Origin of the sequence: Streptomyces camponoticapitis, assembly GCF_014646115.1 — a bacterium.
Lineage (GTDB): Bacteria > Actinomycetota > Actinomycetes > Streptomycetales > Streptomycetaceae > Streptomyces > Streptomyces camponoticapitis.
Genome location: NZ_BMMV01000007.1, coordinates 307852 through 364154 on the forward strand (window position 1 = coordinate 307852; position 56303 = coordinate 364154).

Genomic DNA, 56303 nt, shown 5'->3' on the forward strand with positions numbered 1-56303 from the left:
CCCCCGGGACGACCGGGGGCGCGCCGCTGTCTCGTTCCCGCGCGGTCACACGCCCGCGTACGAGTGCTTTCCGGTGACGAAGATGTTGACGCCGTAGTAGTTGAACAGCCAGCAGCCGAAGGCGACCAGCGCCAGCGTCGCCGCCTTGCGGCCCTTCCAGCCCGCCGTGGCGCGCGCGTGCAGGTAACAGGCGTACGCGACCCAGGTGATGAAGGACCAGACCTCCTTGGGGTCCCAGCCCCAGTAGCGGCCCCAGGCGTCGCCGGCCCAGATCGCGCCCGCGATGATCGTGAAGGTCCAGAGCGGGAAGACGGCGGCGTTCACGCGGTACGAGAACTTGTCGAGCGTGGCGGCCGCGGGCAGCCGTTCCATGACGGAGGACCACGCGCGGCCTACGGCGACGCCCCGGGCGATCTTGGACTCGTACACGTCGCGCAGCAGGTAGAAGAGCGTGCCCACGGCGCCGAGGTAGAAGACCGCGCCGCAGAAGATCGCGGTGGAGACGTGGATCCAGAGCCAGTACGAGTGGAGCGCCGGGACCAGCTGGTCGCTGTCCGTGTAGAGCACGGTCGTCGCGATGCCCAGGTTGAGCAGGACCGTGGTGACCAGGGGCAGTCCGATCCAGCGGACGTTCTTCTTCGTGAGGAGGAAAGCGAGGTACGTGCCGACCGCCACCGTCGAGAAGGTGGTGGAGAACTCGTACATGTTGCCCCACGGGGCGCGCTGCACCGCCATCGCGCGGCTGATGACACCGGCGGCCTCCAGCAGGAAGCCGAGTGCGGTCATCGAGACGGCGATACGCCCGTACAGGTCGCCCTTGAGCGAACCGCCCGCCGCGCCCGGGCCGTCGGGCACGTCGCGGCGCCCGGCCGCCGAGCGCGTGATGACCTTGGGCCGCTCCAGGACGGCGGTGCCGCCGCCCTTCTCCTTCTCCGCCGTGCGCACCTCGACCGTGGCGGCGGCCTTCGCACCGGCGCCGGTCAGCGCGGCGGCGGTACGGCCGACCTTGCTGCGGCTGCCCAGGACCCACTCGGCGATATGGGCGAAGAAGGCCAGGGTGTAGACGGCCATGGACGAATAGACCAGCACATTGGCGGTGTGCGCCAAGCTCTCGTTGGTGGTGGCGGCGAGGATCACTTCTCAGCCCCTTCGACAGGCTCTCCGGTAGTGGCGGCGGCGGTGGATGTGTCTGAAACGTCCGTGTTCTCTTGCGATTCCTGGGCGGCGTCCGCGGCTTCTTCGGCGGTCGGCGCCTCGGCGTTGAGCGTCAGTGCCAAGTCACCCAGTTCCTCGGGGAGCTTCGCCGACTCGCTGCGCCCCAGGCCGGCCATCTCCACGACGGTGACGCCGTCCGCGCCCCGTACCGCGCGGACCCAGATCCGGCGGCGCTGGATGAACAGGGAGCCGACGAGGCCGAGCACCGCCCCGATCGCACCGGCGAGGGCGAACCCGTTGCCGGGCTGCTGGGAGACCGTGAAGGTGGCCCACTCCTTGATGTCCTTCTCGAAGGTCACCGAGCCCGCTCCGCCCGGCAGCTTCATCGTCTCGCCGGGCAGCAGCCGCGCCGCGAGCTTGTTGCCGTCGGCGTCCTTGAACTGCTTCATCTTGCTGGTGTCCAGCTGGTACACGTTCTGCGGCAGACCGGAGTCGACGCCGAGGCTGCCCACGTAGCCCGTGAGTGCCAGCACGGGATAGTCCAGTTCGGGGAACTGGGAGAACATGCTCCCGTTGCCCTTGCCCGCGAACGTCGGGACGAAGAAGGCGTTGAAGCCGAGCTGCTGCTTCTTGCCCTTGCTGTCGCGGTAGCCGTCCATCACCTTGATCGCGCCGGTCGACGTGATGTTGTTGTCGATCGGCAGGAGCGGGGTCGCGCCCTTGAAGACGACCTTGCCCTTGCCGTCGCGGACGGTGAGGACGGGCGCGTAGCCGTGGCCGATCAGATAGACCTTCGAACCCTTGACCTCCAGCGGTTCGTTGACCTCGATGACCGCCTTGCGCTCCTTGCCGCCCGCCTCGGTCTGGTAGCTGACGTGGGCCTCGAACTCGCGGGCGGTGCCGACCTGCGGTCCCTTGCGCTCGAAGGTGCCGACGAACTTGTCGAGGCTGAAGCTGAACGGCTCCAGGTCGTCGCTGTCGTACATGGACCCGGACTTGAAGTCGTCGTACTGCGTGAGGGTGTTGGAGAAGCCGTCGCCCTCCAGGATCAGCTTTCCGCCCTCGGACTTGAAGAGCTGCCCGGTGGCGAAGGCCACCAGCATGACGATCAGCGCGATGTGGAAGAGCAGATTGCCCGCCTCGCGGAGGTAGCCCTTCTCGGCGGCGACCGCGTCCCCGGCGGTGTGCGCGCGGAAGCGCCGCCGCTTGAGCATGGCGAGCGCGGCCTCGCGGGCCTCCTCGGGCTCGGCGGTGGTACGCCAGGTCGTGTACGCGGGAAGCCTGGTGAGCCGCTTGGGGGCGGCCGGCGGCCGGCCGCGCAGCTGTCCGACGAACTGCCAGGTGCGCGGGACGATGCAGCCGATGAGCGAGATGAAGAGGAGCAGATAGATCGCCGAGAACCACACCGAGCTGTACACGTCGAACAGCTGGAGCTTCTCGTAGATCGGCGTGACCGTCCCGTGCTTCTCCTGGAACGTCTGGACCTTGAGTTCATCGACGCTGTTCTGCGGGATGAGCGAGCCGGGGATGGCCGCGAGCGACAGCATGAAGAGCAGGATCAGCGCGACGCGCATCGAGGTGAGCTGGCGCCAGAACCAGCGGATCCAGCCGATCGGGCCGAGGCTGGGGCCGCCGACGGCGGACTCCTCGCGGGGCGCGGTGGACAGCTGCGATCCGGCGGCGCCGAGTTCGCGTGCCTCTGTTGCCTCGGGTGTGAGGGACGTCTCGTCGGCGCTCCCGGCGGAAGCCGCGGCGTCCGCGCTCTCCGCGTTCTTGACGGCCTCCGCGCTCTCGGCGGTCTCCGCGGGTGTCGTCTCTGTCTTGCTCATGGAACTAGATCCCCACCGTGAAGCCGTTGGTCCACGTCTGCATGTCTTGCATGATGCTGTCCCACACGCCGGTCACCAGCAGCACCCCGGTCGCGATCATCATCACGCCGCCGGTCCGCATCACCCACACGTAGTGGCGCTTGACCCAGCCGAACAGCCCCAGCGCCTTGCGGAACGCCACGGCGGCGAGCACGAAGGGCACCCCGAGACCGACGCAGTACGCGACGGTCAGTATGGCCCCTCGTCCCGCGGTCGCCTGGTCGAAGGCCAGCATGTTCACGGAGGTGAGCGTCGGGCCGATGCACGGCGTCCAGCCGACCCCGAACAGCGCGCCCAGTACCGGGGCCCCGACGAGACCCGACACCGGCCGCCTGTGGAGGCGGAATTCGCGCTGCGTGAGCCAGGGCAGCAGCCCCATGAAGAACACGCCCATCGCGATCATGAGCACACCGAGGATGCGGGAGATGACCGTCCGGTTGTCCTGGAGGGTGCTGCCAAAGTAGCCGAAGAGCGCGCCGCCGGAGACGAAGACCGCGGTGAAGCCGACGATGAACAGGACCGCGCCGGCGACCATCCGCCCGCGCCGGGCGTCGCCCAGATCGGTACCGCTGATGCCGGTGACGTACGACAGATAGCCGGGTACGAGCGGCAGCACGCACGGCGAGAAGAACGAGACCAGACCACCCAGCAGCGCGATCGGCAGCGCGAGCAGCAGAGCCCCGCTGAAGACCGTCTCATTCATGCCGGGAACAGCGGCGAGAACCTCCACGGGATCACTTCTCCGCGATCAGCGGGTCGATCATCTCGCGCAGCTTCTTGTCGTCGAGCGCCTTGAGCGAGCGGGCCGCGATCTTCCCGTCCCGGTCGAGCACGATCGTGGAGGGGATGGCCTGCGGGTTGAGGCTGCCTTTCGGGAAGCCGTTGACGATGAGCTTGCCCGCCGGGTCGTAGATGCTCGGGTAGGTGACGCCGTAGTCCTTCTCGAAGGCTATGGCCGAGCCCTTGTTGGCGTCGCGGGCGTTGAGCCCGACAAAGGCGATGTCCTGGCCCTTGGCCTCGGTCTCCTTGGCGACCTTCGCGAAGTACGGCGCCTCGGCGCGGCAGGGTCCGCACCAGGAACCCCAGACGTTCAGCACGACGACCTTGCCCTTGAGGTCGGCCACGTCGAGCCGCTCGCCTTCGAGCGTCTCGCCGGCGATCTCTCTGACCGGCTTGCGGTCGGCCTTGGCGACGGTCTGCACCCCGCCGGTGTTCGTCACGAAGTTGGTGTCACCGCCGCCGCCGGACGTGGCGCCTCCGCCGCAGGCCGCCAGGGTGAGCATGGCCGCCGACGCGACAACGGCCGGGAGTGCGGCGCGCGGGCGTCGGTACGAGCGGCTTGGGAGGGCTCGGCCAAAGTTCATGTGAAAAGTTTCGCATGGGCCATTCAGGGATCTTGTTCGCCCCCCTCGCTCCCGGGAAACGCCCTGTCGGCGGCCCGGACAAGACGCCGCCGTGCCACGAGTCGCGGCTCGCGCGGGGCGGCACGACGGCCGCTTCGCGGACCTCAGGCGGCTTTGAAGAAGGTGTTCCAGCCGCCGGCCGGAGCCTGGCCGACCTCCAGCGTACGGAGTTTGGTGAGCACCGCCGGGTCCTGGACGTCGAGCCAGTCCGTGAACTGCCGGAAGGACACCAGCCGTACGTCCTTCTTGCCCGCCATCCCCTTCAGCGCCTCTTCGACCGCATCCATATATATGCCGCCGTTCCACTCCTCGAAGTGATTCCCTATGAAGAAGGGGGCGCGATTCGACTCGTACGCGCGGTTGAATCCGGAGAGATACGCCTTGGTGGCCTGTTTGCGCCAGCCCGGATAATTCGCGGGAACACCCTTGGTCGAATTTCCCGACTGATTTGCGAGGATGTTGTAGTCCATCGACAGGACTTCGAAGGAATGCCCGGGGAACGGCACACCCTGCAACGGCAGATCCCATACGCCCTGCCGTTTGTCCGGCCACATCTGCCGGCCGCCGGGCGAGCTGGCGTCGTATCGCCAGCCCATCCTGGCCGCCGTGGGCAGCAGCTTGTCCTGGCCGAGCAGACAGGGAGTACGGCCGCCGACCAGTTCCCTGCGGTAGTCGAACGGCAGCGGGTCGAGCTCCTTCCAGCCGCTGTTGGTCTTCCATTCGGTGACGAAGCCGATGGCCTGTTCGGTCTCGTCGCGCCACTGCTTCGGCGACCAGTTGCCGACGGAGCCCGAGCCCGCGCAGAAGTGCCCGTTGAAGTGGGTGCCTATCTCGTGGCCTTCGAGCCAGGCCTGGCGTATGTACTTCAGCGTGTCCTTGATGTGCGCGTCGGTGAGATAACCGATGTCGGAGGCGCCGACGGCGTTGCCCGGCGGGCGGTAGAGCGTCTTCTTCGACTCCGGCAGCAGATAGACGCCGGAGAGGAAGAACGTCATCGCCGCGCCGTGGTCCTTGGCGAGATCGAGGAAGCGGGGGAAAAGGCCGTTGCCCACTTCGCCCGCACCGTCCCAGGAGAAGACCACGAACTGCGGCGGGGTCTCACCCGGTTCGAGCGGTACGGGCGCGGGCGGCTGGTGCGGCTGTTTTCCGGTGTCGGCCGTGGAACCGTCACCGATCATCCGCACATTCTTCTCACTTGGCTTGGCACTCGGCCGGCCGCTCCCCTTGTCTCCCGGCCCGCCCGTGTCCGGACCGCCATTGCCGGACGTGCCCGCGTCGGTACCGCAGGCCCCGATTCCGATTGCGGCCGCCGCCCCAATTCCGGCTCCGAGCAGGCCCCTTCGGCTCATGCCGCGCATTTTTTCCCCATCCGCGCTCGCTCATGTCACGCCCGCCGGTCATGCGGACGACAACACGTTAGATGGCACAGGGAACTCACAGGTTCCAGGAATTGGTAAAGCATTGACCTGTAACGGCGGATGTGACATTCACCGCGAACCGTGGGCGATTGGCCGACTACGCACCGAAGGCTTTCGAAGCGCCCTTCACCGGTTTGGCACCGGCGAGAAGATGCGCGGGTACGAGATCGCGCGCCGGTTCCGTATAGGCGACGGAGACCAGCTTCTCCCCCTCGTAGGTGAACGTCGTCAGGGACGCGAGCGTGCACTGCCTGCGGCGGGGGTCGTGCCAGAGCCTTCGGCGCTCGAAGTGGCTGCGCACGATCCAGATCGGCAGCTGGTGGCTCACGCACACGGCCTCGTGTCCGAGGGCCCGGTCGCGCGCGTCCGCCAGGGCGTCCTTCATCCGGGCGACCTGGTCGACGTACGCCTCGCCCCAGGAGGGCCGGAAGGGGTTGGTGAGATAGCGCCAGTTGGCGGGCGAGCGCAGGGCGCCGTCGCCGACCCCGAAGGTCTTGCCCTCGAAGACGTTCGCGGCCTCGATGAGGCGGTCGTCGGTGTGCAGGGTCAGACCGTGGGACTTGGCGACGGGCTGCGCGGTCTCCTGGGCGCGCTCCAGCGGGGACGCCACGACATGGGTGATGTCGCGGTCCGCCAGGTGCTCGGCGACGCGGTCGGCCATCTTCCGGCCCAGTTCGGAGAGGTGGTAGCCGTCGCGGCGCCCGTAGAGGACCCCGTCGGGGTTGTGGACCTCCCCGTGCCGTACGACATGGACGACGGTCCTCTCGGCGCTCATGCGTCCGCTCCCGTCTCGGTCGCTTCCGCCGCCGCGCGGGCGGCGGCCGGCAGGGCGGCGGCGACGCGCTCGACCGCGCGGTCGTCGTGGGCGGTGGAGACGAACCAGGACTCGAAGGCGGACGGCGGCAGATAGACACCGTCGGCGAGCATCGAGTGGAAGAAGGCGGTGAAGCGGAAAGCCTCCTGCCGCTTGGCGTCCTCGTAGTCACGGACCTCGTCGGCCGTGAAGAACACGGAGAACATGTTGCCCGCCGTCTGCACCCGGTGCGCGACACCCTCCTTGCCGAGGGCGTCGCCCACCAGTCCGCGGATCTCGGCCGACACCGCGTCGACCTTCGCGTACGCCGCGTCGTCGAGCAGCCGCAGCTGCGCGAGCCCGGCGGCAGTGGCGACGGGATTCCCGGAGAGCGTGCCGGCCTGGTAGACGGGGCCGGCGGGCGCGAGGTGCGCCATGACGTCGACGCGGCCGCCGAAGGCCGCCGCGGGGAATCCGCCGCCCATGACCTTGCCGAAGGTCATCAGGTCCGGCTCGACGCCGTCGATGCCGTACCAGCCGGCCTTCGACGTACGGAACCCGGTCATCACCTCGTCGGAGATGTACAGCGCGCCGTTTTCCGCGCACAGCGCCTTGAGCCCGGCGTTGAATCCGTCACGCGGCGGCACGACGCCCATGTTCCCGGGCGATGCCTCGGTGATCACGCAGGCGATCTCACCGGGGTGCGCCGCGAAGGCCGCGCGGACGGCCTCCAGGTCGTTGTACGGCAGTACGACGGTGTCGCCGGCCTGCGCGCCGGTCACCCCGGGCGTGTCGGGCAGCCCGAACGTCGCGACGCCGGAGCCGGCGGCGGCCAGCAGCGCGTCCACGTGCCCGTGGTAGCAGCCGGCGAACTTCACGATCTTGGCGCGCCCGGTGAAACCGCGCGCGAGCCGGATCGCCGACATGGTGGCCTCGGTGCCGGACGACACGAGCCGTACCTGCTCGACGGGCGCGACCCGGGCGACGATCTCCTCGGCGAGCGCGACCTCGCCCTCACCGGGCGTACCGAAGGACGTGCCGCGCGCGACGGCGGCCTGGACGGCCTCGATGACCTCGGGCCGCGAGTGCCCGAGGATCATCGGCCCCCAAGAACAGACGAGGTCGACATAGTCGCGCCCGTCGGCGTCGGTGAGGTACGGACCGTCACCGGACACCATGAACCGGGGCGTACCGCCCACGGCCCGGAAGGCACGGACGGGAGAATTCACGCCGCCGGGCGTCACGATCGACGCACGGTCGAAAAGCGCCTGCGAAACGGGGGCTTCGTATGAATACGACACTTTGGTCCTGATCTGCGATTCGAGGTCGGGTGGCCGGGACGAAGGATCTCAGCCACAGATGAGCCGGGCGCGAGGTCTCCTCGTATTACATAAGGGCGTCAACGCCCTCGCGTCTGCGAAACTGGGGCGTCATAGGGGAAGCTCACGCAATCCATGGTGTCAGAGCCTTCGAAGTATCTGCGGACAGGTGTTTCACCGGTCGTCCGTGGGGGAGGTCACTGTCACGATGATCGGGTTGCGCGGCCGGGGCTGCGAGTGGTCGGGTGGAGATATGCATCGCGGTGGCGGACTGGGCGAGGGGACCGATGACCTCGGTCCCGACCCTGCCCGACGGGGGAAACACCGGCGCCGCGAGCGAGAGGCCCGCGCGCAGCCTCCCGTCGGCAGAAACGGCGGCGGCCGGCCTCCGGGAGGCGGGAGCGGCCGGGTGGGGGTGACCTACAAATACTTCGGCGCCCCGGACGGCGCGACGGCGGCCCGGGTCCCCATCTCGATGCGCCCCGAGGAGCTGGGCGGCGACGAACTCGGCATGGGCGGCATGTTCACCAAGATCAAGCCCGAGACGATAGCCGCGATGGTCCTCACGGGCATCCAGGGCATGCCCCTGAACAAGGTCCCCCCACTCGAACTGGTCGTCCTGCACCCGGACTACGCGGTGGTCAAACTCCCCATGACGGTGGTGGACCCCCTGCGCGGCATCGGCGAGGAGTCGGTGGGAGCGGCGGCCTTCATCTGGTCCACCGTCCCGGACCGCGGCGGACCGCGGGACGCCTTCAACGTCTACCAACTGCTCCACGAATGGCAGGACTTCAGCCACCGCCTGCACGAGGCGGGCCACCAGCCGTACTGCCTGGTCTGGCCCTGACCCGGCTTCCGCACCGGACCCGTCACCCCGCGTTCCGCACGCCCGGCGACGAGGGCGCGGGCTGCCCGGTCCGGGTTGCGCTGCGGGCGCGGGGCGGGGCGAACCGGACCTCCACCGCCTCGTCCCAGGCCGCCGCGCGTACGCCGTAGAGGCTGTTCTGGCGGACGCGTCGCGGCAGGCCGACCGGGGTCACCGTCTCGGTCATGGTGAGCGGGACGAGATTCGTGACGTGACCGTCCGACGTCCGTGGCAGGTCCTGGACCACGTGGAGACCGTCGGCGGTCTCCCCCTGCCTGTGGTGGCGCCAGGCGCGGCTCCAGGCGTCCTCCCACGCGCGGCGCTCCGCGTCCGGGACCTCGCACGCGCGCAGGAACGCCTGGAACTGGGCCGGGTTGTGCGGCATCGCCTGGCGGTTCACGATCCGGTGGGCCGTGCTGCGGGGCAGCGCGCCGTACTCGCCGCCCCGTTCCTCCATCGTCCGCAGTGAGGGTGAACCGGCCTTCTCGTACAGCTCCCGCAGCCCGGCGCTCAGGTCGGCGAAGTCACGTACCAGGCCCGGGGACGGGGCGGGCGACGCGCGCCCGCCGCGGGCCGAGCGGGTCGCCTCGTACCTGGCCCGCTTCCAGAGGAGCTTGGCGTCCTCGGGGGACGCGTCGCAGGCGCGGGCGTAGGCGCGTACGGCGGAGAGCGTCGGGACACTCGAAGCCGACGCCGTGCGCTGGAGGGTGGTGGCGTGCACCCCCGCCCGGAGTGCGAGGTCGCGATAGCTCAGTCCCGCGCGTCTTCGCTGATCGCGCAGCCACTGCGCCAGACCGCGCAAGGCCCTGTTGTCGGTGACGATGGGCTTCTCCGGGCGCCCCACGGCCGCGCCGCCCTCAGACGGTCGGGCCGGGAGTCAGCAGGGCCCGTACGGCGATACGGAGCCCTCTCGCGGGCGCCGCGCGGCCGAGGGCGACGACGATGACGGCCACCAGGCCCGCCCCGCCCAGCAGTTGCAGAACGTCCAGGACGGGCAGGCCGGCGAACGCGACCAGGACCGCGGCCATGACGACGATCACGATGATGACGACGGCCTCGGGGCTGTACAGCCGGCGCGGGGCCGGCGCACCGCTCTCCACGCAGGACGCGGCAGGGGGTTTCTTGTTCACGGGGTATCTCCTGATCGTCGATGCCCGGCGGCCGAGGGCCGCCGGACACCCGCTACTGGCTCCAACTGGGTTGCAGACCACGGGCAGTTGCCGCCGCCCGGTGTGGTTGCCCAGATGTTCTCAGCAGCCGGGCAGCTAATCCCAATCCGAAAGGGGATAAAGATCTGATTGATGCGTGCCTGTCTGGCGTGCCCGGCGGAAGAAAAAGCGACGCAGAGTCAACTTCCAAGGCCCCGAGGACCTCTGACCGGTGCTGGACTTGGCCTCGCTGTGATCAACATGCTTGTCTGTGAGACGTGGTATGAACGCGTTGATGCGCGCACGCCTCAATCGAGGTTGCATGATCTTGTGCACCGCTGACACGATCCGCCGGACGCCGCGAGAGCAAGTGGTCTGTACCTCTCTCCCGGCGCCGACCCTGATCGCTACTGGCTCCAACAACCAGCTGAACAGGGCGTTACGGGCCTCCTGTTGCCGCACGAGCCCGCCGAAGGGCCGGTACCGCAGACGCGGTGCCGGCCCTTCGGACTGCGTGCCACCGGACCGCTCCTCACGGTGAGTCCCCCGTCGACGGCCCGCCCTGCGTGCCCGTGGGACTCTGCGGTTCGATCAGAACCATCGGGTCGTTGCCCTTCAACTGTTGCCAGACACCCACCAGGGCCACCACCTGCGCCACGAAGAAGGCCAGTTGGACCGAGGCCGTGCGGAGTTGGTAGATCGAGAGCAGCAGCGCCGCCTTCGTGGGCCAGTAGTGGCCCTCATTGCGGAACGTGTCGATGTCCATCGCCACGCCCGTCGTCGTCAGGACGAGCAGGGTCAGCGCCACATCAAGTGCCCAGGTGCCGGAGGGCTGTTCGACGGCCCGGCTGATGATCCAGTACAGGCCGACCGGGGTCGCGTACACCAGAGAGAGGCCCAGGGCCTTCGCCGGGCCCCGGCGGCCGGGCAGGACGCGCCACAGCGCGCCAAGGACGAAACCCGCCGCCGCCCAGATCACCTCCGAGCCGATCACGGACTGTACGAGGGTGACCACCCCGAACTGGTCCCTGGGCACGTTGCCCCACAGCGGCCCGCGTACATGGTTCGCCCAGAAGGAGATCGCGGTGGCCGGCAGCGCGATGACCGCGGCGAAGAACGCGGCCCGGCAGGCGTTGCTGAACCAGGTGTCGCGCGGGCCCCACGCCAGGATGAGTTCGATCGCGTCCACCGAGTCGGGCAGGGCCTTGCCGGCGTGCGGGGAGGTGGTGTCGTCGGGGTTCCAGCGGTGCAGGTCGTCGAGTCTGGTCTCCAGCCCGATCCGTTCGCCTTCCTGGTCGCCCTGCTCCCAGCGGCGCAGTTGCAGGTGGAGGTCGCGGTACTTGCGCGCGGAGTCGATCAGCCACGGACGGTCGGACTCCCGTATCACCTCGCGCAGAGGCGTCCCCGCCGGCAGTTCCTGGGACAGCACCGAGCGGCGGCGCCCCAGGCCGAGGAGGAGGAATCCGGCGAGCACGATCAGCGGCAGGTCCAGCAAGGACGCGGGCACACCCACGTACCAGCCCGGAATCGGCACCACCGAGGTCAGGAACAGCACGGTCAGGATCAGCTTCTCCGGCAGGGGCGGCGAGACCGGAGAGGCGCCGGGAGCGTTGGACCGGGCGGCGAGTACGGCGAGGAGTATCCCGTTACGGATGAGCCAGGCCGCCCAGACGGAGAAGGTGTCCGGCCAGTCGGAGGGGAACCAGGCCATCGAGTTGTAGAGGTGCGCGAGATGCCAGCGGTCGTAGAACTCGTCTCCCGGACCGATGCTGAGCCAGGCCTCCTGCTCCCACGAGTTCTGCTTGGCCCATACGGCCAGAGCCACGATCGCGACCGCCGTGATCGCACAGAGAACGAGCAGCCACCGGAGCGAGCGGCCCTGTCGGGGCCTCCCCGGCAGCTCACCGGGGCGGGCTCGGAGCCGCCGTACCGCCGACGCCGTGCCCACCAGCCAGACGAAGGCGACACAGCAGCACGCGAGCGCGAGCCAGAGGAAGCCGCCCGTGTACCGGAGGCGTTCGATGTCGGCGATGTCGTTCTCGTCGAGCCAGAAACCGGCGGGCAGCCCGAACCAGTGCGGGGCGCTCGCCATGACCACCGGGTACGCCGTGGCGACCAGGACGGCCGACAGCGCGGCGATCCGGAGCCGGCCGAAGAAGCCGTACAGGCCGAACAGACAGAAGGCCGCGCCACCGCACGCCGCGAGCCCGAAATGGATGGCGGTCCGGTACTCCGGCCACCAGTCGAGCACCCCGTAGTCGCCCGCGAGGCTGGGGGCCATGTCGTCGACTTCGTAGACCAGCGCCACGGCGAACGCGACGTACGCCCAGAGCAGGAGATCGCGCCGGGCGGTCCTCTCGTCGGCCGTCTCCCGGGACGACGCCGGGGCGGCCTCGTCGGCGGGTGTCCGCGGAGGCGACGCCGGCGTACGGCGGAGTCTGCGCACCAGGACCAACATCACAGGGAACACGGCGAGTTCCCAGGTCAGCCAGGTCACGGACGGCACGAGATACCAGGGCTTCTCGCCCCACCCCGTTATCAGGGCCTTCATCGCCGGTGGCTGCACGGCGATCCGTACCTCGGGCGGCTCGCCGCCGGCCTTGGCCCGGACCCAGGTCAGCCGGGTGGTGGATCCCTTGGTCGGGGTCGGGGACATGGTGCGCGCCGCGCGCCCGCCGAGGTCGACCGTGATCTCCCGCCACCACGCCTTGTCCAGGGCGGGCGGACGCACCAGGGCCAGCGTCCAGAACCGCTTCCCCACCGTGATGCGCCAGGGGCCGAAGTCCCGGTCGCGCCGGTCGTACACGTAGGTGACGGCCCGCTGCCGTACCGTGATCCACTTCGCCTCGACCGTCACCTCGGGCGGCCAGGGGCGCGCCTCCGTGTCGCGGTACGGATAGGGGTCGTCCGGGTAGCGCAGCACACACCGCATGGCGGACCGGTAGCGCTCGGTGTCCCCGTTCAGCAGCAGACTCCGCGCGAGCTTCCAGGTCTTCGGCACCTGGACCACGAGATCGGTCTCCGCCTTGGTGTAGTCCTCGCCGTCGTGCTTGAGGCGCACCGAGGTGGTGACCCGCGCGGTCTTCAACTGCCCCGACAGGCAACTGTCCTCGGCCTGCGGCGAGGCGGCCGAGGCCTTGCCGACGGCGCCGAACGACGACAGCGCCAGCAGTCCCGTGAAGACGAACAGCAGCAGTGCTCGCCGCATCCCCTGCCCCCCGCGGCAGTCAACCGGTTCAACGAATCCTCGGATCAACGGAGATGCAGACTAACCGGCAACGGCGGCCAGGGGCCATCGCACCGCGTACGCGGACAACCCGGGGGTACCCGAACCACAACGGCGCTCCCGGCGCCCGTGGGCCACGAAGGCCATGAACCCTACGTAAGGAGGCCGCACATGATGATCGTCGGCATCGTTGCCGTCTGCGCAGTACTCCTGGTACTCGCCTTCCTGCTCCCCCGTCTGTCGCGCCACCCGGAGCGCGGCACACAGCGCAGGCGGACAGGTCGCGGGCAGGGCCCCCGGGACGCTCGGCAGGCTCCTGCGCAAGCCCTTCAGCAGCAGTTCCCGCGCGGTCGGCCGCAGCGGATCCGCCGGACGGCGCACCCGCGGGCGGATGCCCTTCTGACCCGGCCGAACCCCGGACATGTGTGATGCCCGCCGGATTCCGGCGGGCATCACACGTGTCGGGCCACGCCCCGTCGCTCGCTACTTCGCCTCAAGTGCCTTCAACGCGATGTTGAGTTCGAGGACGTTGACTCGTGGTTCGCCGATGAAGCCGAGGATGCGGCCGTCTTTGTGGTCGTTGACGAGTTTCTGTACTTGTGTGATGTCGAGGTTGTTGAGTTTCGCGACGCGGTTGACCTGGATGTCGGCGTACTGGGGGGAGATGGCGGGGTCGAGGCCGGAGCCGGAGGAGGTGACGGCGTCCGGTGGGACGTCGGAGGGTTTGATCTTGTGGCCGTCGACGGAGTTGTCCTTGACGACGGCGGCTTTGGCGTCTTTGACCCACTGGATGAGTTCTTCGTTGTCTCCGGCGCGGTTGGTGGCGCCGGAGAGGATGAGTTGGTACTGGGTGTTGACGCTGTTGGTGCCGAGCCCGTTCGAGGGGCGGGGCTGGAACCATTTGAGGTCGGGATCGGGGGTCTCCTGGCCGTCTTTGAGGGGCAGGTCGTAGCGCTGGCCGATGAGGGAGGACCCGACGGTCCTGCCGTCGGCTCTGATCTCGGAGCCGTTGGCCTGGTGGTGGAAGAGGCCCTGGCCGATGCCCATGACGGCGAGGGGGTAGATGACGCCGCAGATGATGCTCAGGACGAGCAGGGCGCGCAGGGCGGCGCCGAGGAGGCGGGCGGTGCTTCCGACGGTGGTGTTCATGGACATCAACCGATTCCGGGGATGAGGGAGATGAGGAGGTCGATGATTTTGATGCCGGCGAAGGGGGCGATGAGGCCGCCGAGGCCGTAGAGGCCGAGGTTGCGGCGGAGCATCCGGTCGGCGCTCATGGGTCGGTAGCGGACACCGCGCAGCGCGAGCGGCACCAGGGCGACGATGATCAGGGCGTTGAAGATGACGGCCGAGAGGATCGCCGACTCCGGGGACGACAGGTTCATGATGTTGAGCTTGTCGAGGCCGGGGTGGACGACGGCGAACATCGCGGGGATGATCGCGAAGTATTTCGCGACGTCGTTGGCGATGGAGAACGTCGTCAGCGCACCGCGGGTGATGAGCAGCTGTTTGCCGATCTCGACGATCTCGATGAGTTTGGTGGGGTTGGAGTCGAGGTCGACCATGTTCCCGGCCTCTTTCGCGGCCGAGGTGCCGGTGTTCATCGCGACACCGACGTCGGCCTGGGCGAGCGCGGGGGCGTCGTTGGTGCCGTCGCCGGTCATCGCGACGAGTTTCCCGCCGGCCTGCTCACGACGGATGAGGGCCATCTTGTCCTCGGGGGTGGCCTCGGCGAGGAAGTCGTCGACACCGGCCTCCTCCGCGATCGCCCGCGCGGTCAGCGGGTTGTCACCGGTGATCATCACGGTCTTGATGCCCATCCGGCGCAGCTCCTCGAACCGCTCCCGCATCCCTTCCTTCACCACGTCCTTCAGATGGATCACACCCAGGACCCGCGCACCGGCCCCGTCCTCCACCGCCACCAGAAGAGGCGTACCGCCCTCCTGCGAGATGCGGTCGGTCAGGGTGTGGGCGTCGGGCGCCACCCGGCCACCGCGCTCGGTGACCCAGGCGACGACCGAACCGGCCGCCCCCTTGCGGATCTTGCGCGCGGCTCCGTTCTCCACGATGTCGACACCCGACATACGGGTCTGTGCCGTGAACGGCACCCATTGCGCGCCGGTGAGTTCGCCCTGCGCACGCTCCCTCAGGTCGTAGGTCTGCTTGGCGAGTACGACGACGGAGCGGCCTTCGGGTGTCTCGTCGGCCAGCGACGACAGCTGCGCGGCGTCGGCGAGATCGACGGCGGTGACGCCTTCGACGGGCAGGAAGGCCGCCGCCTGGCGGTTGCCGAGGGTGATGGTGCCGGTCTTGTCGAGGAGCAGTGTCGAGACGTCGCCGGCCGCTTCGACGGCGCGTCCGGACATGGCCAGGACGTTGCGCTGGACGAGGCGGTCCATGCCCGCGATACCGATCGCGGAGAGCAGCGCGCCGATCGTGGTCGGGATGAGACAGACGAGGAGCGCGGTGAGCACGATCATCGACTGCTCGGCGCCGGCGTAGATCGCGAACGGCTGAAGGGTGACCACGGCCAGCAGGAAGACGATCGTGAGGGACGCGAGGAGGATGTTCAGCGCGATCTCGTTGGGGGTCTTCTGCCGGGCCGCGCCCTCGACGAGGGCGATCATGCGGTCGATGAACGTCTCGCCGGGCTTGGTCGTGATCTTGACGACGATCCGGTCGGAGAGGACCTTCGTGCCGCCGGTGACCGCGCTGCGGTCACCGCCCGACTCCCGGATGACGGGGGCCGATTCACCGGTGATGGCCGATTCGTCGACGGAGGCGACGCCTTCGGCGACATCGCCGTCTCCGGGGATGATGTCGCCGGCCTCGCACACCACGAGGTCGCCGATCCGCAGCTCGGTGCCCGGGACGCGTTCCTCGCCCCTGCCCACCACCCGCCGCGCGACGGTATCGGTCTTGGCCTTGCGCAGGGTGTCGGCCTGGGCCTTGCCGCGGCCCTCGGCGACGGCTTCGGCGAGGTTGGCGAAGATCGTGGTCAGCCACAGCCAGGCGGTGATCGCCCAGCCGAACCAGTCGCCGGGATCGGAGATCGCCAGCGCGGTGGTGAGGACCGAGCCGATCTCGACCACGAACATCACCGGTGATTTGACCATCACCCGCGGGTCGAGCTTCCGCAGCGCGTCCGGGAACGACTTGAGCAGCTGCCTGGGGTCGAACAGACCCCCGCCGACACGCCCGTCCTCCGGACGGTGCGAGGTCGGCACGTCCGAGTGCGGGGCCCGCGAGGGGCCGAGCCCCGAGCCGGAGCCGGAGCCCGGGTCGGGCGCGGAGGTGGAAGTGGAGGTGCTCATGACGCGAGTCCTTCGGCGAGCGGTCCCAGCGCGAGGGCGGGGAAGTAGGTCAGACCGGCGACGATCATGATCGTGCCGACGAGGAGCCCGCTGAAGAGCGGTTTGTCGGTACGCAGGGTGCCCGCGGTCATGGGTACCGGTTTCTGTTCGGCCAGCGAACCGGCCAGAGCCAGGACGAACACCATCGGCAGGAAACGCCCCAGCAGCATCGCGATACCGATCGTGGTGTTGTACCACTGCGTGTCCGCGTTCAGCCCGGCGAAAGCCGAACCATTGTTGTTCGCACCCGACGTATACGCGTACAGAACCTCGGAGAACCCGTGCGCGCCACTGTTCGTCAGCGAATTCAGCGGAGTGTCCATCACCATCGAGACAGCGGTGAAACACAGCACCAGAGCCGGAGTGATGAGGATGTAGCACGCGGCGAATTTGATTTCCCTGGTACCGATCTTCTTCCCCAGGTATTCCGGTGTCCGCCCGACCATCAGCCCGGCCAGGAACACCGCGATCACCGCCATGATGAGAATCCCGTACAGACCGGATCCCACACCGCCGGGCGCGATCTCACCCAGCTGCATCCCCAGCATCGCGATACCACCACCGAAACCGGTGTACGACGACAGGAACGAGTTCACCGCACCCGTCGACGTCAGCGTGGTCGCCACCGAGAAGATCGAAGAGGCACCGATCCCGAACCGGGTCTCCTTGCCCTCCGTCGCACCCCCGGCCAGATCGAACGCCGGCCCGCCGTGACGGAACTCCGTCCACATCATCAGCGCGGTGAACACCACCCAGATCCCGACCATCGCCGCGAGGATCGCGTACCCCTGCCGCACACTGCCGACCATCCGCCCGAACGTCCGCGTGATCGACAGCGGGATCACCAGGATCAGGAAGATCTCCAGCAGATTCGACAGCCCGTTGGGATTCTCGAACGGATGCGCCGAGTTCGCGTTGAAATACCCGCCGCCGTTCGTACCCAGCTCCTTGATCGCCTCCTGCGAGGCGACCGCACCCCCGTTCCACTGCTGCGAGCCGCCCATGAACTGGCCGACCTCATGAATACCCGCGAAGTTCTGGATCGCCCCGCACGCCACCAGTAGCACCGCACCGACCACCGCGACCGGCAACAGGATCCGCACCGTGCCCCGCACCAGATCCGCCCAGAAATTCCCCAGCTCACCCGTACGGTGCCGGGCGAACCCGCGCACCAGCGCCACCGCCACCGCCAGACCCACAGCCGCCGACAGGAAGTTCTGCACCGCCAGCCCACCGGTCTGCACCACATGACCCATGGCCTGCTCGCCGTAGTACGACTGCCAGTTGGTGTTCGCCACGAACGACGCCGCGGTGTTGAACGCCTGGTCCGGATCGACCGAGGCGAACCCCAGCGACCCGGGCAGACTCCCCTGGACCCGCTGCAACAGATACAGGAACAGCACACTGACCAGAGAGAAACCCAGCACACCGCGCAGATAGGCGGGCCAGCGCATCTCAGTGGCAGGATTCGCGCCCACAGCCCGGTAGATCCACCTCTCCACCCGCAGATGCTTCGGAGAGGAATAGACACCGGCCATGTAGTCGCCGAGAGGCCGGTATGCCAGCGCCAGCGCCACCATCAGCGCGAGCAGCTGCAGCACACCGGCAAGGACGGGGCTCATCAGGGCTCAGAACCTCTCCGGGAACAGAAGGGCGAGGACGAGATAGCCCAGCAGAACAACAGCGACGACAAGACCGACAACGTTCTCCACGCTCACAGCCTCGCCACCCCCCTGGCAACGAAAGCCACCAACGCGAACAACACGATCGTGGTCACGACGAAGGCCAGATCGGCCATCGCGAACTCCTGAAAGAGGTCGGGAAATCACGGACCTCTAGAGGAAAACCTCTTTTCTCCGGAACACGAGTGACGTTGACGTGTCCCATACGGCTGGGGAGGCGCGGTTAACGGATCTCATACACGGATGGCCCCTACATGACTTGCGCCCGGCAGGATTCCTGCCGGGCGCGAGTCGTATGAGCGAGCTGAGATCTTCCCCGGGATCTCCCCCGGGATCCTCGGGATTCCCCCCAGTGCGTCAGCCGGCGCGTGCGGCGGGCGTACCCGTTACGGTCTCCGGTCCCTGCCCGGCGGCCTGTCCGCCCGCGGGACGCAGGACGCGCTCCGCCAGCGCGCCGAAGATCAGCCCGAAGGCCGTCCACAGCAACGCCTGCACACCCAGGGAGGCCAGCCTGAACTCCCAGAGCAGCGCGGCCGGGAAGGTCTCCTTGACCGCGTCGGTGTTGGCGGGCAGCAGCAGACAGGCCAGGGCCATGACCACCGCATAGCCGCCGCCCGCGGCGACGGTCGCGTTCCAGTTGCCGAGCGTCGGCGCGAGCCGGCGACCGGCGATGACGGCGGTCACGGCGACCAGCACGCTGAGCACGATCATCAGGAAGAAGAGCGTCGTGCGCTTGCCGATGGTGTCGGGATTGCCCACGGCGGGTGGCGTCGCGGGGTATTTGAGGAACGGCACGAGATAGACGGTGGTGAAGGCGGCGCCCGCGACCAGCGCGGCCGTCGCCCGGGGGCGGAGCCGGCCGACCCGGCCCAGACAGATGGCGAAGGCCAGGGAGGCGATGCCGCCCAGGGCCACTCCGTAGACGAGGACGCCGGTCGCGAGACCGAAGGTCGACTGGACCGGCCGCGTGACCAGTTCCTCCTCTTCCTCGGCGGGCGCACCCGCCGCGCCGTCGTGTTCGTGCGCCGGCGCGGACTGCGACTCCTCCAGGGCGATGGAGGAGTCGATGGACGGCTCCCCCACCACGTAGGCGAGCGCGAAGGCGAGGAGCCCCGCGACGACGCCCGCGATCATGCCGCGGACCAGAAGGGTTCTGACGGTGGACGTCTGCATGGTGATGTTCTCCGAGGGTGACCTCCGTCCGTGAGATCAGTGGCAGGGGAAGCCGAGCAGATGACGGCCGTCGTGCACCCACTCGTGCACACCCGCCCCGGAGAACACCGACGTCGCGCCCTGTTCGGCACCGACGAAGTACAGCAGCACCAGCATCAGCGTGCCCACGAAGACCGCCCAGGGCAGAACCGCCCGCAGGGGCAGGGGAGTCAGGGGCGATATCGCTGATCCGGCGGATGAAGAAACGGCCGGGGGCACAATGGACTCAGCCACGGCACAACCTCCTTGGGAACTCGCGTCCCGTTCAGTGGAGCTCGCACGACGACCATCGGGTCTGACTCACCGGGCCGCCTCGCCGCGCGTACGCGGTGGCTGCTCGGCATACAGTGGCGCGACCGTGCCGGAATCTCACCGGACTTCCGTCTTGCCGTCGTGATATCGACGTGAACGTACCGCGATCGGGCAGGTGGGCCAAGAGGGCGACCGGCCCGGCGCCCCCGACACGGGCCTCCGGCGGGCGGCGCGGGAGTTGAACGGCACGGGCGGTGCCCCGTGAACGTACGACCCTGGAGAGCCCGATGACCACACGCGTGACGTTGATCTCACCGGCGCTCAGCACCGCCCTGCGCGAGGCGCGTTTCGCCGACGGACCGCTGGACGCGACCGGCCTGCGGCAGGCCGAGGCCGTACGGGGCGCGCACGCCGTCGTCGAGCAACGCGCCACCGCGGACCGGGTGTTCGCGTCCCCCTCGGTGCGCTGCCGTCAGACGGCGGAGGCGCTCGGTCTGGTCGCGGAGCCCCTGCCCGAGCTGCGCACCTGCGCGATGGGCCGCTGGCGCGGGAAGCGGCTGGACGAGGTCAGCGCCACCGACCCGCAGGCGGTGGCCGCCTGGCTGAGCGACCCGACGGCGGCGCCGCACGGCGGGGAGTCGCTGAAGGCGCTGCACAGCCGGCTCGGCCACTGGCTCGACGCGCTGGGCACCGACGCGCGCCGCGAATCGGCGCGCGTCCTCGCGGTGGCCGAGCCCGATGTCGTACGGGCGCTGACCGTGCACGCGATCGGCGCGCCGACGCAGGTGTTCTGGCGCATCGACGTACAGCCGCTGACGGTCACGGAGTTGAGCGGGCGCAACGGCCGCTGGAATCTGCGCAGCGGCCGTCCCCTGCACGGCGGTTGATCCGAAGGACCCGGTGTGGAGGGCGCGCGGTCACGCCGCCGCGGCCGGTCCCACCAGTTCGCCGAGCACGTCCTCCATGGTCACGAAGCCCAGCACGGTGCCCGCCTCGCCCGTCACGGCCGCGAGGTGGCTGTCGGCCGCCCGCAGCGCGGTGAGCGTGTCGTCCAGCGGGGTGTCGATCCGGACCCGCGTCACCGCGTGCAGGGTCGAGCGCGGAAACGGCTTGGTCCGGTCGGCGACGCCGAGGGTGTCCTTGATGTGCAGATAACCCAGGACGGCGCCGGCGGGCCCGGTGACCGGTATCCGCGAGAAGCCGGCCGACGACGCGATCCGCTCCAGTTGCTCCGGCGTCACCCGGTGGTCGACGGTGACCATCCGGCGCAGCGGTACGAGGAGTTCGCCGACCGGGCGGGTGCCCAGCTCAAGGGCGTCCCGCAGCCGTTCGCCGTCGGCCGGTGAGAGCAGCCCCGCCTCGCTGGAGACGGCGACCATACGGGCGAGTTCGTCGTCGTTGAAGACGGCGGCGACCTCGTTTTTTGGCTCCACCCTGAGCAGCCGGAGCAGGATGTTGGCGAACGCGTTGATGCCGAAGACCAGCGGACGCAGCGCGCGCGTCAGCGCGACCAGCGGGGGACCGAGCAGGAGCGCGGTCCTGGCGGGCGCGGCGAGCGCGATGTTCTTCGGGACCATCTCGCCGAACAGCATGTGCAGATAGGTGGCCACGGTCAGCGCGATCACGAACGCGATCGGGTGCACCAGGGCCTCGGGCACCCGCGCCGCCTCGAAGCCGGGCTCCAGCAGATGCGCGATGGCCGGCTCGGCCACGGCGCCGAGTACCAGCGAGGAGACGGTGATGCCGAGCTGGGCCGTGGCCATCATGGCCGACAGGTGTTCCAGCCCGTACAGCACCGTGTGGGCCCGCTTGTCGCCCTTGCGGGCGTGCGGCTCGATCTGGCTGCGGCGGACGGCGATGAGGGCGAACTCGGCGCCGACGAAGAAGGCGTTGGTCAGCAGCGTCAGTGCGCCGATGACGAGTTGCAGAGTAGTCATCGGGCTTCTCCGGCGTACTGGCGCGAGGGGTTGTCGGTGTCGGGCGCGGGATGTGCGCGGGCCGTTCCGGGCTTGGGCAGCCGTCCGTTGACCGGGGGCGGCTCCGCGACGGCGCGCGCCGGCTCGGTGACGCGCACGCGGTCCGCGCGGTGGTGCTCGATGTCCAGGACATCCAGCCGCCATCCGTCCAGCTCGACGGTGTCGCCCTCGACGGGAATGCGCGCCAGGCGCGTCGCGACGAGTCCGGCGACGGTCTCGTACGGTCCCTCCGGGGCGACCAGTCCGATCCGGGCCAGCTCGTCGATCCGTACGCTGCCGTCCGCCTCCCAGGTCGCGAGCCCGGCCTCGTTCGGCGGGGCGGGCAGCAGGTCGGGGGTCTCGGCGGGGTCGTGCTCGTCGCGCACCTCGCCGACGACCTCCTCGACGATGTCCTCCATGGTGGCGACACCGGCCGTGCCGCCGTACTCGTCGATGACGACGGCCATCGTGCGCGAGGCACGCAGCCGGTCCAGCAGCCGGTCGGCGGTCAGGGTGTCGGGCACCAGCAGCGGCTCGCTGGCCAGCTCGGTGACGGCCACCCGGGCGCGCCGCTCCGGGTCCAGGGCGAGGACGTCACGGATGTGGACCGTGCCGATCACCTCGTCCAGGGTGTCGCGGTAGACGGGGAAGCGGGAGAGGCCGGTGGCGTACGTCAGGTTGGCCGCGTCGGCCGCTGTCGCGCCGGCCTCCAGCGCCTGGACGTCGATACGGGGCGTCATCACGTTCTCGGCGGTCAGCTCGCCGAGGCGCAGGGTCCGTACGAACAGCTCGGCCGAGTCCTGCTCCAGCGCGCCCTCGGCGGCGGAGTGCCTGGCCAGGGAGATCAGCTCGTCCGGGGTGCGGGCGGAGGCCAGCTCGTCGGTGGGCTCCAGGCCCATTCGCCGGACAAAACGATTCGCCGTGCTGTTGAGATGCCGGATGAGCGGGCCGAAGGCGGCGGTGAAGCCGCGCTGGGGGCCCGCGACGACCTTGGCGACGGCCAGCGGCCGCGAGATCGCCCAGTTCTTGGGAACCAGCTCGCCGATGACCATCAGCACGACCGTGGAGATCACCACGCCGAGGACGGTGGCCACGACCGAGGCGGCCGAGCCGAGGCCGACGGCCTTCAGCGGCCCGCGCAGCAGTACGGCCATGGACGGCTCGGCGAGCATGCCGATGACCAGCGAGGTGACGGTGATGCCGAGCTGGGCGCCGGACAGCTGGAACGTGAGCCGCCGGACGGCCTTCAGTGCGCCTTCGGCGCCGCGCTCACCGGCGGCGGCGGCGCGCTCCAGGCTGTCGCGCTCGACGGTGGTCAGCGAGAACTCGGCGGCCACGAAGACGGCGCAGGCGAGGGTCAGCCCGAGAGCGATCAGGAGAAGCAAGGTCTCGGTCACCGTGCCACCCCCGCTCCGCCGGTCTGATGGTGCGGAGAGGAACTGGCACGGCTGGTACTAGGAGGCTCCATCGTGGAACTGCTGCTTCCTTCTTGGTCGGTCGGGTGTCCCCGCCGTGATCGGCCAGGAGGGACGGAATCATGGTAAAGGAATGGCAAATGGAATGGGAGTGGCCAGAACGGTGACCAAGAGTGACTGAGGTCACTCCGCCGGTGCGGCGGGTCACGGGCGGCTCCGACAGCTCGGACAGCTCCGTCCGCCCAGGACATCGCTCAATGGCGCTCGCGCCACTCGGCGGCGATCTCCTCGATGTCGTACGGCTTCTTGTTCAGCGGCGGCCCGGCGGGCGGCCTGGCGATCGCGGCGCGGATCCTCTCGTTGATGTCGGTGATGATCCGCCGCGCCTGCGCCTCCGAAGCGGCCTCGCGGGCGGCGACGACCGCGTCCTCGACCTCCTTACGGAGCATGAGCGTCGGCGGCAGGTAGGAGATTCCCTCCCGCTCCATCTTTCCCTTGATCCACCAGAGTTCGTCGTACGGGGCGTCCACGGACGGCAGCGGCTTACCGGCACCCGGCAGATCGTCGAAGGCGCCGCGCTCGGCCGCCTCACGGATCTGCCGGTCCACCCATGTCTCGAAGGTGATGCCGGGTGGCTTGCGCTCGGTCATCGTGCGGCCTCCTCTTCCACCATGGCCCGGGGCCCGGGGCGCCGGAGCGTGGGCCCCTTCCATAGTGCCTGGGGTACGGGCGCGCCGGAATGCTCAGAAGTCCTTCGCCGGCCAGTCCAGCAGCCGTGCGCCGATCACGGCCGTCTGGAGCGTGTAGCGGTGGAACGGCTCCGCCGGGTCCGACCCGGTGAGCTTGTGTATGCGCTCCAGCCGGTACGTCAGCGCGCGCACGCTCAGATTGAGCCGCCGCGCCGCCTCCGCGCCCACACACCCCGCGTCGAAGTACGCCGTCAGCGTCTCCAGCAGCGGTCGGGCGCCGCCGCGCGCCTCCTTCAGAGGACCGAGCGCGCTGCGTACGAGATCGGTCAGCGCCTCCCGGTCCCGGCTCAGCACCGGGTAGACCAGCAGATCGTCCGCGCGGAGCACCGGCTCGTCCAGTCCCATCCGGTCGGCGAGGTCGTGCGCGTTCAGGGCTTCCTCGTAACTCTGCACCACCCCGCCCGCGCCCGGGTGCGCGCGCCCGATGGCGACCCGCCCGCCGTCCGTCGCCGCGTGCGCCTGCTTGGCGAAGTAGGTGAGTACGTCCCCCTGGTCGGCGGGCGCGACGCAGATGAGCCGCCCGTCCTTGGTGGTCAGCAGGATGCGGCGGTCACCGAAGCGGGAGACGAGGGCGAGTTCGATACTGCGGGCGGCGGGGTCCGTCTCCGCGTACGCGGCCTCCCCGACGGCCACGGCCACCGCGTGCGCGTGGGAGAGCTGGAGCCCGAACCGTCCGGCCCGCTCGGCGAGCCTGCCCAGGTCGCTGCGCCCGTGCAGCAGGTCGTCGATGAACTCGCGCCGGGACGCCTCCTCGCGCCGTACGGCGATCCGCTGGGCCCGCTCGTAGCCCTCGGCGAACGCGTCGACGGCCTGCTCGACGGCGGCGAGGACGCTGTCGGCGGACGCCGCACTCGCCGACGAGACGGGCCAGGCGGCGCGGGTGGCGGTCAGATGCCGGCTGACGAGTGCCCGCAGGCCGTGCCCGGCCTCGGCGGCCTGCTCGCCCAGTGCGCGGCGCGAGTCGAGTTCGTCGCGGGTGAGGCGGCGCCCGGTCACCGAGACGTCGGAGAGGATCCGGTCGTAGCCGGTCAGGTACTCCGCGAAGGGCCCCTGGTCCGTGGGCCGGCCTGTCGTCTGATCCGCCATCTGGGCCCCCGGCTTCCTGATCTGTCCTGACGCGTTCTTAACGCGGGTGCCACCCAGCTTGTCAGAGCCGGATTCGGCGACGGCACCCGGCATTAAGGACGCGTAAAGATTGCCGGGATCCGGCAGTGCGCGCACAGCCCCTCGGGTGACAGGATCGGACCACGGAAAACGGGGGACGGATTCCGGTGCCGGAGTGCGCGCACTCGTACTCCGGCATCCGGAGCCGGTCCGACGGCGGCTCGTACGGATCGCGTGACTCGTACGGCCGCCGCTCACTGCCCGCCGTACGTTTCCCCCGCCGGACCGGCCGCGCCACACACGGTCCGGGGCTACGCGCCGGCAGCCGGACGCCACCGCGGATCGCGGCCCGTCACGGCCAGCAGCGAATCGAAGGGCGTCGCGTCCTCGCCCACCGGCACCGGCTCCCCGAAGACACCCATCGCGCGAGCCGTCGGCGCCAGCGCCGCGAACCCGGCGCCGAGCGCCCGTACGACGGCGGCGTCCGGCTCGTAACGCTGGCCCGTCGCGCGGGCCACGTCCCAGGAGTGCACGGTCAGATCACCGAGTGCCATCGCGCCGACGGTCCGCGCGGGCATGTTCATCGCGCCCGTCAGGCCCTCTTCCGCCCCCGGCGCGCCCCATGCCTTGATCAGTCCGGCGATCTCGGCGGCGAAGCGGTCGTCACGGTCCTCCGCCAAGCGCTCGGGCGCGGCGCCGAAGTCGGACTCGCCCTTGGCGGCCAGCGCCTGGAAGTTGACGATCACCTGGAAGAGGTGGTCGAGCAGCCCGTGCACGTCGTACTCGGCGCACGGGGTCGGTTCGCCGAGCTGGTCGTCGCGTACCCCGCGCAGCACCGGGAGGGCGTCGGCCGCGGCCGTTTCGAGGAGGGTGCAGATCTTGTCGTCCATGCCTCCGACGCTAGGGACGGCGCCCCGGCGCGTATTGAACAAACGCGACATAGGATCCGGCCATGGCAGCTCCACGGCGCGACACGCGAGGCATCGTCGACGCCTCCGGGCTCTTCGCCCGGGTCGATTTCCGCCGCCGTCTGCCGGCGCCCGAGCTGCGCCGGTACGTGGAGTCGTACTGGCTGATCGACTGGGACCTGTCGGAGCCGTACGCCTCCCATGTCGTGCCGCACCCCTCGGTGAACGTGGTCTTCCAGCGGTTCGGCACGGCGCCGCCCTGGGGTGAGGTCGCGGGTATCGGCCTGGAGCTGTTCACGCAGAAGCTGGAGGCGGACGGCCGGGTGTGCGGGGTGAAGTTCCGCCCCGGCGGCTTCCGGCCCTTCGCCCCCGCGTGGCCGGTGTCCGAGTGGTCGGGGCGGCGGGTGCCGATCGCCGAGGTGCTGCCCGGGACGGACGCCGGCGTCGTCGCCGCGATCCTGGATCCTCCTGAGGAGGACGCGCGGGTCGCCGCGCTCGACTCGTATCTGCTGGGTCTGGGCGCCCGGCCGGACCCGCAGGCGGACGAGGCGATGAGGGTGGTCGGCCTGCTCGGTGCGGACCGTACGATCCGGCGGGCGGCGGAACTGGCGTCGGCGGCCGGTCTTTCGGTGCGGTCGTTGCAGCGGCTGTTCGCCACGTACGTGGGGGTCGGACCGAAGTGGGTCATCCTCCGCCACCGTATCCACGAGGCGCTGGAGCGGGCCGAGGCCGAAGAGGAGCTCGACTGGGCCGGGCTTGCCGCCGAGTTGGGCTACAGCGACCAGGCGCATCTGGTGCGGGACTTCACGGCGACGGTGGGCGTGCCGCCGACGGCGTACGCGCGCGCGGTTCAGTAGGCCGCTTCCGCGGGTCGCCTCAGTGGGTGCCGGTCGCGGCGACCACGCCCAGGCCGTGCGCGGCGGCGTACCGGAGCACCCGCAGCGGCCCGGCCAACAGCCCGGCCGTGTCGAACTCCCCCTCCGGCGCGTCCGTCATGGCGTACACCCACGCGTCGATACGGGCCAGCACCTCGGTACGCCGCTGTCCCGTCACGGCCAGCACGGACTCGGCGCCCGGGAGCACGGCCCGCACCTCGTCGGCAGTGAGGAGGAAGTCCCCGAACCAGCCCGGGAGTTGGGCGGACGCCTCGGCGCCGAGGCCGTGGTGGAGCGCGGTCGCCGGCTCCCCCTTCCGTACGGCCTCGACGAACAACCCGTCCGGATCGCTCCCCTGGGCGGCCGCGTGACGCAGCAGATCCGTCGCCGCGTCCTTCATGGCGGCCACGGCGGGCGCGGTGGGGCCGCCGCCGCGCGCGAACGCGGCGAAGCGGTGCGCGGCGGGGGTCGGTTCCGGGGTGAAGTACGGCTCGCGGTCGCCGCCGCCCAGCCACCAGCGCAGATCGTCGGCGCAGCCGTCGGGGACGGTCCAGGTCTCGTCGAGATGGGCGAACCTGCGCGGCAGGGCGACGACCTCGGCGTCGGGTACGGCGCCGACGGACCAGACCCCGGTGTAGCTCACGCGACCGCACCTCCCCTGGCGTTGTCAGTGCCTCGATCTACAGTCGGTTCCATGGAAATGAAATCACCCCAGGTGCGGCTGGAGCCATGGTCGGAGGGGGATCTCGGGCTCCTGCGCGCGGCGAACGCGCCTGAGCTGATGGAGCATCTCGGCGGCCCCGAGACGGAGGAGCAGGTGCTGGCCAGGCATCTGAGGTACGTCGCGCTGAGCGCCGACCGGACGGGCAAGGGGCGGATGTTCCGGATCGTCCTGCTGCCGGGCGGTGAGGCGGTGGGGAACACCGGCTTCTGGGAGAGCGCCTGGCGGGGGCAGGACGTGTACGAGACGGGCTGGGGGGTGCTCGGCGAGTTCCAGGGGCGGGGACTGGCGGCGGCCGCGACGAGGGCGGTGGTGGAGCGGGCGCGGGCGGAGCGCGAGCACCGCTTTCTGATGGCGTTCCCCTCGGTCGGCAACGGAGCGTCGAACGCGGTGTGCCGCAAGGTGGGTTTCGAGCTGCTCGGGGAGAGCGACTTCGAATATCCGGTCGGCCACACGATGCGGTGCAACGAGTGGCGGCTCGACCTCGAAGCGGAGTGAAGCGGATCTCGTGCCCGGCCCGCGCGGAAAGCTCTGGCCCGCCTCCCCGCCCGGTGTCATGCTGACGAGGTGAACGGACCGGAGATCCACCTCACCTTCGCCCCTGAGCTGCACGTCTTCGTCCCGGCCGGGCGGCGCGGCGGGCGTACCACCGTGCCCACGGACGGCTCGTCCACGCTCGGCCATGTCGTCGAATCCCTCGGTGTCCCGCTCACCGAGGCCGGTCGACTTCTCGTGGACGGACGCCCGGTGGCCACGTCGCACATCCCGGCGGCGGGCGAGTCGGTGGAGGTACGGGCGGTGGTCCGGCCGCAGCGCGTACCGGGGGCGCCGCTGCGCTTCCTCCTGGACGTCCACCTCGGCACCCTCGCGCGCCGGATGCGGCTGCTGGGCGTCGACGCGGCGTACGAGAGCGAGGACATCGGCGATCCGGCGCTGGCCGCGCTCTCGGCGAAGGAGCGGCGCGTTCTGCTCTCGCGCGACCGGGGACTGCTGCGGCGCAGGGAGATCTGGGCGGGGGCGTACATCTACAGCGACCGCACGGACGACCAGCTCCGGGACGTACTGGAGCGGTTCGCGCCCGTGCTCGCCCCGTGGACCCGCTGTACGGCCTGCAACGGCGCGCTGGGGCCCGCCGACAAGGACTCGGTCGAGGGCCGGCTCAAGGAGGGCACCCAGCGTACGTACGACGTGTTCGCGCAGTGCACGGAGTGCGGCAAGGTCTACTGGCGCGGCGCGCACCACACGCGCCTTGCGGCGATCGTCGACGAGGCCGTACGTGAATTCGGCGGCGCGGCGGCCTAGTCGACGGGTCTTCGGCGCGGCTGTCGGGCCTCAGTAGACGTACAGGTCGCCGGTGGCCGGGACGAGCACATGGTGCTTGTCGTTGTCCGGGTTGTGGTCGTCGGCGCCGCCGTTCCACACGGTCGAGATGTCCACGGAGACCTCGGCGGGATCACCGACCGTCCGCAGGTCGAGCAGGACCTCGCTGTCCCGCCCGTCCGCCCGCAGCTCGCCCGCCCGGCAGTACACGACCTGGTTCCCGCCCCACAGACAGGCGTCCGGCAGTTTCTGTCCGAAGGCCAGCGGTACGGAGAAGCCCAGCCGGGCGGTCGCGCCGGCCAGGCCCGAGGGACCGTGGTTGCCGGTCGAGAGCCGTACGGCGAGGCGTCCGCCCCACAGGGAGATATGCCCGTGGTGGGCCACGTCGGCCTCTACCGGTCCCTGTTCCCCGGGCGCACCGGCGTCCGGCTCCGCGCCCGGCCCCGTACGCGTACCGGAATCCGCGGCCGCCTCCATGCCCGAGCCCGGCATCGTGCCCAACGACACGGCCACGGCCGCGGTCGACACCACCAACATCACCTTACGCATTGCTCCCATAATCTGACGATATCGACTTATCACCTCATATCTGACCAACGGTCACTGTGTCGATCCGTCTTCCACCCGCATGGCAGCCTGGTCCCATGCTCGTGGCCCGCTCCGTCGCCCTCTTCGCCGTCGCCGCACTCTTCGAGATCGGCGGTGCCTGGCTCGTCTGGCAGGGCGTACGCGAACACAAGGGCTGGATCTGGATCGGCGCCGGTGTCATCGCGCTCGGCCTGTACGGCTTCGTCGCCACTCTCCAGCCGGACGGCGAGTTCGGCCGCATCCTCGCGGCGTACGGCGGCGTCTTCGTCGCCGGTTCGATCGCGTGGGGCGTGGTCGCCGACGGCTACCGTCCCGACCGCTACGACATCATCGGCGCGCTGATCTGCCTCGTCGGCATGGCCGTCCTGATCTATGCCCCGCGCGATCACTGACCCGCGCCGCCTGCCTATCCTGGCGGGACAAGTCGATCAGTCGCCCACACGCGCGAGGAGCACGCCATGACCGTCGCCGGTACCCCCACCGCCGTCGTCACCGGAGCGAGCAGCGGCATCGGAGCCGCCACCGCCCGCCAACTCGCGGCCGCGGGCCACCACGTCGTCCTGACCGCCCGCCGCAAGGACCGTATCGAGGCGCTGGCCGCCGAGATCAACGCGGCCGGGCACTCCGCCACCGCCCATGTCCTCGACGTCACCGACCGCGCGGCCGTGGACGCCTTCGCCGCCGAACTCGGCCGTCTCCCGTCCGTCGACGTGCTGGTCGCCAACGCGGGCGGCGCGCTCGGCGCCGACCCGGTCGCCAGCGGCGACCCGGACGACTGGCGGCAGATGTACGAGACGAACGTCATCGGCACCCTCCACACCACCCAGGCCCTGCTCCCCGCCCTCACCGCGAGCGGCAACGGCACGGTGGTGATCCTCTCCTCGACCGCCGGTTTCGCCACGTACGAGGGCGGCGGCGGTTACGTCGCGGCCAAGCACGCCGAGCACGTCCTGGCCGAGACCCTGCGCCTGGAGATCGTCGGCACACCGGTCCGCGTCATCGAGGTGGCGCCGGGCATGGTCAAGACGGAGGGGTTCGCCACCACGCGCTTCCGCGGGGACACCGAGCGGGCGGCGAAGGTGTACGAGGGGGTCGCCGAGCCGCTCAGCGCGGACGACGTGGCGGACACCATCACCTGGGCGGTCACGCGTCCCCACCACGTGAACATCGACCTGCTGGTGGTCCGTCCCCGGGCGCAGGCCTCCAACACCAAGGTCCACAGGGAGCTTTCATGACCGACGGCCCCGGGCCCGGCCCGGGTTCCGGCGTGCCCCACGACGCCCGCGGCGACGCGGCCGTCCGCCGGGCGAGCGCGGCACTGGAGACGTACACCCTCTCCGGCGACGGCTGGCGCCGCGGCCCCGGCGAAACGCTCACGCGCGTCCTGGCGGACCTGCTGCACTGGTCCGACGACACCCAGCGCGACTTCGACCAGGCGATGTCACGGGCACGCGCCCTGCACGCGGCGGAGCGGCGCGGCTGAGGGCTGTCCCGTAATCCGCGGTGGATCGGCGCACGGCGTCGGCGCGGCGAGGTGCCGTAGCCGACGTCGAGCCCGCGGGGGATCACGGGACAGCCCTCAGGGGCTGTCGACCCAGTGGGAGGGGCGTGTCAGGGCGGCCGGAAGCACGGTCGTGGCGTCGCCCCTCGCCGCGTTGAGCTGGGGCTGGGTGAGGAACAGGGCGCCGGTGAGATCGGCGCCCCGCAGGTCCGCGTCCCGGAAGTCCGCGCCGATCAGATCGGCCGTCCGCAGATCGGCGCCGCGCAGGTCGGCGGCGATCAGATACGCGCCCCGCAGATTCGCCCCCCGCAGGTCGGCGCCCTTGAGCCTGGCGCCCATCAGATCGGCGCCCCGGCGCTCCTTCCGCCTGCCGCGGACGCCCGCGCGTACGAGTTCGCTGGTGCGCAGCAGCAGTTCGTTCACGCCCGCCCGGTGACCGGCCACGTCCAGCTCCACCAGGGTCTCGGCGTCGCTCTCCGTCAGCCGCACGGTCGCGTCCAGCGCGGCCCGCAGATCGCCGTGCAGGCCCCGCGCGGGCTCCATCGTCAGGGCCTCGGTGAGGTAGCGGAGCAGTTCGTGCAGCTGACGCATCACGGGGAACGCGGCGTACATCGACCGCGCGCTCCCCGGGTCGTCCCGCCAGCTCTTCCCGCCGAAGGTCACCTGGGAGACCTGCTGGCCGGCGCCGAAGCAGTCGTACACCGTGCAGCCCTGGAAGCCCTTGTCCCGCAGGCGGGTGTGGATGCCGCAGCGGAAGTCCGTGCGCAGATTCGAGCAGGGCTCGCCCGCCCGCTTGTCGACGGCGAAGTCCGCCGACGCGGTGAAGGGCAGGGCGACACAGCACAGCCCGAAGCAGTTCTCGCAGTCGGCGAGCAGATTGGGTCGGTCGGACACGGAGCGGATCTCCCGGCTCGGACGGCAGCACTCCCGTCAGTGAACACCACACCGCGCACCGGCCGCGTACGGAGCCCGTCCGGAGCCCGTCCGGAGCGCGCCGTCCCCGCCGAGAAAATGGTTTGCCCGCCCGCCGGACCCGGTGGAACGCTCGCCGGCATGACGACGCCAGTCCCCCGCGTTGACCTGCTGGTCCGCCAACTCGACATGTGCTGGGCGCTGTTCGAGTACTACCTGAAGGACCTGGACGACCGGGCATGCCTCTGGGAACCGTCCCCCGACTGCTGGACGGTCCGCCCGGACGCCGAGGGCGACTGGGTCGCCGACTGGCAGGTCCCGGAGCCCGACCCGGTCCCCAGCACCTCGATCGCCTGGCTCACCTGGCACATCGGCTTCTGGTGGACCACCACCCTCACCCACTGCTTCGGCGAGGGAGCCCCACCGCGCGAGTCCATCCACTGGCCGGGCACGACGGAGGCCACGACCGCCTGGCTGAGCTCCCTGAAGGACTCCTGGCGCACCGAACTGCTCCGGCTCACCGACGCCGACCTGGACTCGAAGGAACGCACGGCGGGGCTGCCCTGGGGAGACAACATCGAGCTGGTCCACGTCGCCAGCTGGCTGAACTTCGAACTGACGAAGAACGTCGCGGAAATCGGCCTGACCCAACGCGCCTACGGGGCATCGACCCGGGCCGCCGGCGGTTAGCACGGCTGTGGCGGTGCCGCCGAACGCGGCACCGCCACCCCCCGTACCGCCCCCGTCAGCCCTTGACGCACACCACCTGCTTGAGCTTCGCCACCACCTCGACCAGGTCCTTCTGCTGGTCGATGACCTTCTCGATCGGCTTGTACGCGCCCGGGATCTCGTCCACGACGCCGGAGTCCTTACGGCACTCCACGCCCCGCGTCTGGTCCTCCAGGTCCCGCACGGAGAACTTCCGCCGCGCGGCGTTCCGGCTCATCTTGCGGCCGGCGCCGTGGGAGGCGGAGTTGAAGGACGCCTCGTTGCCCAGACCCTTCACGATGTACGACCCCGTGCCCATGGAGCCGGGGATGATCCCGTAGTCACCACTGCCGGCGCGGATCGCGCCCTTCCGGGTGACCAGCAGGTCCATCCCGTCGTACCGCTCCTCGGAGACGTAGTTGTGGTGGCAGGAGATCACGGGCTCGAAGGTGACCTTCGCCTTCTTGAACTCCTTGCGGACCACGTTCTTGAAGAGGTCCATCATCACGGCGCGGTTGTAACTCGCGTACTCCTGCGCCCAGAACAGGTCGTTGCGGTACGCCTTCATCTCCGGGGTGTCGGAGACGAAGACGGCGAGATCGCGGTCGATCAGGTCCTGGTTGTGCGGCAGGGCCTGCGCGACGCCGATGTGGAAGTCCGCCAGCTCGTTGCCGATGTTCCGGGAGCCGGAGTGCAGCATCAGCCAGACGGAACCGGTCGAATCCAGGCAGAACTCCACGAAGTGGTTTCCACCGCCGAGCGTTCCCATCTGCCTCACCGCGCGCTGCTGACGGAACTTCACCGATTCCGCGATCCCGTCGAACCGGTCCCAGAAGTCGTCCCAGCGCGCGCCGACCCCGTCGGGCTCGATCAGCTCGTCATGCATCCCGCGCCCCACCGGAATGGCCTGCTCGATCCGGGAGCGGAGGCGCGACAGGTCGCCCGGGAGGTCGTTCGACGTCAGGGACGTCTTGACCGCCGACATGCCGCAGCCGATGTCCACCCCCACCGCGGCCGGGCAGACCGCGCCCCGCATCGCGATGACCGAGCCGACCGTCGCGCCCTTGCCGAAGTGGACGTCGGGCATGACCGCCAGGCCCTTGATCCAGGGCAGCGTCGCGACGTTCCGGAGCTGCTGCATCGCGACGTCCTCGACCGAGGCGGGGTCCGTCCACATACGGATGGGGACCTTCTCACCCGGCACTTCCACGTACGACATAGTTCCTCGATTCCCCCGAAAGTCTGAAAGAGCAAAAACCGGATCCAGGACCGCCAAACCAGACAGCGGACCGGCATCCACGGCAATGCGTGAGGTAGACATTGTGTCCACCGCACGCCATGCGGCGGCAAACCCTTTTCGCGTGAACTCGCCATGTGTGCGGAACCAGGAACCAAGCACGGCACCTGCGTAGTTCTCACCAGTGCGACCACTAGAACTCATGTCCACACCGCGTAGATAAGGAGCCCAGGGACCGTGCAGCGAAAGGCGTACGTACCCGGCCTGGCGGCGCTGCTCGTGACGCTCGTCGCGGGATGCACCTCCGGTACCGACGGCGACGGCTCCGACATCGACGCCAAGGCCGGTGTCCCCACCACCTCCGTCGCGCCACCGGGCAAGTACCGCACCCTGCGTGAGCCGTGCGGGTCGGTGGACCGCGCCACGCTGCGCGATCTGCTCCCGGGTGCCGGCCAGCTCCCCGAGGACCAGCAGGAGAAGGTGCTGGGCGGCACGGCGGCCGTGACGTACGACACCGACCGCCGCGTCGGCTGCTCCTGGTCGGCCGACGCCCCGAGCGCCTCGCACCACCTGGTGATCGATGTCGAGCGCGTCGTGTCCTACGACCCGGCGGTGAGCGACGCCGACAAGGCGCAGGAGGTCTACGCGAAGAAGGAGGACGGCGCTTCCCTGCCGCCTCCCGTCGACGAGGACCCGGAGAGCGACCCGAGCCCGTCCGGATCGCCGTCGGGATCCCCCTCCGGATCGCCCTCGGGATCACCGTCCGCCGACAAGACCCCCAACAGCGGTACGACCACCACCCCCGGCAACACCGCGCCGCCCCCCGGACTCCAGCCCCGGCTGCTGGACAACCTCGGCGACGCGGCCTTCGTGGACGACGTCTTCGCCCCGTCCGGTTCGGCCGCCAAGCGCCGTACGGTCAGCGTGGTGTTCCGCACATCGAATGTGGTCGTGACGGTGCGGTACGCGGAGCAGCCGGCGCATCCGACGACGGTCCCCGACAGCAAGGAACTGCAGGAAAAGGCCCGGGGACTGGCCCGGAAGCTGGCCGACCAGCTCAACGAGTAGGGGCGGGCCGAGGGACCGCGGCCGCGTTCCCGCCCGGCGCCCCCGCGGCTCCGAGTCGGCCGCCCGGGCCCTGAGTCGCGCCCCGGGCGGCTACCGTGGCCGATCGGACCGTATGACTGCCGACTGAAGGAACACTGAAGGAACCATGCAGCGATCAGCCCCGCGACCCAGCCGCTCCCGCACCCGCACCCGCGTACGCATGCTCGCCTGCGCGGCCGTCCCGGTGATGATCGTCGCCGCGGGCTGCTCGTCCGACTCCGACGGCGGCGGTGACGCGGACAAGCCCGCCGCCACCGCCTCGAAGGCCGCGCCGAAGGTCGCCCCGGCGAAGTTCACGACGCTGCCGGCCGACCCGTGCAAGTCGATCGCCGCGAAGACGATCACGGACCTGGTGCCCAAGGCGAAGGACAAGTCGGGCTCGGCGGGGAAGTCCTCGGACATCACGACGCGCGGCAGCTGCTCGTGGAACGGGCTGGACGACAACGGCGTCAAGGGCTCGCAGTACCGCTGGCTGGACATCTCCCTGATGCGGTACGACTCCGAGGAGGGTCTCGGCTCCGGCCAGGACCGCGCCGCGGACTACTACAAGAAGGAAGTCGCCAAGGCGCGCGCCACCCAGGGCGCGAAGGGCATGAAGGCTGCCCCGGCCGCGGGCGTCGGCACCGAGGCGACGGCGGTCACCTACAGCGTGACGAAGACGGGCGAGTCCTTCGGCTACGCGACGGTCGTCGCGCGCTCCGAGAACGTGGTGATCACGCTCACGTACAACGGCGCGGGTTACGCGGGCGCGAAGTCCCCCGCGGCCTCGGACCTGGTGAAGGGCGCGACGAAGGCGACGAAGGAAGCGGTGGCGGCCGTTCCGGCGGCGACGGAGTAGACCGTTCCGGGGCGGGGACCCCGGCGCCGCCGGGCTCATACGGCGATTGAGGACAAACAGCCCACCACGTGCCCGTTCCCGCCTCAACTCCGGGCCGCGCAAGGCTCCCTGCGCCACAGCACCCGTACACATGTGCCAGGCTGTGCCCCGCCAGACAACCAGGACGGGAGGGGCAACGGGTGGCCGCGATGCAGCTCACTCGCACGCACCGAATACTCATCGGCATCGTCGTCGCCGGCGCGGTTCTCATCGCCGCGATCGGTTTCGCGGGGTCGTACGCGGCCGTGCGCGAACTCGCCGAGCAGAAGGGCTTCGGCAACTTCTCCATCGTCTTTCCGATCGGCATCGACGCGGGCATCTGCGTCCTGCTGGCGCTCGACCTCCTGCTGACCTGGCTGCGGATCCCGTTCCCGCTGCTGCGCCAGACCGCGTGGCTGCTCACCGCCGCCACGATCGCCTTCAACGGCGCCGCGGCCTGGCCCGACCCGCTCGGCGTCGGCATGCACGCGGTGATCCCGATCCTCTTCGTCGTCTCCGTCGAGGCGGCCCGCCACGCGGTCGGCCGGATCGCGGACATCACCGCCGACAAGCACATGGAGGGCGTCCGCCTCACCCGCTGGCTGCTCTCGCCCATCCCGACCTTCAAGCTGTGGCGGCGGATGAAGCTGTGGGAGATCCGCAGCTACGAGGACATCATCCAGCTCGAACAGGACCGGCTCATCTACCAGGCCCGGCTCCAGGCGCGCTACGGCCGCAACTGGCGCCGCAAGGCACCCATCGAGGCGATGATGCCGCTGCGGCTCGCGAAGTACGGCGTCCCCCTCGCGGACACCGCCCCGGCCGGCCTCGCCGCGGCGGGCATCGAACCCGCCCTGCTGCCACCGGCCCCCGCCCCCGCGGCCGTAGCGGAACTCCCCCAGGCACCGCGGCAGCCAGAGAACCAGCAGGAGTGGCAGGAACAGCAGGAGCGGCAGGAGCAGCAGCCCGAGCTCACCGAGGAAGAGTGGATCCAGCTCCAGAAGGAGGAGCAGTGGGCACGGGAGCACGGCAACCAGCCCCAGGACACCGGTGGCGCCCCCGCTCACGAGAGCCCCTGGTTCTCCGGCCGGCGGGCGCCTGAGGGCCCGTACGAGGGCTCGTACGACCCCATGTACGACCCCCAGCAGTACGACCAGCAGTACGACCAGTACGACCAGCAGCAGTACGAGCAGTACGAGGACCAGCAGCCGCAGGCGGACCGGCAGCCGGAGCAGGAGCAGGAACAACAGCAACAGGCCCAGCAGACGCAGCACTTCCCGCCCCGCCGCCCCCTCGGCCCGCAGCCCCAGGTCGAGTTCGAACCCGACGTCGAGCCCGGGCCCGAGGCGGAGGAGTTCCCCGTCCCCAGCCTCCCCGAGGGCATGTCCCGTGACGAGGCGTACTTCAACGCCTTCCGGAGATACGTCAGCGAGCGCCAGGACATGCCCAACGCCCGCCAGTTCGCCATCTACCTGCAGGATCTGTACGGCGTGGTGGGCCGTACCGGCGGCCCGTTGAGCGAGAGCTCCCTTCGCGGCTATCTGAAGGACTTCAGGCGCCGCTACCAGGAGCAGCTCGACGCGCAGGACGCCGAACACATCGCCTGAACCACGACCTGATCAGCGGCACGCACCGGCCACCGGGGCACCCCCCGGTGGCCGATCGCGTCCCGCACCAGTCCTAGCCCCCCAGCAGCGTCCGTACCCGGTCCGCCCCCACCGCCAGCAGCAGCGTCGGCAGCCGCGGCCCGGTGTCCCGGCTCACCAGCAGCCGGTAGAGCACGGCGAAGAACGACCGTTGCGCGGCCTTCAGCTCCGGCGTCGGCTTCGCGTCGGGCTCCAGCCCGGCCAGCACCTTCGGCACGCCGTAGACGAGCGTCGTGAGCCCGTCGAGCGACCAGTGCGCCTCCAGATCCGCCAGCAGCAGCCGCAGCGCCTCGCGCGTCCGCTCGTCCAGCGACTCCAGCAGCTCCCGGTCGGGCTCGTCCCGCACCACCGTCCGGGCCTCGGCGGGCACCTGGGTGGTGATCCAGTTCTCCGCCTTGTCGAGCCGGGGCCGGGCCTCGTCAAGCGAGGTCAGCGGGTCGGCCGGGTCCAGTTCGCCGAGGATGCGCAGCGTCTGCTCCTCGGCGCCCGCCGTGACGTCCACGACGGACGCGAGCGTGCGGTACGGCAGCGGGTGCGGCGTACGCGGCAGCGCACCGGTCGCCGTGGCCGTGGCCCGCGAGTAGGCCGCGGCGTCGGCCGCCTGCACCGAACCGTCCGCGATCTTGCGCTCCAGGGCGTCCCACTCGTCGTACAGCCGCTGGATCTCCTGGTCGAAGGCGATCTTGAAGGACTGGTTGGGCCTGCGCCGCGCGTACAGCCAGCGCAGCAGCGGGGCCTCCATGATCCGCAGCGCGTCGGCCGGGGTCGGCACGCCTCCCTTGGAGGACGACATCTTCGCCATCCCGGAGATCCCCACGAACGCGTACATCGGCCCGATCGGCTGTTCACCGTCGAAGATCTCGCGCACGATCTGCCCGCCGACGACGAACGACGACCCGGGCGACTGGTGGTCGACACCGGACGGCTCGAAGATCACGCCCTCGTACGCCCAGCGCATCGGCCAGTCGATCTTCCAGACCAGCTTGCCGCGGTTGAACTCGCTGAGCAGGACGGTCTCGCCGAACCCGCAGTCCTGGCAGACGTAGGTCAGCTCGGTCGTCTCGTCGTCGTACGCCGTGACGGTGGTCAGGTCCTTGCCGCAGCCCTCGTTGCCGCAGTACGGCTTGTACGGGAAGTACCCGGCCGACCCGGCGCCGTCGTCCTCGTCGGCCGCGCCCGATCCCTCGGCGGCCTCCAGCTCGGCCTCGTCGACCTTCTTCTGCTGCGGCTTCTTCCCCGCGCCGGGGCCGCCGGCCGCCTTGTCCTTCGTCCGGTAGCGGCCGAGGATCGCGTCGATCTCCCCCCGGTGCCGCATCGCGTGCAGGATCTGCTCGCGGTAGGTCCCCGCCAGATACTTCTCGGTCTGGCTGATCCCGTCGTACTCGACGCCCAGCTCCGCCAGCGACCCGATCAGCTGCGCCTTGAAGTGCTCGGCCCAGTTCGGGTACGCGGACCCGGCCGGGGCGGGCACGGACGTCAGTGGCTTGCCGATGTGCTCGGCCCAGGTGTTGTCCACGCCCGGGATCCCGGCCGGCACCTTGCGGTACCGGTCGTAGTCGTCCCACGAGATGAGGTGCCTGACCTCGTAGCCACGCCCGCGGATCTCGTCGGCGACGAGGTGCGGTGTCATGACCTCGCGGAGATTGCCCAGGTGGATGGGGCCCGAGGGGGAGATGCCGGAGGCGACGACGACCGGTTTGCCAGGCGCACGTCGCTCCGACTCGGCGATGACATCGTCCGCGAAACGGGAGACCCAGTCGGTCTCTGTGCTCTGAGCCACGGTCGGCACGTCCTTCTTTCTGCTGCGCGTTGCGGGATTCGCCTGCGATACCGGCGACGACGGCCATTGTCCCAGGTCGCCCGACGATGCGAAAACGCCTTGTCGCCGCGTGGGAGAATGGCCGTATCGCTTGAACCACGTGTCAACCCGACGCCTACAGGAACGGCTCCCAGCCCATGGCCCCGGTCACTTCCCTCGCTTCGACCGTCGATCAGCGCATCGCGGACGCCCTCTCGGCAGCCCTGCCGGAGGCCGGCCCCGCGGACCCCCTGCTGCGACGTAGCGACCGGGCGGACTTCCAGGCCAACGGGATGCTGGCGCTCGCCAAGAAGCTGAAGGGCAACCCGCGCGAGCTGGCCGCCAAGGTCGTGGACCAACTGGCCACCGGCGATGTCGTCAAGGAGGTCGAGGTCTCGGGCCCCGGCTTCCTCAACATCACCGTCACGGACCGGGCGATCATCGAGACGCTGGCCGCCCGGTCCTCGGACGACCGCCTCGGCGTCCCGTTCGCCACCGATCCCGGCACCACCGTCATCGACTACGCGCAGCCCAATGTCGCCAAGGAGATGCACGTCGGCCATCTGCGCTCGGCCGTGATCGGCGCCGCGATGGTCGAGATCCTGGAGTTCACCGGCGAGAACGTGATCAGGCGCCACCACATCGGCGACTGGGGCACGCAGTTCGGCATGCTGATCCAGTATCTGACCGAGCACCCGCACGAGTTGGACCACAGCGGCGGGCAGGAGGTCTCCGGCGAGGAGGCGATGTCGAACCTCGGCCGTCTCTACAAGGCCGCCCGCACGCTCTTCGACTCCGACGAGGAGTTCAAGAACCGCGCGCGCGACCGGGTCGTCGCGCTCCAGGCCGGTGACGCCGAGACCCTCGCCAGGTGGCAGCGGTTCGTCGACGAGTCGAAGATCTACTTCCACTCGGTCTTCGACAAGCTCGACATGGAGATCCGGGACGAGGACGTCGTCGGCGAGTCCGGCTACAACGACATGCTCGAAGAGACCTGCCGCATCCTTGAGGAGACGGGCGTCGCCGTCCGCTCCGACGGGGCGCTCTGTGTCTTCTTCGACGACGTGCTGGGCCCCGACGGCAATCCGACACCGCTGATCGTCAAGAAGACCAACGGCGGTTACGGGTACGCGGCGACCGACCTCTCCGCGATCCGCGACCGGGTGGGCAACCTGAAGGCGAACACCCTGCTGTACGTGGTGGACGCCCGCCAGTCGCTGCACTTCCGGATGGTCTTCGAGACCGCGCGCCGGGCCGGCTGGCTGAACGACCAGGTGCACGCCGTCCAGCTCGCCTTCGGCACCGTCCTCGGTAAGGACGGCAAGCCGTTCAAGACCCGTGAGGGCGAGACGGTGCGGCTGGTGGACCTGCTGGACGAGGCCGTGGAGCGCGCGTCGGCGGTCGTCCGCGAGAAGGGTGAGGCTGTCGGTCTCACGGAGGACGAGATCGTCGAGCGCGGGAGGCAGGTGGGCATCGGCGCGGTGAAGTACGCCGACCTGTCGACCTCCGCCGCGCGGGACTACAAGTTCGACCTGGACCAGATGGTGTCGCTGCACGGCGACACGAGCGTCTACATCCAGTACGCGTACGCCCGGACCCGGTCGATCTTCGGCAAGGCCGGTGACCGTACCCCGGTGGCCCGCCCCGAGCTCGAACTGGCCCCGGCCGAGCGGGCGCTGGGGCTGCACCTGGACCAGTTCGGCGAGGTCGTGGCGGAGGCCGCCTCGGCGTACGAGCCGCACAAGCTGACCGCGTATCTGTACCAACTGGCGTCGCTGTTCACGACGTTCTACGACAAGTGCCCGGTCATCAAGCCCGCGCCCCCGCAGGAGATCGCCGAGAACCGCCTGTTCCTGTGCGACCTCACTGCGCGGACGCTGCACCAGGGCATGGCGCTGCTCGGCATCCGTACCCCCGAGCGCCTGTAGGCCGTCGACCGGCGCGGCCAGGAGCCGCGCCGGTCGACGCCTCGGCGAGGGCCCTACGCGGCGCGCACGCCCGGCAGCACCTCCGGGTAGGTCACCTCGTCCGGCAGCCGGTACCCGAGCGCGGTCAGCCGTGCCGCGACATCCGCCGGGCTCCGGCCCGTCAGACTCGCGCTGCGCAGCACATCCTCCAGGTGGACGTCGTCCAGGTACGAGCGGTTGACCGTCTCCAGCAGCCGGATGTCCGTCTCCTCGGCGGTCTCGGGCAGGTTCGCGTTCTCGTGCAGCCAGTGGCCCAGCGCGGCCAGCCTCTCGGCGACCTGCGCGGGCGTGCGCCCCGTGATCCGGGCCGCGCGCAGGATGTGCCGCACCTGGAGCCCGACGACGTCGTTCTTCATCAGCCAGGGCGTTCGGCCGTCGAGGTTCTCACTGAGGAGGACCAGGTCGTCCGGCTCCGAGGTGTCGGGCACGTTCCCGCCCGGCCGCTGGCAGCCCAGTTCGCTCAGCCGGGCGACGATGTCGGCGGGCGGGCGGCCCGTGTCGCGGGCGACGGCGAGGATGTGCGCGACGGGCGCGCTCCCCCAGCGGCCGATCCAGCCGCCGCCGGGAACATCGGCGTACTTGAGAAGCCTCTCGTCGGCCGGTTCCGGGGTGAACGGCAGCCGCAGGCCGAGCTCGATCAGCCGCACGGCCGCGAGGTGCGGACTGCACGACAACTCCTGTGCCACGCCGAGCACATGGTGCCCGGACACCTCGTCGCCCCAGCCGAGCCACTTGCCCCGGCGGTCGACGCGGATCAGCCCGAGATCACGCGGATTGGCGGTCTCGGGCAGCGGCCGGGCGCCGGTCCCGACCCGGTAGCCGTAGGCGGTCATGCGCCGCGCGACATCGGCCGGGGAACGCTCGGCGCGGGCCGCCGAGTCGACGATCTGCCGCAGGGACACGGTCGTCCCGACATCGACCGGTTTGAGGCCCCACCTCCTCTCCGCGCTCTGGAGCAGCGTGGCGTCGTCGGGCTCGACTGCGTCGGGCAGCGGGCCCTCGGGGCGCTGCACGTCGGCGTAGCCCAGTTCGCCGAGCCGTACCAGGACGGCGTCGGGGCTCCACTTCAGCCGGGCCGCGACGAGCAGCACGATCCCGTAGGGCACCTGCTTGGCGGGGTCCCGCCAGGGGTAGCGGCCGTTCAGGTTCTCGCTGACGATCAGTTGGTCGTCCGGGTCCTGGGACTCGGGGGCATGGGGTTCGGGTTCGCGGGGCATGGTGCGGCCTTTCAACGGTTCGACGGGAGGTGTGCGGCGCCGGTGCTCATTCGGACGCCGCGATGTAGAAGCCGTCCTCGTCCCAGTCGTCCGGCTCGGGCTGATGCCTCACGGACAGATCAACCCGGACTCCGGCCGGTTCCAGGGCCGTCCAGAGCCGCAGCATCATCTCCTGGCTCATGAAGTGGAAGGAGAGATCGAGCTCCTGGAGGTGGGTGAGCGGCTGTCCCTCAAGGAGGGCCGCCGCGCCCTCGTCGGAGAGCGCGCCCATGGACAGGCTCAGCGAGGTGAGCTGGGGCACCACCGTCGCGGAGGCGACCGCGCCGGCCAACTCGTCCTGGATGAAGCTGTTCTGGAGACCGAGGTGACGCAGCGCGGGCTTGCCCTCCCCGGCGAACAGGGGGGCGAGCTGCTCGACCGTGACGCCGCCGCCGTAGTTCTCGTCACCGAGCCACAGCTCCAGGCGCTCCAGCGAAGGCAGTCGGGCCGCGGCTATCCGCTCCACGGAGTCCGGGGGCAGCCCGCCGGACTCGACGCGCAGGACGCGCAGTTGGTCGTGGCCGGAGACGGGGAAGTCCAGGCCGTCCCCACCGCGCAGGCCCAGCTCCCTGAGGCCGGGGAAGGCCGCCAGGACCGGCGCGAGATCACCGAGGTAGATCGTGGAGATCATCGCCTGCTCGTCCTCCAGATCGCCGAGGAAGAGCGCTTCGAGCCCGGTCAGCCGGGGCGCCAGGCCGACCAGGTCGTCGGTCCCCAGCCCCCCGTCGCCGTCGTACCAGGGCTGTCCGAAGATGATCGCCCGCACCTTCGCCAGATCCACCGACTCGGTGAACCGCTTCCAGCAGTCCTCCGCGCTCTCCTCGTTCTCGTACGGCTCCCGGTCCAGGCGCCAGGCGACCGCGTCGGCGGGTGGCAGGTCCGCCGGGTCGGCGTACGGCGGAAAGTTGAAGGCGGGCAGTCCGTAGAACCGCTCGACATGGTGCACGTAAGACAAGGTCGGGCTCCTGAGGCTTCCGGTACGCCAGTTGGAGGTTGCCATCCTTCCGTCTCCGGCCCGTCCCTCGCACACACTTCCGTATCACTCATGCTTACCTCCCGGTGCGTACCGCACCAATTAGTCGGTACTTGTGGGCAGAAGTCCTCCGGTCGAAGATCGGAAGCGATCCCGCTCGCACCTCCCGGAGGAGCACCCGTATGTCCCCCAGTCCCAAGCCCGCCGTCTCCGTCATCGGCCTCGGAATGATGGGCACCGCCCTGGCCGCCGCCTTCCTCGGGGCCGGGCACCCGGTCACCGTCTGGAACAGATCGGCCGCCAGGACCGGACCGCTGACCGCACAGGGCGCCATTCCCGCGGACACGGCCGCCGAGGCGGTCGCCGCGAGTCCGCTCGTGGTCCTCTGCCTCAGTACGAACGACACGGTCCGTACGGTCCTCGAACCGCTCGCCGGGCAGCTCACCGGCAAGACCGTCGCGAACCTCACCAACGGCACCCCCGAGCAGGCGCGCGACCTCGCCGCCTGGGCGGCGAAGGAGGGGGCCGGCTATCTCGACGGCGGGATCATGGCCGTCCCGCAGATGATCGCCGGACCGCACGCGTACGTCCTCTACAGCGGCGCGCGCGATCTCTTCGACGCGCACCGGGAGACGTTCGCCGCGCTCGGCGGCACGACATACGTCGGCACCGACCCCGGCCTCGCCGCGCTGTACGACCTTGCGCTGCTCACCGGCATGTACGGGATGGTCATGGGTGTGATGCAGGCGTACGCCCTCGTCCGTACGGAGGCCATCGCGGCCACCGAGTTCTCGGAGCTGCTGGTGCCGTGGGTGGGCGCGATGCTCGGCTCGGCGCCCGCGTGGGCGGCGGCGGTCGACTCGGGCCGGCATCTGACGGACGTGTCCAGCCTGGCCGTCAATCAGGAGGCGTTCCCCAACCTGCTGGAGACGTTCGCCGCGCAGGGAGTCAGCACCGAGCTGTTCGCCCCGGTGCAGCCACTGCTCGACCGCGCGGTGGCCGAAGGCCACGCGGCGGACGGCCTCTCCCGCCTGGTCGACCTGCTGCGTACGGGACCGGGCACGGGACCGGGCACCGGAAGTTCCGCCATCTGAACTCCGTTGTCAGTGGGGGCCTTTAGGGTCTCCTCCATGGCGACGCTCCCCAACCCCCTGCCCGCCCTGGCCACCGACCCCTCGGGGCGGTCGGCCGGGCTCCGACTGCCGCCCGGCAAGCTGGTCGACACGACCATCGACGGGACCTGGCACGAACCACTCCTCTGGTACGCGGACGAGCCGGCGTCCCCGACGGCATGGGCCGACCTGTTGCCCGTCCGCAGGACGGCCGGGCTGCATCCGCTGCTCGTCCACGGCGGTCACCGCAAGGAGTGGCCCGGGGAGTGGGACCTGAGCCCGGATTCGGTGTCGTATCCGGGTGACCACGACGCGGAGGACGTCCTCGCCGAGTCCTGGGAGCGTCTGACGGAGGACGAGGAGTGGCCGGGCCTGGCGCCCGCGCCGGAGTCGTCCGCCGATCCCGACAAGGAAGCGGCCGAAGTCGCCTCCATCCTTACGGACGAGGGCAGTTGGATGCACGGCGCCCGGCTGGCCCTGGTGCCCGCCCGCCGCAGCGCGGACATACCGGCGGCGATCGGCTGGACGGGCCCGGTGAACCACGAGGACGACGTGGCGCGGCTGTGCGCGGTGCTGCGGTCGTGGGAGGACCGGTTCGGGATACGGGTGGTGGCGCTCACCTTCGACCAGCTGGTGGTCTCGGTGGCCGCCCCGCCGACGACGCGGGCCGAGGCGGAGGCGGTCGCGGCGGAGCACCTCGCGTTCTGCCCGGACAACCTCCACCAGGGCCGCCACACGACCCTGCCCGCGTACGCGGCACATCAGGTGCTGGGCCAGCCGGCCTGGACCTTCTGGTGGGACTGATCCGACAGGCCGCGACCCGCCCGGTCAGACCACGAACTCGCACCACACGATCTTGCCGGGATGTCGCTCCCCCACACCCCACTTGTCCGCGACCGCCGCGACGAGCATGAGCCCGCGCCCCGTCTCCCCGTACGGCTCGCGGACACTCGGCCGCCCGTCACCGCTGTCGTGCACCTCGACCCGGAACGCCCCGTCGGCGAGCAGCGACAGGCTCAGCAGGTAGCCGCGCCCCGGCGGAGCTCCGTGCACCAGGGCGTTGGTCGCCAGCTCGCTCACGCACAGCAAGACATCGTCGAGGCGGTCGCCGAGCGCCCAGTCGGCCACAGCCTCCCGTACGAACTGCCTGGCGGCGGGCACGGATCGGCGTCGCCCTCTTCCGGGAGGCGGCGGGCCTGACCCAACGCCAACTCGCGGAGCGCGCCTGCGTACACACGGAGACGATCGCGTCGGTGGAGCAGGGCCGACGGCCCCTGAAGCCTGATCTGGCGACGCTGCTGGATGAAGTGCTCTTGACGAAGGGGGCGTTGGCGACGGCGGTGGACAACATGCCGGAGACCGACCGGTACCCGGCGTGGTCGGAGCAGTACATGGATCTGGAACGCGAGGCGATCTCAATGTCGTTCTTCGCCAACCAAGTTCTGCCGGGCCTGCTCCAGACGGAGTACTACGCACGAGCGGTCATCCGCAGCAGGGTGCCCACTTTCAGCGAGGACGAAATCAACACCCGCGTCGCCAACCGGCTGGAACGTCAGGAGATCCTGCACCGAAAAGTGCCACCGACGGCCAGCTTCATCCTCTCCGAGGCGATCGTCCTGGCACAGCTCGGCGGCCCAGAGATCTACCGGGAAACGCTCCATCATCTCCGCCTCTGTGTCGACCTCCCCGGCATCACACTCCAGGTAATGCCGCTCGCACGTCAAACACACGCAGCCCTCGACGGCCCCTTCATCCTGCTGGAAACGCCGGAGCATCAGCACCTCGCCTACTCCGAAACCCAGCGTGGCAGCCAGCTCGTATCCGACCCTGACGAGGTCAGCATCCTCGCCCAGAAATATGCGATGCTGCGGACGCAGGCCCTCAACACAGAGGACACCAAGGGCCTGTTGGACCGGCTGCTAGGAGACTGATGAGCACCGCACTTGAGTGGTTCAAGTCCAGCTACAGCGGAAGCGAAGGCGGCGAGTGCCTGGAAGTCGCCTACCACTGGCACAAGTCGAGCTACAGCGGAAGCGAAGGCGGCGCCTGCGTCGAGGTCGCCGCCCACCCCGCCGCCGTGCACGTCCGGGACTCCAAGGTCACGGGCGGCCCGGTGCTCACCCTCGCCCCCGCCGCCTGGGCGGCCTTCACCGCGGACGTCGCCCGCTGACCGTCGCGCCAACTGCGCCGATCAAGTGAATACCGTTTCCCCATCTGCCGTCAGCCGTGACCTTTGAGCCGGATCTGAGGAATAGACAGACCGGAGCAAGGATGAATACGACGAGCAGACGGGATACGACCAGATGAAAGCCCCACACACCCTGACCGTCCTGGGGGCGGCGGTGCTGGCCGCCGTACTGCCGGCCACCGGCGCCACCGCGGACGAGACACATACGAATTCGCACAACGGCGGTTTCACGCTGCTCACGGTCGGACAGATCGACGACCCGGCCGAGGACGTGCTGGAACACGCGACTGTGTTCGGCGAGACGAACATGATCGAGGGCGCGGAAGCGCCGGACAGGTCCTAAGTCCTGTCCGGCGAATGGTCTCAGCGGCGAGTTCACCGAAGCGGGTCGCGATCGCCCGGAAGTGCTTGAGTCGGGCGGTCCGCGACTACCAGCCGGCCTTGACCTTGTTGTACGCGGTGCGGCATGCCGCGTCCGGGGCCTCGGCGGAGAGCTTGGTCATCGCGTCCTGCCAGACCTTCTTGGCCACGGCCTCCAACTTCCGGGTTCCGGCGGGGACGTTGGCCGCGTACTTCTTGACGGATCCCATCGTGGCGACGACGAACTTGTTGCAGGCCGGTGCGGCGGCGTCCCGGAAGCGGGTGTCGAGGTCCTTCGCCACCACGGGGCCGTTGGCCGCGGCCCAGTTGTTCCAGGCCGTGCAGGCACTCTCGGTGAGCTCCGCCTGCTCGGCTTCGGTGAGGTTGAGCGCCGCGTTCAGCAGGGCGTTCCAGGGCTCGTCGGGGACGGTGTAGCGGGTGGTGGGGAACTTCTCCTGCGTTTTGAAGATGGCCTCCGAACATGCCGGAGGCAGCGGGGCGGCCTGCATCCGGGCGCCCGCGTTCAGCATCTGAGGAGTGGCTGTCAGGGATCGGGAGGCCGGGGTCGGCGGCTGGGCCGGGGCGGTCAGCGCCTGTGCCCAGGCGGCCAGGACGGCGGCGGAGGCCACCGTGGTCGTCAGAACAGTGCGCTTCATGCGGCGAGAGGCCATGGCTGATGCTCCTTTGCGTGAGCGGGTTGGTCCGGGACGGACTGCAGCCCGATCACGGAACGATCGCGGGCCGAAACAGGACACGGGTGACTTCTCATCGCAAACAGGTGCGCCGTATGGGGACTTGGGGCAACCGGCCACATGGCGCCGACGTCGGCGGATACGACAGGAAGGCGTGACGTTCCGGCACCGTGATCGTTGTGGCGGGCACATGGGGTCGGCTTCGGTGCGGGGGGTGGTGAGGACGTGGAGGTCGGGGGTGTGCACCATGCCTACGGTCGGCGTGTGGTCCTGCGTGGCGTCGATATGCGGCTCGGGGCAGGGACGCTGTGTGGGATCGTCGGGGAGAACGGCGCCGGAAAATCAACGCTGCTGAAGATCCTTTCCGGCGAGTTGCGGCCCTCGCGCGGCACGGTCCGTCATGGCGGCCGGTTCGGCTACTGCCCGCAGCACGTCGTCCTCAACGACGCGCTGACTGTCCGGCAGCACTTGAGGTTCTTCCAGAAGGCCTATCGCCTGGCGAATCTGCGGCATGCCGAGCAGATCATGGACGTGCTGGGGTTCGCCGGATACGCCGATGAGCGGGCAGGGATTCTCAGCGGCGGGACACGGCAGAAGCTGAACGTGACGCTGGCGCTGATGCACGATCCCCAGGTGCTGTTGCTGGACGAGCCGTATCAGGGGTTCGACTGGGACACCTACCAGCGGTTCTGGGATCTCGCCGTGCGGCTGCGTGACGCGGGTCGTTCGGTGCTGGTCGTCTCCCACCTGGCGTACGACACGGAGCGCCTGGACGAGTTGTGGCGTCTGGACGGCGGGGTACTCCGCCCCGACCGGACGGTGGCCGCGTGAGGTTCCATCTGACCCGGTTCGCTCTGGCCACCGGATTCGCGCTGACCGAGCACGGCCGCAACCGCTTCGCCATGGTCCTTGTGGTCCTGTTCGTCCCTCTGTGGACGACCCTGGCCTACCTGGCGATGCCCGACTCCCCGGCCCCCCTGCGGCTTCACGCCACCGGGGAGACGCTGGCGCCCCCCGGCAATGAACTGACCGAGATCAGCGGCGCCCTCAACGCGGTCACCCTGATCACCGGTTTCATGATGTTCGCCGCCACCTTCTCCGGCAGCCGCTTCGACCGCCGGCTGGCGATGGCCGGCTACCCCCGGGCCCACCTCGTCCTGGCCAAGGTCACCGCACTGGCTCTCATCTCGGCGGCGGTCGCCGCCTACGCCACCGCGGTCACCTGCCTGGCGTGGACACCCCGCCAGCCACTGCTCCTCGCCGCCGCGCTGTTCAGCGCCGGGCTCACCTACGGCGCCCTCGGCGTCGGCTTCGGCTCGGTGCTGCGCCGAGAGGTCGAAGGCATGTTCGCCATCGTGATGACCAGCATCATCGACCTCGCGCTGCAGAACCCGGTCACGAGTTCCGGGACCGACAACCCGGTCATGCGCTACCTGCCCTCCTACGGGGCCATGCAGGCCGGCACGGCGGCGGGATTCTCCGCCAACCCTGTGCCGCGCCATCTGGCCATCCAGCTCACCTGGTTCGCCGGAGCGGCCCTGATCGCACTGATGGGCTTTCGCCGCAGCACCCGCAGCACCCTGCCCGTCGGCACACGGTTCCCCGGACCTGTGCCGGGAAGCGGTGCTCCCTCCCTTCCCGCGCCGCGCGGAACCGCCGCGCCATCGGATTCGGCGCCCGACACGGAAGCACACTGAGGTCCACGTCCCCAGATGCGCACGAAACCGCGGCCCGCCTCCGCACCCCTCGACACCTCCGTGCCCCTCGACACGGCCACGCCCGCTTCGCGCGGCCGAGCCACCCCTCGTGCGCCGAAGGACCAGGACCCCACCCTGCGGGCGGCGTACCGGCTGTGCCGTCGCACCACACGGCAGCACGATCCCGCGATCTACGCCCTCATCAAGCTGATGCCGGCCACACTGCGTCCGGCGTGCTGGGCCTTGTGGGCGACTGCGAGCGTCCTCGACGACCTGGCGGACCAACCGGATGTGGAGCCGGCCCGGCGTGCGGCCCGCGTCGAGGCGTGGACCGGCGCACTGAAACACGATCTGACGGTGGGCACGAGCGCCGATCCGATCCGGTACGCCCTGGTGGACACGGCGGGGCGGTGGCGTCTGGACCTGACCAGCCTGCGGGGCGCGATGGCCAGGACGCGGGACGACGCCCACGGCGTGCGCTTCCCCGACTGGGCCGCGTGGCGGGCCTGGTGCGGTGAGGGAGTCGTGCCCTGGGTCGACCAGGTACGGCATCTGTTCGAGCGGGCCGGTGTGCCGATGACGCTACGCCTGGACCGGCAGGCCGACTACGAGCGCTTCGTCGACGGCGCCCAGCTCACCGACGTCCTCACCGACCTGAGCACCGACCTCGCCGGGGGCCTCCTGCTCCTGCCGCGGGAAGCGCTGGAGCCCTTCCCCGGCGCGGAGGCGGATCTGGTCCGGGGCCGCTGGAGTCCGGCCGTGGCGGCCCTGGTCGCCGAGCTGACAGCTCTGGCGCGCCGACAGGTCACCAGGCCCGCCATGACGAGAGGAATGCACCCGGGTCCCGCCACGGTGCTCGACACGGCGGCCGACCTGATGCGCGCCCAACTCGACGCCGTCGAAGCGGCCGGCCCCACCCTGCTGACACGCCCCCCGCGCCCCTCCGTCGTGACCCGCGCCCGCGTGCTGGTCCCCGCCCGCCTCCGCTCGGCCCTGGCCTGGAGCCTGACCCCCCTGACCGTGCCGGGCCCCCGGCCCCCCGGGGTGGGCGCGAGCGATCCGGGCCCGGCAGCCGAGGGCACCAGGCTCCGGCCCCCGCCACCGCACCCCGACGGCATCCGGCCCCCGCGGATCGCCGCCGACCAGATGCCGTGCCATGTGGCGGTCATCATGGACGGCAACGGCCGCTGGGCCGAGCGGCGCGGCCTGCCCCGCCATGAAGGCCACCGCGTCGGCACCGCCGCCGTGTACGAGATGGTCTATGGCGCCCTGGAGATCGGACTTCGCCATCTGACCCTCTACATGTTCTCGACGGAGAACTGGAAACGCGACACGGAGGAGATCACGACGATCCTGGACACGGTCCGACGCGAACTCGACGCGGGTCCCTTCCGCGATCTGAACGTGCGCCAGCGCTGGTCAGGCCGTCCCGACAAACTGCCCCAGGACCTCGTCGATGCCCTCAGGCGCGAAGAGCACCGCACCCGCGGCCACACCGGACTGACTCTCACCACCTGCATCGACTACGGTGGCCGCGACGAGATCACCCGGACCGCCGCGGCACTGGCCCAGGCAGCCCGAGAAGGCGAGGTGGACCCCCACCTCCTCGGCGAGGACGACTTCGCCCGCCATCTGCCCCACCCCGACATGCCGGACGTGGACCTGCTGTGGCGCACCGGCAACGAGCAGCGCACCTCCAACTTCCTTCCCTGGCACGCCGCTTACGCGGAGTTGTACTTCACCCCGGACTACTGGCCCGACAGCGACCGACGTGACCTGTGGCAAGCCATCACCGAGTACAGCCGGCGCCAACGCCGCCACGGTGCTGTCCCCGCCCCCCTCACCAGAGACCCTGTGTCGGACAACGCCTAGGGGTACTCGTTCGGGTCCTGCTCGACCGCCGTCTCCCACTTCGCGGCGCCGCCGAGCGGATACTCGAACGACGGCCGCCCCTTCGCGCCGCTCGTACGGAACGGCTTCCCGCGGTCGTCGATGCGGACCGTGCCCTCCCGGCCGCCGCTGGACCACTCCAGTTCCAGGTACCAACTGACGTAGCGAGCGGAGGCGTTCGCGGTGATGTGGAAGACCTCCGGGTCCGACTCGCTCACCTTGTACGGGAAGTCCCGCTGCCCGCCCTTCGTTACGACGCTGGGGCGGCCCGCGTCCAGGTCGACGCCGAACGTCCTGGTCGTCACGCCGCCGCCGCAGCCGACACCCGTGCCGAAGTCGTTCCAGGCGAGAGGTGCCTCGCTCCCCACCACCCGGACGTTCAGTCTGTTGAGGACGACGGTCTCGCTCCCGGTGCCCTGGATGGCCAGTTCGATGAACTGGCTCCCGCTGGAGACCGCGCCGAGCGCGGCCACCCAGCCGGGCGCGTCCGGCTCGTTCGGGGGCGGGGGGACCTCCGTCGCGGGGCGGTCCACGAGGTAGCGCTGAGTGCACGGGTCCTCGAAGGCGTACGGCTTGGTGCTCACCGTCACCGGCACTCCGCCGACCGCCCGCTCCCCCTCCCCGTTCCCGGCGTCGCCGCCGCCCTTCTTGCCCTTCGGGGTCTCCCGGGCCGTCGGACTGGCGTCGGGCGAGGGGGACTTGCCCGCGGAAGGTGATCCGGAGGGCGACGCCGAAGGCGGGGCCGACTTCGACGAGCCGCCTTCCGAGACCTCGGACGCGACGGACGAACGGCCGGTCGACGGATCGTTCAGGGGCCCGAAGACAAGAGCGGGTACGGCGACGGCCACGACGACCGCCGCGGCGGCGAGCGTGATGTACAGACGCTTCCCGCGTCCCGACGCGGACGCGTCACCCTCGGGCGTACCGGTCTCGGGCGCCGGGGCCCCGGCCGGTGCGGCCGGCTCGGCCTCCGGGGCTTCGGGGACAGCCGCCACGGCCTCGGCGGGGGCGGACGGCACCGCCGCCCGCGACCGCCGCCGCGCCTCGTCCGCGAGGATCCACCGCCGGTGCAGCTCCACGAACTCCTCGCCCGTCGCCCCGCACAGCCGCCCGAACCGCTCGGCCGCCGAGAAGTCGGCGGGCACGGCGTCCCCGTTGCAGTAGCGGTGAAGTGTGGACGTACTGACGTGGAGCTTCGCGGCCAGCACTCCGTAGCTGCGCCCCGAACGGTCCTTCAGCTCGCTGAGCAGTTCAGCGAAAGCCCTGGCCTCGGTCGTCGCCACTCGTAGTTCCCCTCTACGTACGTGTGCCACAGTGCGCGGCCGTTCCAGGAACGCGTCCCAGGGAAACATCGTTCCCGCAGGTCACAGCGGTCTCAGCGTTCCAGCTTCCCCCATTGTCCCCTGTGGATTGCGGCCGGTTCCAGCCGCCCCGCAAGGTGAGTGCAGCACCCGCCGAACGAGGGGGAAGCGATCCGAACCCGAATCCGCGACTGCCTCGTCGATGCCGTCGCCGTCTGCGTACTCATCGCCTGTACAGCCGTGCTGCTCGTGCTCATCAACCGCTACTGACCGCACCACAAAAACGGGAGACACACACTCATGCGTAACCTTCGTTTCCGCTCCGCCGCCACCACCGCCACCACCGCTCTCGTGGCCGCACTCGCTCTCACCGCCTGCCAGCCCTCGGACGCGGTCGGCTCCACCCCGAAGCCCGAATCCACCGTCGCGGCCACGGACGAGCCGGACTCCAGGGCGAGTGACGAGCCGCAGGCGCCCGCCGACCGGAGCGCGGACAACGGCGAGGACAGCGGCGCCGGCGACAGCGCCGGCAAGACCGGCGGCGACAAGAGCGCCGGCAACGACAGCGCCGGCAAGGGCAACGGCACGAACAAGACCACCACCTGCACCGGGGACAACACCAAGGTCACCGTCACCGAGGTCGCCCGGCCCATCAACCACCTGCTGGTGACCGCCACCAACACCGGCAGCGGCAACTGCCACGCCTTCTACGCGCCCCTCCTCGGCTTCGACGACGCCCAGGCCGTCACCCAGATCAACGAGGACAGCCGGCCGCAGGCAGTGGTCACCCTGTCGCCCGGCCAGTCGGCCTACGCCTCGATCGCGCTGGGCGGCGACGGTTCCCCGGACATCGCGGCGTACAAGCTCAGCGTCCACTTCGCGGGCCGCGACAACCAGGGCTCGGTGGGCTCGGCCGCGGACCTCACCCTCCCGAAGGGCACGATGATCGCCGACAGCACGTCGGTCTCCTACTGGCAGACGGAGATGGCCGACGCGCTGATCTGGTAGCAGGTGACGCGCGGGCGCCTCAGAGCGCCCGCGCGACCTCCGTCGCCCAGTAGGTGAGGATCATCCCCGCGCCCGCCCGCTTGATCCCCGTCAGGCTCTCCAGGATCGCCTTGTCACGGTCGATCCAGCCCTTCTCCGCGGCCGCCTCGATCATCGAGTACTCACCACTGATCTGGTACGCGGCGACGGGCACGTCCACCTCGGCGGCCACCTTCGCCAGAACGTCCAGATACGGCCCGGCCGGCTTCACCATCACCATGTCCGCGCCCTCTTCGAGGTCGAGCGCCAACTCCCGGAGGGATTCACGGGAGTTGGCCGGGTCCTGCTGGTAGGTCTTGCGGTCGCCCGTCAGCGAGGAGCCGACCGCCTCCCGGAACGGGCCGTAGAACGCGGACGAGTACTTCACCGCGTACGCCAGAACAGCGACGTCCTCCTTGCCGATGGTGTCCAGCGCGTCCCTGACCACGCCGACCTGGCCGTCCATCATCCCGCTGGTACCCACCACGTGCACGCCCGCGTCGGCCTGCACCTGGGCCATCTCCGCGTACCGCTCCAGGGTCGCGTCGTTGTCGACGCGCCCACCGGCGTCGAGCACCCCGCAGTGGCCGTGGTCGGTGTACTCGTCCAGACAGAGGTCCGACATGATCACCAGGTCGTCGCCGACCTCCTCGCGCACCGCCCGGACCGCCACCTGGAGGATTCCCTCCGGATCGGTGCCGGCCGTGCCGGTCGCGTCCTTCTTCGCGTCCTCCGGAACCCCGAACAGCATGATCCCCGAGACACCCGCCGACACGGCGTCGACGGCCGCCTTCCGCAGCGTGTCCAGGCTGTGCTGGACGACCCCGGGCATCGCCGAGATGGCCACGGGCTCGCCGGCACCCTCCCGCACGAACGCGGGCAGGATCAGGTCGGCCGGGTGCAGCCGCGTCTCGGCGACCATGCGCCGCATCGCGGGGGTCGTCCGCAGCCGACGGGGCCGGGTACCGGGGAAGGAACCGTACACAGTCATGGTGAGTGCCTCATGAGTCCGGAAAGGGCGGTTGTTCGGTGCCCTTCCACGCTACGCCGAGCGGCCGGCTCTCCGGGACGGGTGCCCCCGCCCCGGGGGGCCACCGCTCATGTCGTACGCCGCCGCCTCGACCCCGGTCGCCGCTCACTCGGCCGGGTGACCGTTTCTCCGGCCTCCCGAGCCGCCTCCCGGCGCGCCGCGCCGAACGCTGCCAGCGCCTCCGCCAGCTTGTGCACCGAAGGCTCCGGCGCCAGCACGTCCACCCGCAGCCCGTGCTCCTCCGCCGTCTTGGCGGTCGCCGGACCGATGCACGCGATGACGGTCACGTTGTGCGGCTTGCCCGCGATACCGACCAGATTCCGCACGGTGGACGACGAGGTGAACATCACCGCGTCGAACCCACCGCCCTTGATGGCCTCCCGCGTCTCGGCGGGCGGCGGCGACGCGCGTACGGTCCGGTAGGCCGTGACGTCGTCGACCTCCCAGCCCAGCTCGATCAGCCCGGCGACCAGCGTCTCCGTGGCGATGTCGGCGCGCGGCAGGAACACCCGGTCGATCGGGTCGAAGACCGGGTCGTACGGCGGCCAGTCCTCCAGCAGCCCCGCGGCGGACTGCTCACCGCTGGGCACCAGGTCCGGCTTGACACCGAAGTCGACCAGCGCGGCGGCGGTCTGCTCGCCGACCGCGGCGACCTTGATCCCCGCGAAGGCACGGGCGTCGAGCCCGTACTCCTCGAACTTCTCCCTGACCGCCTTCACCGCGTTGACCGACGTGAAGGCGATCCACTCGTAGCGCCCGGTGACGAGCCCCTTGACCGCGCGCTCCATCTGCTGGGGCGTACGCGGCGGTTCGACCGCGATGGTCGGGACCTCGTGCGGTACGGCGCCGTACGACCGAAGCTGGTCGGAGAGCGAGGCGGCCTGCTCCTTCGTACGCGGGACGAGCACCTTCCAGCCGAACAGCTGCTTCGACTCGAACCACGCGAGCTGGTCGCGCTGCGCGGGCGCGCTGCGCTCCCCGACCACGGCTATGACCGGCTGATGCCCGGACGCCGACGGCAGGACCTTCGCCTGCTTCAGCGTGAGCGCGATCGTGCCGAGCGTCGCGGACCAGGTGCGCTGCCGCGTCGTGGTACCGGCGACGGTGACCGTCATCGGCGTGTCCGGCTTGCGTCCGGCGGCGACGAACTCGCCCGCGGTCGCGGCGACCGTGTCGAGCGTCGCCGAGACGACCACCGTGCCGTCGCTCGCGCCGAGCTCTGTCCAGCAGCGCTCACCGGCCGTACGGCTGTCGACGAACCGGACGTCGGTGCCCTGCGCGTCCCGCAGCGGCACACCCGCGTAGGCGGGCACCCCCACCGCGGCGGCGATACCGGGCACGACCTCGAAGGGAATCCCCGCGGCGGCGCACGCCAGCATCTCGGCGCCGGTGTCGCCGTCGAGACCGGGATCCCCGGTCACCGCACGGACGACCCGCTTGCCGCCCCGCGCGGCCTCCATGACAAGATTGACGGCATCCCTGATCGCGGGGATACCGGCGGCTGTTGACGCATCGTCAACAATCGTCAGCTCAGGCGTGCTCACACCCGCACGCGCATGGCCGCGTACGAGTTCGAGCACATCCGGCTCGGCGATCAGTACCTCCGCCCCCGCGAGCGCCTCGACGGCGCGGAGTGTCAGCAGACCCGGATCTCCGGGTCCGGCACCGAGGAAGGTGACGTGCCCTGATGCGGAGACTGCCGGATGGTCGGCGATGG

At 70.2% G+C, this 56303-nt stretch carries 55 protein-coding genes and 1 pseudogene (1 of these 56 running past the window's edge); 23 read left to right on the forward strand and 33 right to left on the reverse strand.

Going from position 1 to position 56303, the window contains the following annotated elements; genetic code table 11:
* Positions 1-45: 45 nt before the first annotated feature.
* From ccsB to hemL, 7 genes are all read right to left on the reverse strand, one after another.
* Complete coding sequence (gene ccsB / locus IEY79_RS13985) at positions 46-1137, reverse strand: c-type cytochrome biogenesis protein CcsB (RefSeq protein WP_189107741.1); 1092 nt, start codon at positions 1135-1137, stop codon at positions 46-48.
* The gene (resB, locus tag IEY79_RS13990; RefSeq protein ID WP_189107742.1) at positions 1134-2984 is read right to left on the reverse strand and encodes a cytochrome c biogenesis protein ResB; all 1851 of its coding nucleotides are present in this window, start codon (positions 2982-2984) and stop codon (positions 1134-1136) included. Before resB ends, ccsB begins: the two co-directional genes overlap by 4 nt.
* Before the next feature lie 4 nt (positions 2985-2988).
* A complete protein-coding gene (locus tag IEY79_RS13995; RefSeq protein WP_189107831.1) occupies positions 2989-3726 on the reverse strand; it encodes a cytochrome c biogenesis CcdA family protein in 738 nt (245 codons plus the stop codon).
* A 31-nt stretch (positions 3727-3757) separates the two neighbouring features.
* Positions 3758-4387, reverse strand: coding sequence for a TlpA family protein disulfide reductase (locus tag IEY79_RS14000; protein WP_189107743.1), 630 nt, complete (start codon positions 4385-4387; stop codon positions 3758-3760).
* A 143-nt stretch (positions 4388-4530) separates the two neighbouring features.
* Positions 4531-5784, reverse strand: coding sequence for a polysaccharide deacetylase family protein (locus IEY79_RS14005; protein WP_189107744.1), 1254 nt, complete (start codon positions 5782-5784; stop codon positions 4531-4533).
* A gap of 157 nt (positions 5785-5941) precedes the next feature.
* On the reverse strand, positions 5942-6619 hold the full coding sequence (locus IEY79_RS14010; RefSeq protein ID WP_189107745.1) for a histidine phosphatase family protein: 678 nt from the start codon (positions 6617-6619) through the stop codon (positions 5942-5944).
* Positions 6616-7938, reverse strand: coding sequence for a glutamate-1-semialdehyde 2,1-aminomutase (hemL, locus tag IEY79_RS14015; protein ID WP_189107746.1), 1323 nt, complete (start codon positions 7936-7938; stop codon positions 6616-6618). The genes IEY79_RS14010 and hemL overlap by 4 nt, the downstream gene beginning before the upstream one ends.
* Positions 7939-8209: 271 nt before the next feature.
* Here hemL and IEY79_RS14020 point away from each other — a divergent pair, with 271 nt between their 5' ends.
* Positions 8210-8803 (forward strand): hypothetical protein, encoded by a 594-nt coding sequence (locus IEY79_RS14020; RefSeq protein WP_189107747.1) that lies wholly within the window; start codon positions 8210-8212, stop codon positions 8801-8803.
* Positions 8804-8825: 22 nt separating this feature from the next.
* On the opposite strand, the gene IEY79_RS14025 is transcribed toward IEY79_RS14020, so the two are convergent.
* The 3 genes from IEY79_RS14025 to IEY79_RS14035 form a co-directional block, all read right to left on the reverse strand.
* Complete coding sequence (locus tag IEY79_RS14025) at positions 8826-9665, reverse strand: helix-turn-helix domain-containing protein (protein WP_189107748.1); 840 nt, start codon at positions 9663-9665, stop codon at positions 8826-8828.
* 13 nt (positions 9666-9678) lie between these two features.
* Positions 9679-9951 (reverse strand): hypothetical protein, encoded by a 273-nt coding sequence (locus IEY79_RS14030; RefSeq protein WP_229700854.1) that lies wholly within the window; start codon positions 9949-9951, stop codon positions 9679-9681.
* A gap of 550 nt (positions 9952-10501) precedes the next feature.
* Positions 10502-13177 carry a DUF6185 family protein gene (locus IEY79_RS14035; protein WP_229700856.1) on the reverse strand — a complete coding sequence of 892 codons (2676 nt, stop codon included), beginning with the start codon at positions 13175-13177 and terminating at the stop codon, positions 10502-10504.
* Positions 13178-13366: 189 nt separating this feature from the next.
* Between IEY79_RS14035 and IEY79_RS37355 the strand changes: the two are divergent.
* Positions 13367-13598 (forward strand): annotated as a pseudogene (locus tag IEY79_RS37355) (DUF6411 family protein).
* Between the two features lie 80 nt (positions 13599-13678).
* Here IEY79_RS37355 and IEY79_RS14040 read toward each other — a convergent pair.
* The 6 genes from IEY79_RS14040 to IEY79_RS14065 form a co-directional block, all read right to left on the reverse strand.
* Positions 13679-14344, reverse strand: coding sequence for a potassium-transporting ATPase subunit C (locus tag IEY79_RS14040; protein WP_189107749.1), 666 nt, complete (start codon positions 14342-14344; stop codon positions 13679-13681).
* Between the two features lie 5 nt (positions 14345-14349).
* A complete protein-coding gene (gene kdpB, locus IEY79_RS14045) occupies positions 14350-16509 on the reverse strand; it encodes a potassium-transporting ATPase subunit KdpB (protein WP_189107750.1) in 2160 nt (719 codons plus the stop codon).
* Positions 16506-18170, reverse strand: coding sequence for a potassium-transporting ATPase subunit KdpA (gene kdpA, locus IEY79_RS14050; RefSeq protein ID WP_189107751.1), 1665 nt, complete (start codon positions 18168-18170; stop codon positions 16506-16508). Before kdpA ends, kdpB begins: the two co-directional genes overlap by 4 nt.
* A gap of 6 nt (positions 18171-18176) precedes the next feature.
* Positions 18177-18266 carry a K(+)-transporting ATPase subunit F gene (gene kdpF, locus IEY79_RS14055; RefSeq protein ID WP_189107752.1) on the reverse strand — a complete coding sequence of 30 codons (90 nt, stop codon included), beginning with the start codon at positions 18264-18266 and terminating at the stop codon, positions 18177-18179.
* Positions 18267-18587: 321 nt separating this feature from the next.
* Complete coding sequence (locus IEY79_RS14060; protein ID WP_189107753.1) at positions 18588-19403, reverse strand: CbtA family protein; 816 nt, start codon at positions 19401-19403, stop codon at positions 18588-18590.
* A 36-nt stretch (positions 19404-19439) separates the two neighbouring features.
* On the reverse strand, positions 19440-19625 hold the full coding sequence (locus IEY79_RS14065; protein WP_364470190.1) for a CbtB domain-containing protein: 186 nt from the start codon (positions 19623-19625) through the stop codon (positions 19440-19442).
* Between the two features lie 356 nt (positions 19626-19981).
* On the opposite strand from IEY79_RS14065, the gene IEY79_RS14070 reads away from it, so the two are divergent.
* Positions 19982-20581 (forward strand): histidine phosphatase family protein, encoded by a 600-nt coding sequence (locus tag IEY79_RS14070; RefSeq protein ID WP_189107755.1) that lies wholly within the window; start codon positions 19982-19984, stop codon positions 20579-20581.
* Positions 20582-20611: 30 nt separating this feature from the next.
* Here the strand turns inward: IEY79_RS14070 and IEY79_RS14075 are convergent, their stop codons facing one another.
* From IEY79_RS14075 to IEY79_RS14095, 5 genes are all read right to left on the reverse strand, one after another.
* Positions 20612-21631, reverse strand: a complete 1020-nt coding sequence (locus tag IEY79_RS14075) for a hemolysin family protein (RefSeq protein ID WP_189107756.1) — start codon at positions 21629-21631, stop codon at positions 20612-20614.
* Positions 21628-23046 (reverse strand): hemolysin family protein, encoded by a 1419-nt coding sequence (locus IEY79_RS14080; protein ID WP_189107757.1) that lies wholly within the window; start codon positions 23044-23046, stop codon positions 21628-21630. Before IEY79_RS14080 ends, IEY79_RS14075 begins: the two co-directional genes overlap by 4 nt.
* A gap of 272 nt (positions 23047-23318) precedes the next feature.
* Positions 23319-23714, reverse strand: a complete 396-nt coding sequence (locus IEY79_RS14085; protein ID WP_189107758.1) for a DnaJ family domain-containing protein — start codon at positions 23712-23714, stop codon at positions 23319-23321.
* Between the two features lie 93 nt (positions 23715-23807).
* The gene (locus IEY79_RS14090) at positions 23808-24899 is read right to left on the reverse strand and encodes a PucR family transcriptional regulator (protein ID WP_189107759.1); all 1092 of its coding nucleotides are present in this window, start codon (positions 24897-24899) and stop codon (positions 23808-23810) included.
* Between the two features lie 329 nt (positions 24900-25228).
* Complete coding sequence (locus IEY79_RS14095; protein WP_189107760.1) at positions 25229-25807, reverse strand: TIGR03086 family metal-binding protein; 579 nt, start codon at positions 25805-25807, stop codon at positions 25229-25231.
* Positions 25808-25869: 62 nt separating this feature from the next.
* Here IEY79_RS14095 and IEY79_RS14100 point away from each other — a divergent pair, with 62 nt between their 5' ends.
* Positions 25870-26682: a helix-turn-helix domain-containing protein gene (locus tag IEY79_RS14100; RefSeq protein WP_189107761.1), complete on the forward strand. Its 813-nt coding sequence runs from the start codon at positions 25870-25872 to the stop codon at positions 26680-26682.
* A gap of 19 nt (positions 26683-26701) precedes the next feature.
* On the opposite strand, the gene IEY79_RS14105 is transcribed toward IEY79_RS14100, so the two are convergent.
* Complete coding sequence (locus IEY79_RS14105; RefSeq protein WP_189107762.1) at positions 26702-27343, reverse strand: hypothetical protein; 642 nt, start codon at positions 27341-27343, stop codon at positions 26702-26704.
* A gap of 51 nt (positions 27344-27394) precedes the next feature.
* On the opposite strand from IEY79_RS14105, the gene IEY79_RS14110 reads away from it, so the two are divergent.
* Together IEY79_RS14110 and IEY79_RS14115 are read left to right on the forward strand one after the other, a co-directional pair.
* Entirely contained in the window at positions 27395-27919 is a 525-nt protein-coding gene (locus tag IEY79_RS14110; protein ID WP_189107763.1) for a GNAT family N-acetyltransferase, read from the forward strand.
* A gap of 69 nt (positions 27920-27988) precedes the next feature.
* Positions 27989-28723: a Mut7-C RNAse domain-containing protein gene (locus tag IEY79_RS14115; protein WP_189107764.1), complete on the forward strand. Its 735-nt coding sequence runs from the start codon at positions 27989-27991 to the stop codon at positions 28721-28723.
* Between the two features lie 30 nt (positions 28724-28753).
* On the opposite strand, the gene IEY79_RS14120 is transcribed toward IEY79_RS14115, so the two are convergent.
* Positions 28754-29299, reverse strand: a complete 546-nt coding sequence (locus tag IEY79_RS14120; protein ID WP_229700857.1) for a hypothetical protein — start codon at positions 29297-29299, stop codon at positions 28754-28756.
* Positions 29300-29385: 86 nt separating this feature from the next.
* Here IEY79_RS14120 and IEY79_RS14125 point away from each other — a divergent pair, with 86 nt between their 5' ends.
* From IEY79_RS14125 to IEY79_RS14135, 3 genes are all read left to right on the forward strand, one after another.
* A complete protein-coding gene (locus IEY79_RS14125) occupies positions 29386-29721 on the forward strand; it encodes a YnfA family protein (RefSeq protein WP_189107765.1) in 336 nt (111 codons plus the stop codon).
* A gap of 66 nt (positions 29722-29787) precedes the next feature.
* Complete coding sequence (locus tag IEY79_RS14130; protein WP_189107766.1) at positions 29788-30564, forward strand: SDR family NAD(P)-dependent oxidoreductase; 777 nt, start codon at positions 29788-29790, stop codon at positions 30562-30564.
* Positions 30561-30812: a hypothetical protein gene (locus IEY79_RS14135; protein WP_189107767.1), complete on the forward strand. Its 252-nt coding sequence runs from the start codon at positions 30561-30563 to the stop codon at positions 30810-30812. Before IEY79_RS14130 ends, IEY79_RS14135 begins: the two co-directional genes overlap by 4 nt.
* 96 nt (positions 30813-30908) lie before the next feature.
* On the opposite strand, the gene IEY79_RS14140 is transcribed toward IEY79_RS14135, so the two are convergent.
* A complete protein-coding gene (locus IEY79_RS14140; protein ID WP_308426668.1) occupies positions 30909-31724 on the reverse strand; it encodes a pentapeptide repeat-containing protein in 816 nt (271 codons plus the stop codon).
* 159 nt (positions 31725-31883) lie between these two features.
* On the opposite strand from IEY79_RS14140, the gene IEY79_RS14145 reads away from it, so the two are divergent.
* Entirely contained in the window at positions 31884-32432 is a 549-nt protein-coding gene (locus tag IEY79_RS14145) for a DinB family protein (protein ID WP_189107768.1), read from the forward strand.
* Positions 32433-32487: 55 nt separating this feature from the next.
* On the opposite strand, the gene IEY79_RS14150 is transcribed toward IEY79_RS14145, so the two are convergent.
* Positions 32488-33669, reverse strand: coding sequence for an RtcB family protein (locus IEY79_RS14150; RefSeq protein WP_189107769.1), 1182 nt, complete (start codon positions 33667-33669; stop codon positions 32488-32490).
* A gap of 255 nt (positions 33670-33924) precedes the next feature.
* On the opposite strand from IEY79_RS14150, the gene IEY79_RS14155 reads away from it, so the two are divergent.
* The 3 genes from IEY79_RS14155 to IEY79_RS14165 all read left to right on the forward strand — a co-directional run bounded on the left by IEY79_RS14155 (position 33925) and on the right by IEY79_RS14165 (position 37257).
* Positions 33925-34755 (forward strand): DUF3558 domain-containing protein, encoded by an 831-nt coding sequence (locus tag IEY79_RS14155; RefSeq protein ID WP_189107770.1) that lies wholly within the window; start codon positions 33925-33927, stop codon positions 34753-34755.
* 145 nt (positions 34756-34900) lie between these two features.
* A complete protein-coding gene (locus IEY79_RS14160; RefSeq protein ID WP_189107771.1) occupies positions 34901-35632 on the forward strand; it encodes a DUF3558 domain-containing protein in 732 nt (243 codons plus the stop codon).
* Between the two features lie 179 nt (positions 35633-35811).
* Entirely contained in the window at positions 35812-37257 is a 1446-nt protein-coding gene (locus IEY79_RS14165) for a DUF2637 domain-containing protein (RefSeq protein ID WP_189107772.1), read from the forward strand.
* A 73-nt stretch (positions 37258-37330) separates the two neighbouring features.
* On the opposite strand, the gene lysS is transcribed toward IEY79_RS14165, so the two are convergent.
* Positions 37331-39085, reverse strand: coding sequence for a lysine--tRNA ligase (gene lysS, locus IEY79_RS14170; RefSeq protein ID WP_189107773.1), 1755 nt, complete (start codon positions 39083-39085; stop codon positions 37331-37333).
* 167 nt (positions 39086-39252) lie between these two features.
* On the opposite strand from lysS, the gene argS reads away from it, so the two are divergent.
* Positions 39253-41022 (forward strand): arginine--tRNA ligase, encoded by a 1770-nt coding sequence (gene argS, locus IEY79_RS14175; RefSeq protein WP_189107774.1) that lies wholly within the window; start codon positions 39253-39255, stop codon positions 41020-41022.
* Positions 41023-41075: 53 nt separating this feature from the next.
* Here argS and IEY79_RS14180 read toward each other — a convergent pair whose 3' ends face one another.
* Complete coding sequence (locus IEY79_RS14180) at positions 41076-42278, reverse strand: wHTH domain-containing protein (RefSeq protein ID WP_189107775.1); 1203 nt, start codon at positions 42276-42278, stop codon at positions 41076-41078.
* Between the two features lie 46 nt (positions 42279-42324).
* On the reverse strand, positions 42325-43263 hold the full coding sequence (locus tag IEY79_RS14185) for an STM4015 family protein (protein ID WP_308426669.1): 939 nt from the start codon (positions 43261-43263) through the stop codon (positions 42325-42327).
* A 209-nt stretch (positions 43264-43472) separates the two neighbouring features.
* Here IEY79_RS14185 and IEY79_RS14190 point away from each other — a divergent pair, with 209 nt between their 5' ends.
* Both IEY79_RS14190 and IEY79_RS14195 read left to right on the forward strand, forming a co-directional pair.
* Positions 43473-44384: an NAD(P)-dependent oxidoreductase gene (locus IEY79_RS14190; RefSeq protein ID WP_189107777.1), complete on the forward strand. Its 912-nt coding sequence runs from the start codon at positions 43473-43475 to the stop codon at positions 44382-44384.
* 36 nt (positions 44385-44420) lie between these two features.
* On the forward strand, positions 44421-45206 hold the full coding sequence (locus IEY79_RS14195; protein WP_189107778.1) for a DUF4253 domain-containing protein: 786 nt from the start codon (positions 44421-44423) through the stop codon (positions 45204-45206).
* Between the two features lie 24 nt (positions 45207-45230).
* Here the strand turns inward: IEY79_RS14195 and IEY79_RS14200 are convergent, their stop codons facing one another.
* On the reverse strand, positions 45231-45563 hold the full coding sequence (locus IEY79_RS14200; RefSeq protein ID WP_189107779.1) for an ATP-binding protein: 333 nt from the start codon (positions 45561-45563) through the stop codon (positions 45231-45233).
* A 35-nt stretch (positions 45564-45598) separates the two neighbouring features.
* Here IEY79_RS14200 and IEY79_RS14205 point away from each other — a divergent pair, with 35 nt between their 5' ends.
* The 3 genes from IEY79_RS14205 to IEY79_RS14215 all read left to right on the forward strand — a co-directional run bounded on the left by IEY79_RS14205 (position 45599) and on the right by IEY79_RS14215 (position 46933).
* Entirely contained in the window at positions 45599-46333 is a 735-nt protein-coding gene (locus IEY79_RS14205; RefSeq protein WP_373292538.1) for a helix-turn-helix domain-containing protein, read from the forward strand.
* Positions 46333-46572 carry a DUF397 domain-containing protein gene (locus IEY79_RS14210; RefSeq protein WP_189107780.1) on the forward strand — a complete coding sequence of 80 codons (240 nt, stop codon included), beginning with the start codon at positions 46333-46335 and terminating at the stop codon, positions 46570-46572. Before IEY79_RS14205 ends, IEY79_RS14210 begins: the two co-directional genes overlap by 1 nt.
* A 133-nt stretch (positions 46573-46705) precedes the next feature.
* Positions 46706-46933, forward strand: a complete 228-nt coding sequence (locus IEY79_RS14215) for a hypothetical protein (RefSeq protein WP_189107781.1) — start codon at positions 46706-46708, stop codon at positions 46931-46933.
* A gap of 85 nt (positions 46934-47018) precedes the next feature.
* Here the strand turns inward: IEY79_RS14215 and IEY79_RS14220 are convergent, their stop codons facing one another.
* Complete coding sequence (locus tag IEY79_RS14220) at positions 47019-47621, reverse strand: hypothetical protein (protein WP_189107782.1); 603 nt, start codon at positions 47619-47621, stop codon at positions 47019-47021.
* Positions 47622-47867: 246 nt separating this feature from the next.
* Between IEY79_RS14220 and IEY79_RS14225 the strand changes: the two genes are divergently transcribed.
* The 3 genes from IEY79_RS14225 to uppS are packed head-to-tail and all read left to right on the forward strand — an operon-like array spanning position 47868 to position 51211.
* Entirely contained in the window at positions 47868-48473 is a 606-nt protein-coding gene (locus IEY79_RS14225) for an ATP-binding cassette domain-containing protein (protein WP_189107783.1), read from the forward strand.
* Positions 48470-49339, forward strand: coding sequence for an ABC transporter permease (locus IEY79_RS14230; protein WP_189107784.1), 870 nt, complete (start codon positions 48470-48472; stop codon positions 49337-49339). Before IEY79_RS14225 ends, IEY79_RS14230 begins: the two co-directional genes overlap by 4 nt.
* A 15-nt stretch (positions 49340-49354) precedes the next feature.
* Complete coding sequence (uppS, locus tag IEY79_RS14235; RefSeq protein WP_189107785.1) at positions 49355-51211, forward strand: polyprenyl diphosphate synthase; 1857 nt, start codon at positions 49355-49357, stop codon at positions 51209-51211.
* On the opposite strand, the gene IEY79_RS14240 is transcribed toward uppS, so the two are convergent.
* Positions 51208-52512: a helix-turn-helix domain-containing protein gene (locus IEY79_RS14240; protein WP_229700859.1), complete on the reverse strand. Its 1305-nt coding sequence runs from the start codon at positions 52510-52512 to the stop codon at positions 51208-51210. The genes uppS and IEY79_RS14240 overlap by 4 nt on opposite strands.
* Before the next feature lie 318 nt (positions 52513-52830).
* Between IEY79_RS14240 and IEY79_RS14245 the strand changes: the two genes are divergently transcribed.
* Positions 52831-53538 carry a DUF4232 domain-containing protein gene (locus IEY79_RS14245; RefSeq protein ID WP_189107787.1) on the forward strand — a complete coding sequence of 236 codons (708 nt, stop codon included), beginning with the start codon at positions 52831-52833 and terminating at the stop codon, positions 53536-53538.
* A gap of 19 nt (positions 53539-53557) precedes the next feature.
* Here IEY79_RS14245 and hemB read toward each other — a convergent pair whose 3' ends face one another.
* Together hemB and IEY79_RS14255 are read right to left on the reverse strand one after the other, a co-directional pair.
* Positions 53558-54547 carry a porphobilinogen synthase gene (hemB, locus tag IEY79_RS14250; protein ID WP_189107788.1) on the reverse strand — a complete coding sequence of 330 codons (990 nt, stop codon included), beginning with the start codon at positions 54545-54547 and terminating at the stop codon, positions 53558-53560.
* Between the two features lie 107 nt (positions 54548-54654).
* Positions 54655-56303, reverse strand: the 3' portion of a protein-coding gene (locus IEY79_RS14255) for a bifunctional uroporphyrinogen-III C-methyltransferase/uroporphyrinogen-III synthase (protein ID WP_189107789.1). 7 nt of this gene lie beyond the right edge of the window; only the last 1649 of its 1656 coding nucleotides appear in the window; its start codon lies beyond the right edge, outside the window; it ends in the stop codon at positions 54655-54657.

Bases quoted from the DNA above. Each gene is read 5' to 3' on its own strand.
- IEY79_RS14085 (WP_189107758.1), bottom strand. From the start codon at position 23,714: ATGACCGAGCGCAAGCCACCCGGCATCACCTTCGAGACATGGGTGGAC.
- IEY79_RS14125 (WP_189107765.1), top strand. From the start codon at position 29,386: ATGCTCGTGGCCCGCTCCGTCGCCCTCTTCGCCGTCGCCGCACTCTTC.
- IEY79_RS14005 (WP_189107744.1), bottom strand. From the start codon at position 5,784: ATGCGCGGCATGAGCCGAAGGGGCCTGCTCGGAGCCGGAATTGGGGCG.
- IEY79_RS14120 (WP_229700857.1), bottom strand. From the start codon at position 29,299: ATGGGAGCAATGCGTAAGGTGATGTTGGTGGTGTCGACCGCGGCCGTG.
- IEY79_RS14090 (WP_189107759.1), bottom strand. From the start codon at position 24,899: ATGGCGGATCAGACGACAGGCCGGCCCACGGACCAGGGGCCCTTCGCG.
- IEY79_RS14020 (WP_189107747.1), top strand. From the start codon at position 8,210: ATGCATCGCGGTGGCGGACTGGGCGAGGGGACCGATGACCTCGGTCCC.
- IEY79_RS14075 (WP_189107756.1), bottom strand. From the start codon at position 21,631: ATGACTACTCTGCAACTCGTCATCGGCGCACTGACGCTGCTGACCAAC.
- IEY79_RS14000 (WP_189107743.1), bottom strand. From the start codon at position 4,387: ATGAACTTTGGCCGAGCCCTCCCAAGCCGCTCGTACCGACGCCCGCGC.
- argS (WP_189107774.1), top strand. From the start codon at position 39,253: ATGGCCCCGGTCACTTCCCTCGCTTCGACCGTCGATCAGCGCATCGCG.
- IEY79_RS14100 (WP_189107761.1), top strand. From the start codon at position 25,870: ATGGCAGCTCCACGGCGCGACACGCGAGGCATCGTCGACGCCTCCGGG.
- IEY79_RS14180 (WP_189107775.1), bottom strand. From the start codon at position 42,278: ATGCCCCGCGAACCCGAACCCCATGCCCCCGAGTCCCAGGACCCGGAC.
- IEY79_RS14110 (WP_189107763.1), top strand. From the start codon at position 27,395: ATGGAAATGAAATCACCCCAGGTGCGGCTGGAGCCATGGTCGGAGGGG.
- IEY79_RS14040 (WP_189107749.1), bottom strand. From the start codon at position 14,344: ATGAACACCACCGTCGGAAGCACCGCCCGCCTCCTCGGCGCCGCCCTG.
- IEY79_RS14035 (WP_229700856.1), bottom strand. From the start codon at position 13,177: ATGCGGCGAGCACTGCTGCTGTTCGTCTTCACGGGACTGCTGGCGCTG.
- IEY79_RS14060 (WP_189107753.1), bottom strand. From the start codon at position 19,403: ATGCAGACGTCCACCGTCAGAACCCTTCTGGTCCGCGGCATGATCGCG.
- IEY79_RS13995 (WP_189107831.1), bottom strand. From the start codon at position 3,726: ATGAATGAGACGGTCTTCAGCGGGGCTCTGCTGCTCGCGCTGCCGATC.
- IEY79_RS14220 (WP_189107782.1), bottom strand. From the start codon at position 47,621: ATGGCCTCTCGCCGCATGAAGCGCACTGTTCTGACGACCACGGTGGCC.
- IEY79_RS14215 (WP_189107781.1), top strand. From the start codon at position 46,706: ATGAAAGCCCCACACACCCTGACCGTCCTGGGGGCGGCGGTGCTGGCC.
- IEY79_RS14150 (WP_189107769.1), bottom strand. From the start codon at position 33,669: ATGTCGTACGTGGAAGTGCCGGGTGAGAAGGTCCCCATCCGTATGTGG.
- IEY79_RS14245 (WP_189107787.1), top strand. From the start codon at position 52,831: ATGCGTAACCTTCGTTTCCGCTCCGCCGCCACCACCGCCACCACCGCT.
- IEY79_RS14095 (WP_189107760.1), bottom strand. From the start codon at position 25,807: ATGGACGACAAGATCTGCACCCTCCTCGAAACGGCCGCGGCCGACGCC.
- uppS (WP_189107785.1), top strand. From the start codon at position 49,355: ATGCGCACGAAACCGCGGCCCGCCTCCGCACCCCTCGACACCTCCGTG.
- IEY79_RS14160 (WP_189107771.1), top strand. From the start codon at position 34,901: ATGCAGCGATCAGCCCCGCGACCCAGCCGCTCCCGCACCCGCACCCGC.
- IEY79_RS14190 (WP_189107777.1), top strand. From the start codon at position 43,473: ATGTCCCCCAGTCCCAAGCCCGCCGTCTCCGTCATCGGCCTCGGAATG.
- IEY79_RS14145 (WP_189107768.1), top strand. From the start codon at position 31,884: ATGACGACGCCAGTCCCCCGCGTTGACCTGCTGGTCCGCCAACTCGAC.
- IEY79_RS14070 (WP_189107755.1), top strand. From the start codon at position 19,982: ATGACCACACGCGTGACGTTGATCTCACCGGCGCTCAGCACCGCCCTG.
- IEY79_RS14210 (WP_189107780.1), top strand. From the start codon at position 46,333: ATGAGCACCGCACTTGAGTGGTTCAAGTCCAGCTACAGCGGAAGCGAA.
- kdpA (WP_189107751.1), bottom strand. From the start codon at position 18,170: ATGAGCCCCGTCCTTGCCGGTGTGCTGCAGCTGCTCGCGCTGATGGTG.
- resB (WP_189107742.1), bottom strand. From the start codon at position 2,984: ATGAGCAAGACAGAGACGACACCCGCGGAGACCGCCGAGAGCGCGGAG.
- IEY79_RS14195 (WP_189107778.1), top strand. From the start codon at position 44,421: ATGGCGACGCTCCCCAACCCCCTGCCCGCCCTGGCCACCGACCCCTCG.
- IEY79_RS14010 (WP_189107745.1), bottom strand. From the start codon at position 6,619: ATGAGCGCCGAGAGGACCGTCGTCCATGTCGTACGGCACGGGGAGGTC.
- IEY79_RS14130 (WP_189107766.1), top strand. From the start codon at position 29,788: ATGACCGTCGCCGGTACCCCCACCGCCGTCGTCACCGGAGCGAGCAGC.
- hemB (WP_189107788.1), bottom strand. From the start codon at position 54,547: ATGACTGTGTACGGTTCCTTCCCCGGTACCCGGCCCCGTCGGCTGCGG.
- kdpB (WP_189107750.1), bottom strand. From the start codon at position 16,509: ATGAGCACCTCCACTTCCACCTCCGCGCCCGACCCGGGCTCCGGCTCC.
- IEY79_RS14135 (WP_189107767.1), top strand. From the start codon at position 30,561: ATGACCGACGGCCCCGGGCCCGGCCCGGGTTCCGGCGTGCCCCACGAC.